We start from the raw sequence: 57,671 nt of genomic DNA, 5'->3' as shown, positions 1-57,671 counted from the left end.
CCAGTGATTCAAATATTGATTTCGTATCCGCTAATGAAAAGTAGCCACACCACCCAATTAAGTATTGATTCAATTGTTGAATTCGGTACTCCATTGGAAATGGCTTCTTTCTAGCTGTTAATTCCCGAATTTTGTTCTTCATTCGCTTTATGCTCTCTTTCGCAATTCGAACTTGTGGTTCTTTGCGGGAGGTAAAGCTAAATCCTAGGAATTTACGTTGCCAAGGACGAGCCACTGCGGATTTCTTCTCATTTATTTTCAATCGCAGCGTCTTCTCAATAAAGGTTTTGATACTTGCCATCACTCGTTCTCCTGCTCGTTTTGTTTTCACATAAATATTGCAGTCATCGGCGTAACGGACAAATTTATGACCACGTTTCTCTAATTCTTTGTCTAATTCATCCAGCACAATGTTTGAGAGAAGTGGACTCAGTGGACCCCCTTGGGGTGTTCCTTCATCTGTATCATAAACGACACCATTTATCATGACACCCGATTGCAAGTATCTACGAATCAGCTTGAGTAGAGGTTTATCAGAAATTTTCTTCGCTAATGTACTCATTAGACGGTCATGGTTTACTTTGTCGAAGAATTTCTCTAAGTCCATATCTACTACCCAGCGATATCCTTCTTTTATATAGCCTTTGGCTTCTCGGATTGCATCGTGAGCACTTCGTTTTGGTCGAAATCCGTAACTATGATTCGAGAAGTTCGGGTCGTATAGGTTGGATAGCACTTGGGCAATTGCCTGTTGAATGAGTCGGTCTGTCACGGTTGGGATTCCTAATAGTCGCACACCGCCGTCAGGTTTCGGGATTTCGATTCTGCGAACTGGTTGTGGTTGGTAGGTTCCCTCAAGAATTTGCTTCTTAATCGTTAGCCAGTTTTCGACTACATGCTGTCGTAGGAATTTTACGGGCATTTTGTCTACTCCATGACTCCCTTTGTTTCGTTCCACCCGTTTGAGTGCGAGAAGCAGATTCTCTCGTGATAAAATTTGATTCATTAACATCTCGTTCGACTCCTCCGTGAATAGCTTGTCTTCTTATAACAGTTTCTACTGCACCCGCTCAATGTCCCTCATGGGATTCACCATTACCTCCATTAAGTCGGTCCTTCTGGATTTTCTGTGTTTATCATAGAAAACTGCATGCCAAGGGCTATTCTCTCCGAATTGTTCGGTCCTTTCCATTCATTCTAGAAGTGAATGGTACTATGACCTCTGCTGACTTCTGATGGTTCAGCTACCTATCGCTAAGTAGGTTACAAAGTGTACTTTGCGTTTCCATCAGACCTCCCCGGGTAAGCGTATGCACTTTCACACCATCTATCCGCCTCATTTACTCGATATGACCTTCGACAGAAAGGACTTTGTGTTGTTGTGCACACTCATCCAATCATACCTAGCCTTATATGAGATTTGTGTTCCTCGGACCGGTGTTTTGCCTCCAGCTTCCTTCAGATTCCGCGTCGCCACGGACACCCTTGCTCTTGGCTAACCTCTACTTCTGTCTTCGAGGTTCGGGACTTGCACCCTATAGTTCATACGCATGCCGGGCGCACACAAAAAAGCTCGATGCTATTATCTCGCATCGAGCTTCCACTATTTATTTTTGATTCAATTCTTCTATTTGTCGTCGCTGCTGTTCAAGTGCCTCTTCAACCTGGCGTTTTTGCTCAGCTTCCTGCTCTTCCTTCAAACGTATTTCCTCTGATTTTAAGTATTTCTTGTACCCAATACGCGAAATCACAATGCTAATTTCATAGAGCGCAAACAATGGTACTGAAACCATTAAATGTGAAGCCAATTCAGGTGGTGCGATAATAGCGGCACACACAAATAAACCAAAGTACGAATATTTACGAATACGAATTAGTAAATCAGGATTTAATATCCCTATACGTGAAAAGAATAAAATAACAACCGGCAATTGGAAAAGGAAACCAAAAGGTATTGTAAGCTTAAATAAAAATGTAAAATACTCATGAATTCCTATTGTTTGCTGAATCTCCAACTCGACCGACAAATTCATCATGAATTTTATGACATAAGGGAATAATAAATAGAATGAAAAGGATAGCCCCGCGATAAACAATAAAAATGAATACGGTATATAGCTTAAGGTTGCTTTTCGTTCTACGTCCCTTAATCCTGGGCTAATAAACGACCACAGTTGATACATTAACACTGGTGATGAAAGGATAAATGCAATTAAAAAAACAACTTGTAAATAAATCGCAAGTGGTGTTACTACATCAAATGCATGAAGCTCTATATTATAATTCGCTCCAGTACTTTGAAGGTATTTAACAAGCGGCTTTGCCACAAAAAAGCCGCCAACCATAGCGAGAACAAAGAAAACGGCAACAATGAAAAGCCGTTTTCTTAATTCTTCTATATGCTCAATGACAGTTAGATCTTTTGGATTCATTCCTCAAACATCCTAACTTACTTATCTAGTTCTTTCTTTTTCTTGTCATCATCATCTTCATCGGCTAAACCTTTAGTAGCATTTTTGAATTCACGTAATGTTGAACCGAATGCTTTACCCAGCTCTGGTAACTTCTTAGGACCAAAAATTAGTAACGCGACAACTCCGATAATAATGAGGCTCATAGGACCAATACTACCCATTACAGCCACCTCCTCTTTATATCCATCATTTTAACGCATATTTCGTCATTTTGCTAACTAATTATATGTGAAAGTTTTTCGTCACTCTCTCATTTTATTTCATACTTACATTTGACAGAAACTGTGAACTATACTATCCGCTGGAGGCTTTGGGCCAACGTGATGTTAGTCACTCAGTCGTGTGTTGTTGCTGTTGCTGTCGCTGCGCTTTCGCACAGATAAAACCGTGTTGCTGTCGCTGCGCTTTCGCACAGATAAATTGCCACAGGACGTGGCGTTCTTAGACTGAGTTCCTCTATTTGAGCAGTTCTTTATACACCCGCTGAAAGAAGTTAAATATGTACATTTATCACTCTTCCTGATTGCGAATTAAATAAATAAGCGCTTGCAATTCTACCGATAAATCAATTGTTAAAAGCTGCATTCTATCTGGCACCGTTAACCGCTCTGGCGTAAAGTTTAAAATGCCCTTTGCATTCATTGCCGCTAATCTATCAGCCATTTTCTGTGCAGAGCGTGGTGAAACTGTTAAAATCGCAAGCTCCGCTCCATATTCTGCATACTTTTCTTCCAACAAATCCGGATGAAAAACAGGAATATTGCTGATCATCTTCCCGTCCTTTGGTGCCTTTGAATCAAAAGCCACCACAATATGAGTATTGTGATTTTTTTGGAAATTATATTTTAATAAAGCACTACCTAAATTCCCTACACCAATTAACGCTACTTTTGTCGTTTCGTGCTGATCGAGTGTTTGACTAAAAAATTTTAATAGATGCTGCACATCATAGCCGTAACCCTTTTTGCCAAGAGCACCAAAATAAGAAAAGTCACGGCGAATAGTTGCAGAATCAATTTTCATCGCTTCACTCAGTTCCTTCGACGAAATACGTTCCATGCCTTCTTGTGCAAAGTTTTGGATAAATCGATAGTAAAGAGGAAGTCTTTTTGTAGTGGCTTGTGGAATTTTTAATTCTTGTTTCAAACTTTCTCCTCCTTAAAATGTCTCAGTTTGAATGTACTTAGCTAGTAATTTTAATACATGCATCATTAACTATATATATAAATATTAATATCCACTAGAGTATTTCCCTTTAGTTAATGGCGCTTTTTACGCCACTAACTAAAGGGAAATCGTTTCAATCTTACATGACAGCTCGGAATAAGTAAAGCATCGACATTGCAAGCGAATCGCTCATCCATTACACTAAGGAAGAATTGAGGTGTCAAGAATGATTGTTTTACAGGTCAATCAACTATATAAATCCTTCCTTGCAGATGAAATTTTAAGTGGCGTAAAATTAGAGGTTCAACATCGTGACCGCGTTGCATTAGTAGGACGTAACGGTGCTGGTAAGTCCACTTTACTTAAAATTATTGCTGGTCAAATGTCATATGACTCAGGCGATATTATTATCCCTAAAGGTGTTCAGATTGGATATTTGGAGCAGCATGCTGGGTTAAACTCAACGTTATCGATTTGGGACGAAATGATGTCAATTTTTGAACCAATTATCGCACAAGAAAAAACACTTCGGTCACTCGAACAACAAATGGCCGATCCAACTGTCTATGAAAACCCTGATTTGTATGCAAAAATAATGTCCGAATACGATCAATTACAACATAATTTTAAGGATGCAGGTGGCTATCAATATGAATCTGATACTCGCTCTGTGCTTCATGGCATGCAATTCTATCCTGAACATTATGAAAAACCAATAAGCTCATTATCAGGAGGCCAACGAACTCGTTTAGCTCTAGCTAAGCTCCTCTTAAGTAAACCTGATTTATTAATACTCGATGAGCCTACTAACCATTTAGATATTGAAACCCTCTCCTGGTTGGAATCCTATTTAAAAGGCTATGAAGGGGCTATTTTAATTGTTTCCCATGACCGCTACTTCTTAGACCAGGTTGTTTCCATTGTCTACGAAGTTTCTCGTCACCGCGTCACAAAATATACAGGCAATTATAGTGCCTATTTAGACGAAAAAGCGAAAAACTATGAGCGTGATGTAAAGTTATATGAGCGTCAGCAAGATGAGAAAGCCAAGCTTGAGGATTTTATCCAAAAGAACATTGCTCGTGCTTCTACTACAAAAATGGCACAAAGTCGTCGCAAAATGCTTGAACGAACAGAATGGATGGAATCTCCTGATGGCGACGAAAAGTCCGCAAGCTTCGGTTTTACCATTGAACGTCAAAGCGGGAACGATGTATTATCTATTGATAGCTTAGCTGTTGGTTATGGTGACAAGAAAATATCAAAAGGTATCACATTACGCGCATTCCGTGAAGATCGCATTGCACTTGTTGGACCAAATGGTGTTGGTAAATCAACTTTATTAAAGACCATCGTAAAAGATTTACCTTCACTTTCTGGAGAAATTCGCTATGGTACAAATGTTCAAATTGGTTATTATGATCAAGAGCAGGCAAAACTATCGAGCAATAAAAGTGTTCTAAAAGAGCTGTGGGATGAATGGCCTTTAATGAATGAAAAAGATATTCGAACGGTGCTAGGTCGTTTTTTATTCAGTGGAGATGATGTAGATAAAATCGTATCCTCTTTATCTGGTGGCGAAAAGGCAAGAATTTCACTAGCTAAATTAATGATGCAAAAGTCAAATTTCTTAATTCTCGATGAGCCTACCAACCACTTAGACTTAGATAGTAAAGAGATACTGGAAAACGCGCTTATTGATTATCCTGGGACACTCTTATTTGTATCGCATGACCGATATTTCATCAATCGAATTGCTACTAAAGTGACTGAGTTGTCTGGCGATGGTTCCTTTGAATACTTGGGTGACTATGATTATTATCTTGAGAAAAAACAGGAGCTTTTAGAAATTGAACAAATGAAAGCTGCCGCCCAACCTCAAGCTAAAACCGAGATACTGGAGAAGTCCTCTACCTCTAAAATTGATAAAGAGGCTAAAAAACGTGAGCGCCAAATTAGACGCTCCATTGAAGAACTAGAAGGAAAAATGCAGGAAGTAACTATTGATATAGCTCGTTTAGAAGAAGCGCTTTGTGATCCAGAAATTTTCACAGACCACGAAAAAATTACTCAGCTTCAGGGAGAATTATCAACTGCCAAGGAACAGCATGAGCTATTTGAAATGGAATGGCTTGAGCTAAATGAAGAACTTGAAAATATCATTTTATAAAATGAACTTTACTCAGTGGGAGGTTAACTGCAACTTATTGCGGGACAAACCCTATAAGCCATGTGCCTTGTCGCATGGCTTTTTCCTTTACTCGCCTCGATTTTTCATATATATTGGTCAAGTGCTATTTTTCGACAAAAAATGCCCACAACTTTATACACACAATAAATATAGTAATACCAACATATCAACAGACTTTTCCACATTATCCACAATTAAAAATTATTTTACCCACATCTATTTGTGTAAAACACGCTACTATATATTGAATAATCACAAGTTATACACAAGTTATCAACATTTTGTGCATAAGTACGGATGTTCGCTGTTTTATTTTCCATCTTACCTGTGGATAATTTTCTGAAAAATTTGTCAACAGAGCTCTTTTTATTGAATTCATAATTTTCTTATCGACAATTTTTTTCACAAAAGCAAAAAGAGGTATTTTAGAATCAAATCTAAAACACCTCTTTTTCTATAATCAATTATGCCTCAGTATAATCGAAAGAAGTTAAACCCAGGATTTTAACTCCATTCCAGGGCGACCATTCATTGATAAATTACCGCGAATACCTGCTTCAAACATTGGTGTTGCTACTGCCCCTATCATAGCGGCATTATCTGTACACAGTTTTAATGGCGGCACATAAACCGGGATCCCTTCTTCCGCAAATACAGAATCAAGTGATGTACGCAAGCCCTTATTAGCCGCTACACCTCCAGCTGCAATAACCTGTTTCACTTTATATTGACGCGCTGCTCGTAATGTTTTCGCTGTTAGCACTTCAACTACACTATCTTGAAACCCTTTGGCAACGGCAGTCGGAGAAATCTCTTCTCCACGCTGATCCATATTATGTTTATAATTAATAACGGCTGATTTCAGACCGCTAAAGCTAAAATCATAAGAACCTTCCTCTAACCACACTCTTGGGAAGGTTACGGCCTCATCTCCCTCATGTGCTAGCTTGTCAATACGCGGACCACCTGGATACGGTAAGCCTAAGACACGCGCAACCTTATCATAAGCCTCACCAGCTGCATCATCTCTCGTCTCTCCGATGACTTCAAATGAGCCGTGTTCCTTCATATAAACTAGCTCTGTATGGCCACCTGATACGACAAGTGCTAATAATGGGAATTCCATTGGCTGCACGAGTGCATTAGCATATATATGTCCTGCTATATGATGCACACCGATAATCGGTAAATTGTTGGCAAATGCAAAAGCCTTCGCAGCATTAATACCAATTAACAATGCACCTACTAGACCGGGACCCTCAGTAACTGCCACCGCATCTAAATCAGTCGGCTTCATGTCTGCCTGTGCTAACGCTTCTTCTATGACCATTGTAATTTGCTCAACATGATGGCGAGACGCAATTTCAGGTACAACCCCACCAAATCGTTTATGACTTTCTATTTGAGAAGCAACCACATTTGAAACAATTTCAGAGCCATTTCGAATAATCGCTGCTGCTGTTTCATCACAGCTCGATTCTATTGCTAAAATAATTCGATTTTCCATCATAAATTCACCCACATGACAAGGGCATCCTCCCCGTTATCTGTATAATAGCCTTTACGTATGCCACCATCTTGGAAATCAAGCTTTCGATAAAGATTTTGAGCAACTGTATTCGTTACGCGCACCTCTAAACTCATGACTTCCATTTCATGCTGTCGAGCAATACGCATAGACTCTCGCATCAATTCTTCACCAATACCTCGGCCGCGAGCTGCCTCTATAACAGCTACATTCGTAATTTGCGCTGCGTCTATTACCATCCACATGCCACAAAAGCCGATAATACTACCGTCCGCATCCACCGCCAACACATAATGTGCATACTGATTTTCATGCACCTCATAGTAAAAAGAATCTAACGTCCATGGTGCAGAAAATGTTGCAAGCTCTATTTCATATACTGCTGGGACATCATCAGATACCATTTTACGATACATTACATTACTACTCATGCGCCTTCTCCTTTTGTTCCTTCAGCCAATTCGCCTCCGCCTCTGCAATACGTTTGTATTGCGGGACAAAATGATGAATTGCATCTACACTTGGTAGTTCCACTTTAGTCGCTAATCGAATAGTTTCACTTGCTCGTGGTAGGTCGTTGCTAAATGGTGTACGCAGAGCAAAGTCACCTAGTACCTCTACAATTCTATGCCAAAAAACATCTACGTCTGCTCCGACAAATAAAACCGGAGTCTCTAAAGCCTGTAAACGTTCTAACAATCCATCTATATGATCGTGATCGTCATCTATAATCACTTCAAGCTCATAGCCTTTATAAACGGCCGAATAGACATTGCCTCTTCGCGCATCAAAGATAGGGCAAATTAACCCATCATATAGTGCTGCATTTGCAGCCAATGTCTTTAAGCTTGATATTCCTACTAAAGGCTTTTTCAATGTCCACGCTAATGTTTTAGCAAGTGTCACACCTATTCGAACACCTGTATATGAACCAGGCCCTTCTGATACAGCAATCGCATCTAACTCATTTGGCTTTATGCCAGCCTTTACTAGCACTTCTTCAATGGCTGGCATCGCACCCGCCGAATGCGTTAATTTTATATTTTGTACAATTTCTGCAATCACTTTACCATCCCTTACGACAGCAATAGAAAGTGGTGCATTCGCTGTTTCAATCCCTAACCAAATCATTTCATTAGCTCCTCACATAATGCCTCATATCGCTTTCCAAGAGGTATTAATACAAACCGTCGTTGATTTTCTCCAATTCGGTAAATTTCTATTCCAAGACGCTCCTGCGGTAAGTCCTGTTCTATTAAATGAGCCCACTCGACAACTGACACCGCATCACTATAAAATAACTCGTCCCAGCCAAGATCTTCATCGCTTTCCGCTAAACGATAAACATCTAAATGATTAAATGGTACACGTCCCTCGTATTGCTTTACAATCGTAAATGTTGGACTATTGACCGTTCGCTTCACGCCAAGCCCCTTCGCTAATGCTTTCGTAAATGTCGTCTTACCAGCGCCCAAATCACCCTCTAATGTGATTGTATCCTGGGCTTCTAGTAAGTTTGCTAGCTTCAACGCAAAATGCTCAGTATCATCCAGCGAATTCATTATTTTTTCATACATCATCTCTTTTTCCTCTCCTAGCTCCATTACCTCTAGTTTACCGAAACAAGCGTAAATGTTCAAAACATCCAATGATTTAAAAAATAAAACACGTCCCCCTTTGTAGAAGACGTGCTTACTTTGTTGTTGAATAACCCTCTATATCAATAACCTCTTTATCAACCAATTTATCATCTTTAAATCGTACTATATAGGCTTTTGTCATAAGTATTTCATCATTCCAGCGGTATTGATCTTTTTTCACCATCTCTTCTGCTCCCCCTGCAATTTCCACTACTTCCATATATGACATACCTTCTTTTAATTTTTCAAATTCCGCTTCATTCATATTTGTTTGCCAGTGGTACGCATTGGACTCCTCTATTTCTAAAATAGGATCTCCACAACCTACGAGGATTACCAAAGCACCTACGAACAAACTTATATGAAGACATTTTATGTAATTATACTTTCTCATGTTAACACCTCCGAAGACAATCTCCTTCTCTTGGGAGAAATTGATAAAAAGATAGTCACCTAACTTCTATGTTTATTGTTCCACTTGTTAGATTGATTAATTTAGTGGCTCTACATCAAATGTTGGGGTGAGGCTCAATGTGTAGCTTCCGCAAACGTTCCGGCGACCGCCCCTCCAACTTTCATTGTATTTGATACTTCAACAAATATGATAAAACCAATTTTACCATACATTTTTTAGAAATTATTAATATCCACAAATTTCCTTATCTTAACAATAAAAAAGTTCTTATGATTTTAAAAGCATCATAAGAACTATATTATCAATTATAATGGCGGTCCCGACCGGGATCGAACCGGCGATCTCCTGCGTGACAGGCAGGCATGTTAACCGCTACACCACGGGACCTCTCTAAGACATCTATCAATATATCATAAGAAAATGCCCCATGCAATATTTTTTTCATTTTTTTTTACTTTTCACCAAAATATATACTTGGCATGTGTTTTAACAAAGTCATCCACCACTTTTGGGAATGAGCCAATTATTTAATCATTACCCATCTTTTGGCACTGTTTTTGCAAATAAGTTAAATAGATATTACAAACTAATTAACAAGGAGGTCGTTTCAATGATTCGGTACATCTTTACTCGAATCGGCTACATGATTATTACGTTATTTATTATCATTTTGCTTTCTTTTTTGCTTATGAAGGCACTACCCGGTTCCCCATTTAACGATGAACGCTTACCTGAAGCCCAAAAAGAACTACTTTACAAAAAATACGGTCTAGATAAACCGGTACCTATTCAATTCGGTATTTACTTAGCAAATTTTGTACAAGGGGATTTAGGTGTTTCATTTGTTTTTGATAATCGTCCAGTTACAAAAATAATTCAAGAACGTATCGGTGCCTCTGCCATTCTAGGATTTCAAGCCGTAACTATCGGTACTTTAATAGGCTTACTGCTAGGTATAATAGCGGCACTAAGGCACAACACCATTATAGATTACGGGGCTACTGTTTTAGCTGTGCTCGGTATCTCCATTCCATCCTTTGTATTTGCAGGTTTTTTACAATATTGGATTGGTGTCAAACTAGGCTGGCTACCAATCGCCTTTTGGAACGGTTTTGAATACTCAATCTTACCAACAATCGCTTTAGCGGTAGGTGTTGTTGCAACAATTGCCCGCTTTACACGGATTGAAATGTTAGAAGTACTCAATCAAGAATATATTTTAACAGCGAAATCAAAAGGACTATCGAATCCCTTTATCATTATAAAGCATGGTATTCGAAATGCACTAATCCCAATCATTACAATTATCGGACCATTAACTGTTAATACGATTACTGGCTCACTAGTTATTGAAAAAATTTTTAGTATCCCTGGCTTAGGAGAACAATTTGTTAATTCCATTATTACGAATGATTATCAACTTATTATGGGAACAACAATCTTTTATGCTGTTCTATTTGTAAGCGTTATCTTAATTATTGATATTTTATACGGATTCATTGACCCTCGAATTCGTGTCACAGGAGGCGAGTAATTGATGACAACAAAAATAACTGAGGATGCAACGCTAAAAAAATATCCCCCTGATTTATTTGAGCCCACCTCTCAACATGAATTTATCGATGATTTTACGTATCGTCCTGAACAATCATTTTGGCAAGATGCATGGCTTGGTTTACGCAAAAATAAAGCAGCCATCGTTGGTTTATGTATTATTATTCTAGTTATTTTACTAGCCATTTTCGGTCCATTTATGAATAGTCATGGCTACGATGAACAAAATATTGCGCGGACAAATTTACCACCAAAAGTCCCTGTTCTTGAGAATATTTCATTCTTAGGCTTGAACGGTGTTGATAGTCGTGGTGTTGACCAATATAAAGCTAAAGGTATAAGTGAATATTTTTGGTTTGGTACAGATGAATTAGGTAGGGATTTATGGACACGTATTTGGCAAGGCACACGTATATCTCTTTATATTGCTTTTTTAGCGGCAACAATCGATTTAATTATAGGCGTTGCTTACGGGGCTGTTTCAGCATTTTATGGTGGTCGCACTGATCATATTATGCAACGTATTATTGAAGTGTTAGTTGGTATTCCTGGGCTAATTGTTAATATTCTTCTTATTCTTATTTTAAAACCAGGAATCATTTCTATTACTATTGCGATGGTTATCGTTGGGTGGATTAGTATGGCACGTATCGTACGAGCACAAATATTAAAGCTAAAATCATATGAGTTTGTCCTTGCTTCTAGAACGCTCGGTGCTAGTAACCAACGCTTAATTTGGAAACATTTAATTCCTAATACGCTAGGTCCAATTATTGTAGCTACTACTTTTACCATTCCAGGAGCCATCTTTACTGAAGCATTACTGAGTTTTATCGGCCTAGGACTACAGCCACCAACTGCTTCCTTAGGAACGATTGTTAATGACTCTTATAAATTACTACGTATTTATCCACATGGCATGATTTTTTCATCCATTGTCATTAGTTTAATTATGATTAGCTTTAATCTACTCGGTGATGGACTGCGTGATGCATTCGATCCAAAAACACGTAAATAAGGAGGGATGCGCATTGAAAAAAATATTAGAAGTTAAAAATTTAAGTGTTTCATTTAATACGTATAATGGTGAGGTGCAGGCTGTTCGTAATGTATCCTTCGACTTATTTGAAGGTGAAACACTAGCAATCGTTGGCGAGTCAGGTTCTGGGAAGTCAGTTACATCTAAAAGCCTATTACGACTAAACCCTGTCGAAACAACAATGCTGAAACATGGTCAAATTTTATACAACGGGAAAGATATTTTAACGTGCAAAGAGCAGGAAATACGTGCAATCCGCGGAGCTGAAATCTCAATGATCTTCCAGGATCCCATGACTGCATTAAATCCCACGATGACAATCGGTAGTCAAATTGCAGAGAGCATCAAAAAACATACAGCATTACGTGGTAATCAAATAACAGAACGTGTGATTGAACTATTACAGCTTGTTGGCATTAATGAAGCGGATAAACGCTATAAACAATATCCTCACCAATTTTCTGGAGGAATGCGTCAACGTATCGTTATCGCGATGGCACTTGCTTGCGAGCCTCGTATTATTATTGCCGATGAACCTACCACAGCTCTAGACGTTTCGATTCAAGCACAAATTCTAGAATTGCTAAAAAACATTCAAAAAAAGATGAATCTTTCAATTATATTTATTACACATGATTTGGGTGTTGTAGCAAAAATGGCTGATCGTGTTGCCGTGATGTATGCCGGAAAAATTATTGAAATTGGCTTAGTCGATGAAATTTTTTACCATTGTCAGCATCCATATACACAAGGTCTACTTGCTGCAATGCCAAACCCAGATATTGAAACCGACACACTGTACGCTATTCCAGGAACACCACCAAACTTACTGCATCCGCCGAATGGTGATGCCTTCGCTTCTCGTAATAAGCAGGCACTTAAAATCGATTTTTTAGAGGAACCACCCATGTTTAAGGTCAGTGACACACACTATGCCGCAACTTGGTTATTGCATGAGCAAGCTCCTAAAATGATACCGATTCATCAACAGTTAGCACAAGCTGAATGCAAAGAAAGTGAAAAAGCTCCTGTATTTGATACAACCAACCCGTTTTTATCATTAAAAGGAGTAAAACAGCATTTTAAATTAGATAAAAACACTATCAACAAAGCTGTAGACGGCATTACTTTTGATATTTATAAAGGAGAAATCTTTGGTTTAGTTGGAGAATCTGGCTGTGGCAAGTCCACGACAGGCCGTTCGATTATTGGACTCAATTTAATAACAGCTGGCGATATTCACATCGACGGTAGGAATATTAATGAAGCAAAGACGAGGCAAGAAAAGTTAGCCTTTAATCGCAAGGTGCAAATGATTTTCCAAGACCCTTATTCTTCCTTAAATCCACGTATGAAAATTGCTGACATTATTGCGGAAGGCCTTGCTATTCATGGTGTACCAAAAAGCGAATGGAAGACAAAAATTTATGAGTTATTAAATATAGTAGGTTTAACGAAAGAATATGCTAACCGCTATCCTCATGAGCTTAGCGGCGGGCAACGTCAACGCATTGGTATCGCACGCGCCCTTGTTGTAGAGCCCGAACTAATCATTGCTGATGAACCAATTTCCGCATTAGACGTATCGATCCAAGCACAAATCGTTAATTTATTGAAAAAGCTACAAAAGGAACGTGGACTGACATATCTATTCATTGCACATGATTTATCGATGGTAAAATATATTAGTAATCGTATCGGCGTCATGCATCGCGGGAAAATTGTCGAGCTTGCAGAAAGCCAAGAGCTCTATGATCACCCTATTCACCCTTATACAAAAGCACTATTATCTGCTATACCATTGCCTGATCCAAAATTAGAACGTGAACGTATTATTTTTAATGAGGCTGAATATAACGCTACTAATAGAGAAAGTGAAAGCTTTACAGAAGTACGTCCAGGCCATTTTGTCATGCTGACAGAAGAAGAACTTACCCAATACCATCAAGCAATCAGTGAGAGCATACTGCGATGAAATTAAAAACAACTTTATTGTTTACTGGCTGCATTTTGATATGTTCCCTTCTCTATACATTGTTCTTAAAGCAATCGATGACAATGCTGACTATCATTGATCACACTTTCCTTGCTTCACTTACTTTTACAATCGTTGGAGCACTATTGTTTGTTGTGCAAGGCGGGCTTTTTAATGGGATCGCTTACAGCTTTAAACGTTTTTTTGCTCGCGTCACTAAAAACGGCACCTACGCCTATGAGTTAGATGGTGACTTGGAATTCGTACAAGCGCCATCCTATACCTTTACCTATCCACTGCTACTAGCAGGTTTGATTGGCTGTATAATGACAACTATTTTATCTGTTGTTTTCTATTTATAGGAAGCTTATTTCACCATAACGTGTGGGTGATTGGAGTGAAGACTGGGCGACTCCTTGGGGAATAGCGATAGAGGAACGAAGGCTAAAAGCATCACGTCCTGTGATAACGCCTTCGTGACCTACATCGTGTAGGCCCAAGCGGCTCATCGGACGCCCCCAGGAAGCTCTGCTCTGCGCGAAAGCGAAGCGTCAGCGGCAAATGTTTTATCTGTGCGAAAGCGAAGCGTCAGCGGCAAATGTTTTATCTGTGCGAAAGCGAAGCGTCAGCAACAAATGTTTTCTGTAGCGAAAGCAAAGCGACAGCTACAAAGCGCCCAGTCGGAACGGAAATCAACCCTCGTTTTGCCGAAGACCCCTACTATGACACCATAATTTCATTGACACAATAGTTTTTCAACAACATCAAAAGGATGCTGCCTCTCTAAGTAGGCAGCATCTTTTTTTACTTTACAATTTCAACCCATTTATAGCTAATGTCCGCTGAAAACGGATGTTCATATAAGTTTTTTACATATGGCTTCGTCAAACGACTTATACCTTTTTGGAATGTTGGTGCAAATGCAACATCATCCATCATAATCTTTTCAGCTTGTTGCATTAATTTCCAACGTTCGGAAACATCAGAAGTTGTTTTCGCTTTTTTAATTAATGCATCAACCTCTTCATTTTTATAGTGAGATTGGTTGTAGTAAGCCGTGGATTCAAATAATTCAATATATGTCATAGGATCTTGATAATCAGGGCCCCAACCACCATAGTCTAAATCATAGTCAACGGCCCCTTCTAATGCTAGCTTTTGCTTATTAGGTTGCATGTTGATTGTTAGCTCTAGGCCTTTAAGATTTGTCTCTAATTGGTTTTTAATAAATTCTGCAGCTTTTTTAGACTCTGCACGGTCGTAAGTTAAAAACTCAAGTTTTACTTGATCTACCCCAAGCTCCTTTAAACCAGTAGCCCATGCTTCCTTCGCCAATTCAACATTTGTTTTATTCATATCACCGTTCCCTTCCCTGAAATCAACACCTTTTTCATCTGTTGATAATCCAAGTGGTACTAAAAAATATGCTGGAATAGAGCCATCCTGTAAAATCACATCTGCAAAGCCTTGTTTATCCCAAGCCATATCGATCGCTTTTCGAATGTTCTTGTTTGATAGGAATTTATTTTCATGGTTCATTCGGATAAAATACGTATTCGGTTTTAAAAATGTTGAAAACTCTGGGCTATCTTTGTATTGAGCAACATACTCACTCGAAAGCTCAGCAGTGTCGATTTCTCCTGCTTCATATAGGTTGACAGCTGTTGCCGTATCTTTCACGATTTTTTGTGTGATTTTTGTAAGCTTCACACTGTCTTTATCCCAATAGTTTTCATTTTTTACGAATGTCCACCCTTGACCATGCTGCCATGATTCCATTACGAACGGACCATTATAAATCATATTTGCTGCTTCTAACGCATATTGATCGCCTTGTGCTTCTGTGAATTCTTTGTTTAATGGAAAGAACGGTGCATACGTTGTTAAGCTTAGGAAATATGGAAGTGGCGCATTTAGTTGAACTTCTAATGTGTAATCGTTTAGCGCTTTAACGCCAATTTCATCTACCTTACCATATAGAGGATCACCCTCTTTTTGAACACTCGCTGCATTTTTTATATCTAGCATTAAATAAGAATAAATTGCTTGCGTTTCAGGATTGATAGCTCTTTTCCAAGCGTATTCAAAGTCATGTGCTGTAACAGGTGTACCATTGCTCCAAACGGCATCTTGGCGTAATTTAAATGTATAAACAGTACCATCCTCTGAAGTTTCATATGACTCTGCCATCCCTGGCACTGGTGTATTTTCTGGTCCGATACGGTATAACCCCTCAAATACAGAGTTCATTGCAGTAACTGCAAGTGCATCTACACTCCCTAATGAACTCATTGTTGCTAAATCCCCTCCCGCTACTAAATGCAGTTCCTGTCCAACAGCTTCGTCGCCGTCAGTTGTAGACTCTTTGTCAATACTATTGCCACCAGTCGGGCTACCAGAAGAATTATCCTCCTTACCGTAGCAGCCAACTAGTACAACTAGCACCACCCCTAATAACACGACTAACCATTTTGTCTTTTTAGTCATTGTCATATCCCCTTTAATTTTATTGCACGATAGACACCGCACAACAAACATATATGCAATATTCATGCCTACACTATGATTACGCTAAAAATGTGGCACAAATATTGCAGTAATTCAATAAAGGGGGAAATACAACATGTCTCAACTAGAACAATTACGTACCGCATTACGAGCACAACAATCGGATGTGTTCATCATAACGAGTCATCAAAACCGTCGTTATTTAACAGGATTTACAGGCAGTGCAGGCACAGTAGTAATTACACAAACTCAAGCACTTTTACTTGTAGATTTCCGTTACACACAGCAAGCAACAAACCAAAGTAAAGAATTTGATGTTCGTGAAATCGATCGCAGCCATTTATATGAAACAATCCAAGAAATTTTGGACACAGAATCTATTCAAACGGTTGGTTTTGAGCAACAACATGTTACTTACGAGGCATATCAATTAATGTCTAGTAAATTAACAGCAACATTAAAGCCGCTATCTAATATTGTTGAAAATTTACGTATGATAAAAACAACTGAGGAAATTGAATTGATTAAGAAAGCAGCATGGGTTTCGGATGAAGCATTTAAGTATATTTTGACATTTATCAAACCAGGAGTGTCAGAAATTGATATCGCAAATGAGTTAGAGTTTCATATGCGTAAAAACGGTGCTACTGGAGCTGCATTCGATATAATTGTTGCTTCTGGTCATCGTTCAGCACTTCCTCACGGTGTTGCATCCGATAAAAAAATTGAAAAAGGCGATATGCTGACACTTGATTTTGGTGCATATTATCAAGGCTATCGTTCAGATATGACAAGAACAATTGCAGTTGGCGAACCACCTGAAAAACTAAAGGAAGTATACCAAATCGTTTATGACTCATTACAAAAAGCTTTATCTAATATGAAGGCTGGTATTACTGGAAAAGAAGCAGACAGCTATTCACGAGATTTCATTACAGCTAAAGGCTATGGAAAAAATTACGGACACGGTTCGGGGCACGGTATCGGCTTAGATATTCATGAAAATATTTTTATGTCTACAGTATGCGAAGACATTCTAGAAGAAAATATGGTGCTTACTGTTGAGCCAGGTATTTACATTCCTAAGATTGGCGGAGTGCGTATTGAAGATGATGTCATCGTTACAAAAAACGGTGTTGAAGTTATCACAAACTCACCAAAAGAGCTTATAATTTTATAAAGTAATCTTTTCATTCGATTCGGCGGAAAGCCTGTTCCCGCAGCGAAGGGCTTTCATTTTTTTACATTATTTATACACATATCATATATGATGTTCATTTTTTAGACACATTTTGAATACTCTTTACTAAAGCTCCTTTTTACTTTAGTTACTAATGTCAAAAATTTTTGTCACTACACGCAATAACATCATTTTCAATGGATTTAAGGACGCAATTATGTCGAGGCATAATTGCGTCCAGAGGCATTAACTTCTTTCAGTGGATGTTTATCCACTGAGAAATAACTTTAACCTGCATTCATCTCACTATCTATAGAGGTGGGAGACTTTTGTAGCTGACGTTTCACTTTCGCTACAAAACTATTTGCTGAAAAAAGTTAAAATAGAGAATCGAGGTTTTAATATGCATCTTTCTATTAAACAAACTCAAGATTTGAATTTAGTTATGACTGTACAACTTCGCCAAGCCATCGAGTTACTACAATATTCTACACAAGAATTAGAACAGTATATTCGTGAACAAGAGCTCGTTAATCCATTAATAGAATTAAGTGAACCTACATTTCAAGAACGTGCACATTTTTCACAAGGTGTTAGCCGTCACACAAATATCTTAGAACATGTAACTAAATATGAAAAAAATATTCGTGATGATTTATTTGAGGAAATTAAGTTAGCTTTTCATGAAGATCAAGACATTAAACTACTTAAACATATTATTTATCATTTGGATGACAACGGCTACTATGAACAACCAATTACGCCGACTTTTAAAGACGATGAAATCGAAAAGGGCATTCACTTATTACAAGCCATTGGACCACTGGGTATTGGTGCACGTAATTTGAAAGAATGCCTGCTATTACAAACAATGTATCGTGAAAGTAGCCCAGCTCATGCAGAAACAGTAATTTTCTCTTATCTTGACGAACTTGCAAATAAAGAATGGAAGAAAATCGCCAATGAGTTAAATATATCACTTTATAAATTACAAGAAATTTATCAATTCATCCAAACTTTACAGCCTAAGCTTAGCTCCTTGTTTCATCAGGAAGCTGTACATCATAATACACCGGATATTATTGTTGATTATGTTGATGGCACCATCACTTTTTCATTAAATGATTATTATTTACCAAAAATCAATATACATGCGGACTATGCACCATACATTACTGCCAATTCCTCTGAAAAGAGTTATTTTAAAAAGTATTTATCAGACTATCAATGGCTAGTTAACAGTGTTGAGCAGCGCCGAAATACAATTATCAAAATCATGAGGGCTCTTATTGAGAAGCAAAAAGCCTTTTTTCTACATGGGTTTGATGCTATAGAGCCTCTTACATTGCGTGAAATTGCTGAACAAATTGAAGTACATGAATCGACAGTTAGCCGAGTCACAACGAATAAATATGTACAAACGGCTTATGGGACATTTGAACTTCGAGATTTATTTACTTCTAAATTACAAACAACAAATGGTAACAGTGTTTCACAAGTAAAGGTAAAATCGCTTTTAGTAGACTATATCAAAACTGAAAATAAAAAGAAGCCTTTCTCAGATCAAAAAATTGCCGAGCATTTCAACACTATACTTGGTATTGAAATATCACGTCGTACAATAGCAAAATATCGTGAAGAAATGAACATTCCATCATCTACAAGACGTAAAGTGATTCAATTTTAAAAGGGGCTACTCTCAGTTAAGTAGCTCCTTTTTAAATGTATGAAGGCTCATCACCATAATGTGGGGTGATTTCCGTTCCGACTGTAGGTCTTTCCTTGGGGCGTCCGATGAGCGACTTGAGGCAAAAGAATGTTGGTCGCTGAGGCGTTATTACAGAACGTGATGCTTTTTAGTTTTTGTGCTCTACCTCTAGGGGCTCATCTGTAACGCTTATCCCTAAAGAATCGCCTGGCTTCCACTACCATTAACTGCAATACATGACATATGTTTTAACAATTATCTTCCCCACTTTTGATCATGAGCCTATATGAAAGAGATGGGCTTAGTTTTGCTTCATATTGACGAAGACACTTTTAACTTCCGTATAGTTGGACAAGCCATATTCGCCGCCCATTTCACGACCAACACCTGATTGCTTGTAACCTCCAAATGGCATCGTTTCCCATTCTAAACCAAAATCATTAATCCATACTGTTCCTGCTTGTAGCTTACTAGCCATATAATGTGCTTTTTTCACATTTTCAGTCCAAATGCTAGCCGCAAGTCCATACTTACTATCATTTGCGCGGGCAATCACTTCTTCTACTGTGTCAAATGAGAAGATGGACATAACAGGTCCGAAAATTTCTTCACGAGCAATTGTCATATCATCCTTTACATCAGCAAATACAGTTGGTTGCACGAAATAACCTTTGTTAAATTCACGTTCTCCACCTGCCACTAGACGTGCACCTTCTTCTTTTCCTTTTTCAATGAAACCAAGTACTGTATTCAGTTGTTTTTGTGAAACAAGTGGACCCATATCTGTTTCTGGATCTAGCCCGGGTCCTAACTTTAATGCCTTTGCTTTTTCTGCAAGTCGCTCAACAAACTGATCGTACAAGCTGCTATGCACAAATACCCTTGTACATGCACTACAATTTTGTCCGTGATTGTACATCGTCCCAGCGAATGTACCTTCTATTGCTTCTTCTACATCTGCATCTTGTAATACAATCGCTGGAGATTTACCACCAAGCTCCAATGTGACACTTTTCACATCATCCGCCGCTTTTTTCATAACATGAATTCCTGTTTTTGTTGATCCTGTGAATGCCACCTTGGCTACACCTTTATGTGTAACAACCGCTTCACCCGCTTCACCTGTGCCTGGTACGATGTTCACAACACCATCTGGGAAACCAGCTTGTTTCATTAATTGACCTACGTACAATAACGATAATGGCGTTTCCGCTGCCGGTTTAATAACAACCGTACAGCCTACTGCCAATGCCGACCCTAATTTCCATGCAGCCATCGCAAGCGGGAAATTCCACGGAATGATTTGCCCCACAACCCCAACTGGCTCATGGACAATGTAGTTTAAGTAATCCTTTGATACTTGCACCGTTTGTCCTGTAATTTTTGTTGCCCAGCCTGCATAGTAACGGAAATGTTGTACAGTACCGTCCACATCATCAGCTAAAGCTGTTTTGTATGGCTTACCATTATCTAATGATTCGAGCTGTGCTAGTTCTTCCCGATGCTCCTCTAGTAAATCTGCAAATTTATAAATAATACGTGAGCGTTCTGCTGCATCCATGATAGACCATTCATTATCAAATGCTTTTTGTGCAGCTTGCACGGCTATGTTGATATCTTCAGCCTGTGCCTCGCTTACTGTTGCAATGATCTCTTCATTAGCTGGATTTAGTACCTCAAATGTTTTACCTGATTGAGATTGCACATACTCACCATTAATATATAAACCAACTGTCGATTGTAAAAATTCTGTTACAATCGGTTTCAATGCTAATACTGCCTCCATATTTGACACTCCTTTTCTCATAAAATTTATTTATGTTCAGCAATCAGTACATCTAAATCAGCCATGATTGTTTTTAATTGTGTATCTTCTTCCTCTGTTAATGGGAGACGCGGCAAACGGCAAGGTCCTCCTGCCAATCCTTTTAATTCCATTGCACGTTTTGCAATTTGTACGTATTTACCTGACCCTTCTAAAAATGCGCATAATGGTAATAAACGATCGTAAATAGCCCACGCTTCATCTAGATTCCCATCTTGCACATTGTTATACAATTCCGTTACAAGTTCAGGTACGATGTTTCCTGATACTGAGATCCAACCTACAGCACCTACAAGGAATGATTCAATTGCTAAATCTTCTGAACCACAGAATACTTTAATGTCGTCTTGTCCTTGACGTACAATATCACGCGCTTTGCCGATGCTACCGCTGGACTCTTTAATATGTGTAATGTTTGGTACATCTCGGCCTACTTTTAGTATTGTTTCTATGCCAATATCCACACCAGAAGTGAATGGATTATTGTAAATCATGATTGGGAAGCTTACTGATTCTGCAACTGATTTAAAATGTAAATAGATTTCTTCATCTTTCGGATGTGCATAATAGGAGTTAATGAGCAAAGCTGCATCTGCTCCTGCTTGTTCAGCCTGTTGCGTATATTCGATTGCATCCGCTGTTGTTTCAGCAGCCGTACCAACAATTAATGTAATACGACCTTTAATTTGATCAACTGCTACTTCTACAGCTTTGATGCGCTCTTCTTTAGATAAACTTACGAATTCGCCTGTACTACCGTTAATGGCAATACCTGTTACGCCTGCTTCAATAAAACTCTCTATATTTTGACGGAAACCATCCCAATCGATGTCTGTTTGGTTCAACATAGGTGTTACTAATACTGGAAATACACCTTCTAATTTTTTCATGCTTTTTTCCTCCTTAGTAAGATAAATTATTTTTACACAATGACAAATCCTTGTTGTAGCGGATCTTCCCTGTCTACTACAAATTGATGGATTCCTGTGATATATCCTGTTAATGCAAGTTCGTAGCCAACCTCATGTTTGCCTGCTATTTCAATACAGCTGTAAAAAATACTGTTGTTTTTTCGCACAGTTCCATCGCCTAAGACTGCTATTAATGCAAGGGTACTATCTACACTTGGCGAGCGAAGAATATAGCCATCACGTTCAAATGTTACTGAACGCACTTCGCTACCTACTTTTTCATACACAATGACACCATCAGCAGCACTATATTTTGTACTCGCGTTTACTCCCCAAGTACTAATATCTGCTAGTTCATCTAGTACAAGTGCCTTTAATTGTTGGGGCTTTTCTAAAACAATATAACGTCGCTCACCATCTACCACTACGAATTCATCTTCTACAACCGCTGGCTTCACTATCATATGAACTGACAGTACTGCATCCTTTTTCTCTGAAAGTTGTACATTTACTTCATAAATACCTTTTACTGTTTCAATTGTGTAAATGTCATTCTCTGATACTTCAATTGTTCCGAGCTCTATTAATGCTGTCGTTGTTGCTACGAGCGCCTCATACTTAAAATCTGTAGAAGCAGCGTGCTGAAAAAATAATAATCGGAATGATGCAACGGCTGATGGTAAGATAATACATCCGTTCATACCGCGATGCCCACGTGGTTCATTTAATAGAATTTGTTTTGTATTTTCAAATTGTGTATTTAATGCATTGACCGCTTCCACAATATTTTCCTGAGAAATTACGATAGGCGATTGCACCACTATACGAAAGGCTTCTCCAACTACCTGTGTATCAATCGTTTGAAAAGATTTATGATAGTTCATATTAATCCTCCTTTAGTGATCCATTGGCGGAATCATCAAATAACCTTCCTTTAACGGGTCCTGCTCATTGTAAAAGAATCGATGCATACCCATTACCCATGCAGATCCTGTTACTTCTGGGATAACAGCCGTTAAATCACCAACAACTACTTCTTCTAGTACTCGTGCTTTAAACAATGTACCTACAATACTTTCGTAAACGAATGGTTCGTTCATAGCCAGCTCATTTTTCGTGTAAAGTGTCGCAACTTTAGCTGAAGTACCTGTGCCACATGGCGAACGATCAATTCCGCCTGGCGGTACAACGACTGTATTTTTTAAATCCGCTAATTCATTTACTGGATTCGTATAAAACTCGATATGAGTTAGCCCATGTATAAACGAAAACTCAGGATGTACAATCTTTTCCTTGGCATTCACAGCATTACGAAGACGAATACCTGTATTAATAATATTCGTCGCGTTTTCTACTGATAAATCTAAATCTATTTTTCTAGCATCTATAATGCCGTAAAAATTACCTCCATACGCAATTTCACATTCAACAATACCGAATTCAGGGTCTTCAATTTCAACTGTCTTTAATAGAAAAGAAGGTACGTTTTTAAACGTTACTTCCTTGGCCACGCCATCTTCTACTTTAATTTGTACAGCAATTAAACCTGCTGGAGTATCCAATTTAATATGGGTATACGGAGTTTGAATCTCAATTAAGTTCGATTCAACAAGGGCTGTACAAACGCCAATTGTGTCATGCCCACACATCGGTAGATAACCACCAGTTTCAATATAAATCACGCCTAAATCAGCTTCTGGATGACAAGGATCCGTAAGAATAACACCTGACATGACGCTATGTCCTCGAGGCTCGTTCATAAGAAACTTTCGAACCCAGTCGAAGTGCTTTTGCATATAAAGCATTTTGTCAGACATCGTTTTACCTTCAAGCTTCGGCATGCCACTAATGAGCGAACGTGTCGGATTTCCACCTGTATGGGTATCAATTGTTGTAAATAACTTTTGAAATTTCATTTGTGGAACACTCCTTTCTTAAATCTATTTATACTTACTGGCTCAGTAGGAATACATGTATCTTTGTGTTGTAGCAATTCTTGCACAAGCTTTCCTGTGACAGCTGCTAGGCTAATCCCATCTCCTTCATGACCTGCCGCTATGTAGAAGCCTGGTACCTCCTCTACTTCACAAATAATGGGTAAATGATCCTCTGTCCATGGTCTTAGCCCCGCATATGTACGGATAATCGACATATCTGCAATTTTTGGATAGAAACGCACAGCACGTCTAGCAATCATTTTCACGACATCATGATTTACTTTCGTATCAAAGCCAACAAATTGGCGACTACTTCCTATTAAAAAGTTTTGTGCTTCAGTTGGTTCAAATACTAAAGCAACTCCGTATTTTTCAATATCCGCATCCACTATACGCTCTCCGCCAAATTTAGAAATTAAATAACCGAATTCCATTACCTTTCTTAGACCTACTGGTTGCTGACGTGATGCAACAATAATATGACCTTTACGTGGTTTGATAGGTACTTCAACACCAAGCATTTGTCCAACAACCGGCGCCCAAATACCACAAGCATTAATCACTTTATTGGCTGTCATTATACTTTCATTAGTCTCGATTAAAAACGTGCCATCTGGCTGTTTCTTTATGTTTTTTACTTCAATATGTTTTCGTATTTTTGCACCCATTTTTTCTGCTGAATGGAACATAGAAAATGTCAGCATATACGGATTTACTGTTGAATCTGTTTTACACTCCAAGCCTCCATATAAATCATCTGCGAAGAACTTTGATTCATTTCGCAAGTCTGCTCTATCTAACATTTTAAAATCCAATCCTGCTTCTTGCTGACGAGTCACCCATTGTTGAGCGGCTACCATTTCTAATTCACTTTCACAAACAAGAATACTTCCAGGGTTGCGATATTCAAATTTAATTTCTAACTCTTGATCTAGCTCATGTACTAATTGTTGACTTACTAATGACATCTGGCTATCAAAGCCTGGATCCTTATCTATGGCTAAAATATTTCCATCGCAGCGAGAAGAAGTTCCACTCGCCAATTCATTTTTTTCTAGTACCGTTACTTCAAGACCAGCCTTTGCACAATAATAAGCAATTGCCCCGCCAATAATACCTCCGCCAACGATCACGATGTCATGATGAGATTTCCCCAATATTCTCCCCCCTTTTTTGCAAGTACTTAACATTTTGCAAAAAGCGTGCCAACCTCTCAATTCGAAATTTGTTTGATAAACTATTCACTATGTGTCAAAATTATTTATATTATTCAAAAAAAATTGGACAAATGAGTGATGAGGGGGAACTTATTTTGCATTCATACCATTTAATTATGAATAAAGTGTTAAAACGAAATTTCATTTTCATCCCAGTAGAGGATGTTGTAACTAAACTTAACGATGACACGACACAGTATTTTGTTATTGAAAATGAAAAGCCTTACGCAGTTAAGAGAGGCAAAAGAAAAAGTGATTTCGAATATATAGCCTGTCAAATTGTGCGCATGGATTGTCCAATCAAAACAGCTCTTGATTATTTGGAGGATTATGATTTTTTACTTATTCGTGACGAAACTAAGCAATATATAGGATATTTATCGAAAGAATCCTTGTTATACGATCTCGCTTATGAATTAGAGTGTATAAATGCTTACTTAAACACCCTTTTAGAAACGATTAATGAGTCATGTACTGTCATTGATCATCATCAAAACGTTATTTATTGGACCAAAGGAGCGGAAAGTATTTTTTCAGTATCTGGGGAAAATATTATTGGAAAGCCAATCACGGATTTCTTTAAGGAAGATCAACTTGAAATTTTACATACATTGCAGCATAGAAAATCTGTTTATCAACAACAGCATTTCCCGCGTGAAGACCTTGTTGTAATGATTAACTCCAATCCTGTTATGTTAAACGATAAAACGATAGGTGCAGTCGTAGCCGAAACAGACATTACCCATGTAAAAAAATTAAACGAAGAACTTCATATTACTTCTGAAAAATTATTGAATTTAGAGAAACAGATGAATACAAATGGCTTAGCCTACGACCCATTTACACTTATTCGTGGTAATAGCCCTACACTAAAAAAGGTGCTTGAACAAGTAAATAAGGTCGCAAAAACCGAGGCAAATATTTTAATCTATGGAGAAAGTGGCGTCGGCAAAGAGCTTTTCGCACGCGCAGTTCACGCGATTCGCGAAAAACCAGATGCACCATTTGTAGCCATCAACTGCGGAGCCATTCCTAGTGGCTTATTCGAAAGTGAGATTTTTGGTTATGAAAAAGGAGCCTTTTCCGGCGCACATCAAAAAGGAAAAAAAGGAAAAGTTGAGCTTGCACGAGGGGGCACACTATTTTTAGACGAAATTGGAGAAATGCCGTTAGATATGCAGGTAAAGATTTTACGATTGCTGCAGGAAAAAACTTTTTATGCAGTAGGCGGCACAAAAGAAATGGATGTCGATTTTAACTTAGTAGCTGCTACAAATAGGGATTTAAAGCAATTGGTAGAGGAAGGAAAATTTAGAGAAGATTTATATTACCGTTTAAATGTCGTAAATTTCACAGTACCTCCACTTCGAGAACGAGCTACTGATATTTTAGAGATTAGTAACTACTTCTTATATGAGAAATCCATCAAATACAATCGACCAATTCAAGGAATTCCGCCTGAAATCGCAAATATTCTTTTGCAATATCAATGGCCAGGAAATGTTCGTGAATTAGGTAATGTTATAGAACGCCTCGTTGTTTTTTCTGATGAAGGAGCAATTCATATAGAGGATTTACCTGCAGACATTTTAGCAGCCGTTCCAAAAAGTGAAAAACTAGACGTACGAAAGGATTTACCACAAGGGACGCAGCTAAGCGATCAACTCGAACATTATGAACGTGAAATTATTTTAGAGCAGCTTGCGTTAGTAAATGGCAATAAAAAAATCTGCGCCCAAAAATTAGGCATTACTCGGGCAACATTATACAATCGACTAAAAAAATTAAACATTGATGTCTAATTTTTTTAACTTAATGTCTATATTTTTATACACTATTCTTTCGATATACAACAAACCACGAGCAAGCCATTTATGGATGTCAAAAAACTTTCTGGCATAGTTTTTGCAGTAAATAGTATGTAAATAAAATTTTTACGTATTAGGGGGATCACTATGCAATACAAATCTATGATTGTATGTCGTTGTGAAGAAGTTAGCTATGATGAACTCATAGAAGTAGCATCCGCAAATAATTGCTCTGCTCGTGAACTTAAGCTACGAACGCGGGCAGGTATGGGCTATTGTGGTGGTCGCACTTGTCGTACAATGGTCGATCAAATCGCACATAAACATCACCCACGACCAGACTGCGAAATTTCATTAAAACATCAGGCACCAATTCGTCCTGTACGATTTGCCGACTTAGGGGAGGTTAAATAATGACTGAACGTATTATAAACCACCCTGTTTTAGGGGTACTACCTTCAATGGAAAAGGTGTCTTTCACTTTTGATGACCAAGAATATGAGGGATACAAAGGTGAATCTTTAGCAGCCGCCCTACTTGCAAATGGTATTCGCACCTTACGTGTCCATGAAGAATCAGGTCTACCACGTGGCATCTATTGTAATATTGGCCATTGCTTTGAGTGTCGCGTAAATGTCAACGGCTTAGAAGGAGAACGCGCATGTATAACACCTGTCTCTGATGGTATTGTTGTGAAAAGTGGTACGACTCTTCCTACAACAGTGCGTGACTGGAGGAAAAATAATGGAAAATAAAGTAGTCATTATCGGCGCTGGTCCTGCTGGGCTTTCTGCCGCTATTACATTAGCAGAAAAAAATATAGCCGTTCTTGTTATTGATGAATACTTATATCCAGGAGGACGCTTACTTGGACAATTATATGAAGAAAGTCCAGGGAAATGGTGGAATGGTATTGTAGAATCCAAGCGTTTATTTGAACGTGCAAAAGCCCTCAATGTCGAACTTTTACTACAAACGAGCGTTTCAGATTTAGAAAAAATTGAACAAGAGTGGATCGTCCATACAAATAAAGGTGTATTTCGTACAAGGCAGCTTCTGTTAGCTACAGGTGCCGCTGAATCTCCATTCCCAATTCCAGGGTGGACACTTCCTGGCGTAATGTCTGTAGGAGCTGCACAAGTAATGACAAATGTACATCGTGTAAAGCCTGGCAAACGTGGGGTCATTATTGGCGTTAACGTACTGTCCTCAGCCATTGCGATGGAATTACAAATCGCAGGCGTTCAAGTAGCAGCAATCACATTACCCGCTGTTAACTTATTAACAAAAGATAGCGGAAACCCTATTGAGGTTATGAATTCATTACTACATGTATCTCATATGGCCCCCTCTCCCCTTGTTAAAATCGGAAGTAAGTTTATGAAAAATGAATTTATGAAAAAATTAGGCATTACCTTCTATCCAAAAAACGGAGTGAAAATGTGGGATATTCCAATTATGTTACGAAAAGCAGTCGTTGAAATAGTTGGCAAAGATCAAGTAGAAGGTGTAGTCATTGCAACAGTAAATACTGACGGCTCCATCGTTCCTGGCAGTGAAAAACGCATCAAAGCAGATTTTGTTTGTATCGCAGGCGGATTATATCCCTTAGCAGAACTTGCTTCTTTAGCAGGTTGTCCATTCCATTATATTGAACAATTAGGTGGGTTCATCCCGTTACATAATGAGCAAATGGAAACCAACTTAGATGGGCTACATGTCGCGGGCAATATTACAGGTATTGAAGGAGCGAAAGTTGCGTTAGCTCAAGGCAAAGTTGCTGGGCTTACAATCGCCCATAAATTAGACACTGGCACTACAAAGCAAGAAATTCAATGCGCTATTGAAGATGTCGAGACAACAAGAGCGAATGCACATATTCAATTCCACCCAGAAGTTTTAGCAGGTCGCCAACAATTGAAAAAAATCTGGATAGAGTCATATCTAAATGTTACCAATTAAAACTGTCAGTATTTTAGACAAAACAAAAAAGTGTATAACATTTGAGTACTACAAACTGAAGTTAAAAATCCTTTTCTCACACTACAGAGAAAAGGATTTTTATTTTATTTATAGGGCTATTATACGCCATAGGAAAGCGCTCCCAGAGTGAAATGTTCAATCAAGTACAGATTTTGCTGAAGAGCATTTTTTATGGCACAAAAAATGCATTAAGAATGATAAGGGAGGGAAATTTTGAAGGGGGGGTATTTTCCAACTATTATCTTCAATTCATAAATTTAAGCTTGCGTAATCCCTAACGACAGCTATGTAGTAAGACGATATGTGGATTCTTCTTAGTAGGAAATGGAATCATACAATCTTGGGGAAAATGCTCAGAACGCAAGACATTTATGAAAATAAAAAAAGAATTAGTTGTTCAAGGGGGAAATGTTATGGAAGCAATCGTAAATACATTAGTCGATTACATTTGGGGAAATGCACTCGTTTATTTAGCATTAGGGGTAGGTTTGTATTTTACTGTTCTGACCAGAGCTGTACAATTCCGTTATATCCCCGAGATGCTACGATTATTGCGTGAACGAAAAGAATCTAACGAAGGGATATCATCTTTCCAAGCTTTTTGTATGGCCTTATCTGGTCGTGTTGGGGTCGGTAATATCGCAGGGGTTGCTACTGCTATTGCAGCGGGTGGACCAGGTGCCGTATTTTGGATGGGAGTTATGGCGTTTCTAGGAGGTGCAAGCGCCTTCATTGAATCTACCTTAGCCCAAGTGTATAAAGAAAAAGCAGATGATCAATACCGTGGTGGATCACCTTATTACATTGAAAAGGGTTTAAAACTTAAAGGTTTTGCTATTTTTGTAGCGTTTGTTATTTGTCTTTCATATGGCGTTCTAGTACCGGGTATTCAAGCAAATACAATTGCCACGTCATTTGATACAGCATTTAATATTCCTCCATATATAACGGGCATAATTATTGTTGTACTTTTAGGATTGATAATTTTTGGCGGTGTTAAACGTATTGCCCGTGTTGCAGATAAGGTAGTTCCTATTATGGCACTGGCCTATGTCCTTTTAACACTTATTATTTTAGGTGCTAATGCAAGTGAAATACCTAGCATGATTAAATTAATCCTTACAAGCGCCTTTGGGACAAATGCAATATTTGGAGGTATAGTGGGTACTGCTATTGCTTGGGGTGTCAGACGTTCGGTATTTTCAAATGTAGCCGGAGCTGGTGAAGCTACATTCAGTTCTGCAGCTGCTGAAGTATCCCATCCAGCTAAACAAGGGTTAGTACAAGGTTTTTCAATATACATCGATACGATTATTGTCTGTACAGCAACTGCGTTAATGATTTTAATTACAGGTATGTATAATGTCACTCCTCCTGGAGCCACAACACCTCTAGTTGAAAACATTCCAGGTGTAGTGGCAGGTACTGCTTATACACAGGCCGCTGTCTCTACTGTATTCGAAGATTTTGGAAGTGGTTTCGTGGCCATTGCCATATTCCTTTTTGCATTCACTACTTTAATGGCTTACTACTATATAGCAGAAACTACAATTGTCTATTTAGATAAAAAACTGCGTTACCCTGTATTAAAATTAGTTTTAAAATTTATCTTCTTAATTGTCGTGTATGTTGGAAGTGTTCAATCTGTTAGTCTAATGTGGGGGCTTGGAGATATTGGATTCGGTAGTATGAGTTATTTGAACTTTATTGCTATTGTCTTTTTAACTAAACCGGCTCTAAAAGTTTTGCGTGATTATGACCGTCAAAAAAAGGCAGGGCTCGATCCGATTTTTGACCCACGAGAAGTAGGTATTGAAAACGCTGAATTCTGGATAGAGTACAGCAACAAGCATAAACATACTCAATAAAAAAAATAGCAACTACAACATTTAAAAAGATTGTAGTTGCTATTTTTCATTGTTGGATGCTTTTTATCGATTACAACTTCTGATTATCCATAAAATAAAAAACAGCCAGCACACAGCTGACTGTTTCATTTGCCTAGCGATGTCCTACTCTCACAGGGGGAAGCCCCCAACTACCATCGGCGCTAAAGAGCTTAACTTCCGTGTTCGGTATGGGAACGGGTGTGACCTCTTTGCCATCATCACTAGACTATTTTCGACCTCCAATACACGGCGTATTACTGCGTCAGCTTCTCTCGCTCAATCGATCACGTACAGAGGTACGCTCCCTGATTCACTCGTTTGCTTCCTTGTACTACTTGTGTCTTGAAGCTCTCTTCGGCTTTCAATATACATCGTATCTTGAAACCCTTAGTTGAAAGAAATTATTCTTTCAAAACTGGATAAACGTGCATTGAATGTTTCAAACATTATGGTTAAGTCCTCGATCGATTAGTATTCGTCAGCTCCATGTGTCACCACACTTCCACCTCGAACCTATCTACCTCATCGTCTTTGAGGGATCTTACTTACTTGCGTAATGGGAAATCTCATCTTGAGGGGGGCTTCATGCTTAGATGCTTTCAGCACTTATCCCGTCCACACATAGCTACCCAGCGATGCCTTTGGCAAGACAACTGGTACACCAGCGGTGTGTCCATCCCGGTCCTCTCGTACTAAGGACAGCTCCTCTCAAATTTCCTACGCCCACGACGGATAGGGACCGAACTGTCTCACGACGTTCTGAACCCAGCTCGCGTACCGCTTTAATGGGCGAACAGCCCAACCCTTGGGACCGACTACAGCCCCAGGATGCGATGAGCCGACATCGAGGTGCCAAACCTCCCCGTCGATGTGGACTCTTGGGGGAGATAAGCCTGTTATCCCCGGGGTAGCTTTTATCCGTTGAGCGATGGCCCTTCCATGCGGAACCACCGGATCACTAAGCCCGTCTTTCGACCCTGCTCGACTTGTAGGTCTCGCAGTCAAGCTCCCTTGTGCCTTTACACTCTACGAATGATTTCCAACCATTCTGAGGGAACCTTTGGGCGCCTCCGTTACCTTTTAGGAGGCGACCGCCCCAGTCAAACTGTCCGCCTGACACTGTCTCCTGCCCCGCTAAGGGGCATGGGTTAGAATTTCAATACAACCAGGGTAGTATCCCACCGACGCCTCCTTCGAAGCTGGCGCTCCGAGATCTCTGGCTCCTACCTATCCTGTACAAGTTGTACCAAAATTCAATATCAGGCTACAGTAAAGCTCCACGGGGTCTTTCCGTCCTGTCGCGGGTAACCTGCATCTTCACAGGTACTATAATTTCACCGAGTCTCTCGTTGAGACAGTGCCCAGATCGTTACGCCTTTCGTGCGGGTCGGAACTTACCCGACAAGGAATTTCGCTACCTTAGGACCGTTATAGTTACGGCCGCCGTTTACTGGGGCTTCAATTCGCAGCTTCGCTTGCGCTAACCACTCCTCTTAACCTTCCAGCACCGGGCAGGCGTCAGCCCCTATACGTCACCTTACGGTTTTGCAGAGACCTGTGTTTTTGCTAAACAGTCGCCTGGGCCTATTCACTGCGGCTCTCATGCGCTTGCACGCTCAAGAGCACCCCTTCTCCCGAAGTTACGGGGTCATTTTGCCGAGTTCCTTAACGAGAGTTCTCTCGCACACCTTAGGATTCTCTCCTCGACTACCTGTGTCGGTTTGCGGTACGGGCACCTCTCACCTCGATAGAGGCTTTTCTTGGCAGTGTGAAATCAGGAACTTCGTCCATACGGACTCGCCATCACAGCTCAACGTTACAGTGTGCGGATTTGCCTACACACACGCCTTACTGCTTGGACGCGCACAACCAACGGCGCGCTTACCCTATCCTACTGCGTCCCCCCATTTCTCAAACGGTGAGGAGGTGGTACAGGAATATCAACCTGTTGTCCATCGCCTACGCCTATCGGCCTCGGCTTAGGTCCCGACTAACCCTGAGCGGACGAGCCTTCCTCAGGAAACCTTAGTCATACGGTGGACGGGATTCTCACCCGTCTTTCGCTACTCATACCGGCATTCTCACTTCTAAGCGCTCCACCAGTCCTTCCGGTCTGACTTCAACGCACTTAGAACGCTCTCCTACCACTGACATCGTAGATGTCAATCCACAGCTTCGGTGAATCGTTTAGCCCCGATACATTTTCGGCGCAGCGTCACTCGACCAGTGAGCTATTACGCACTCTTTAAATGATGGCTGCTTCTAAGCCAACATCCTGGTTGTCTGTGCAACGCCACATCCTTTTCCACTTAACGATTACTTTGGGACCTTAGCTGGTGGTCTGGGCTGTTTCCCTTTTGACTACGGATCTTATCACTCGCAGTCTGACTCCCGTGTATAAATATCTGGCATTCGGAGTTTGTCTGAATTCGGTAAACCGGGATGGCCCCCTAGTCCAAACAGTGCTCTACCTCCAGTATTCTCATCACGAGGCTAGCCCTAAAGCTATTTCGGAGAGAACCAGCTATCTCCAAGTTCGATTGGAATTTCTCCGCTACCCACACCTCATCCCCGCACTTTTCAACGTGCGTGGGTTCGGGCCTCCAGTAAGTGTTACCTCACCTTCACCCTGGACATGGGTAGATCACCTGGTTTCGGGTCTACGACCACGTACTAATTCGCCCTATTCAGACTCGCTTTCGCTGCGGCTCCGCCTTCTAAAGCTTAACCTCGCACGTAATCGTAACTCGCCGGTTCATTCTACAAAAGGCACGCTATCACCCATTAACGGGCTCTAACTACTTGTAGGCACACGGTTTCAGGATCTCTTTCACTCCCCTTCCGGGGTGCTTTTCACCTTTCCCTCACGGTACTGGTTCACTATCGGTCACTAGGTAGTATTTAGCCTTGGGAGATGGTCCTCCCGGATTCCGACGGAATTTCACGTGTTCCGCCGTACTCAGGATCCACTCAGGAGAGAACGAACTTTCGACTACAGGGCTTTTACCTGCTCTGGCGGACCTTTCCAAGTCGCTTCATCTAACTCGCTCTTTTGTAACTCCGTATAGAGTGTCCTACAACCCCAAGAGGCAAGCCTCTTGGTTTGGGCTCTTCCCGTTTCGCTCGCCGCTACTCAGGGAATCGATTTTTCTTTCTCTTCCTCCAGGTACTTAGATGTTTCAGTTCCCTGGGTCTGCCTTCAAGACGCTATGAATTCACGTCAAGATACTACGCGATTAAACGTAGTGGGTTCCCCCATTCGGAAATCTCCGGATCAAAGCTCACTTACAGCTCCCCGAAGCATATCGGTGTTAGTGCCGTCCTTCTTCGGCTCCTAGTGCCAAGGCATTCGCCGTGCGCCCTTAATAACTTAACCAAGTTATTAAGCCTATAAAAAAACTTAAAAAATAAATGTGTTTGTTACAATTTCAATGTCGTTTTATCCAGTTTTCAAAGAACAAGTTTTGAAGTGTTTCATTCATAAGAATGAACCTTCAAAACTGAACGCAAAACGTAATCTTACAAACCCTAGGTTTGTATTCCGAAAATATCCTTAGAAAGGAGGTGATCCAGCCGCACCTTCCGATACGGCTACCTTGTTACGACTTCACCCCAATCATCTATCCCACCTTCGGCGGCTGGCTCCAAAAGGTTACCCCACCGACTTCGGGTGTTACAAACTCTCGTGGTGTGACGGGCGGTGTGTACAAGGCCCGGGAACGTATTCACCGCGGCATGCTGATCCGCGATTACTAGCGATTCCGGCTTCATGTAGGCGAGTTGCAGCCTACAATCCGAACTGAGAACGACTTTATCGGATTAGCTCCCTCTCGCGAGTTGGCAACCGTTTGTATCGTCCATTGTAGCACGTGTGTAGCCCAGGTCATAAGGGGCATGATGATTTGACGTCATCCCCACCTTCCTCCGGTTTGTCACCGGCAGTCACCTTAGAGTGCCCAACTAAATGATGGCAACTAAGATCAAGGGTTGCGCTCGTTGCGGGACTTAACCCAACATCTCACGACACGAGCTGACGACAACCATGCACCACCTGTCACCGTTGTCCCCGAAGGGAAAACTATATCTCTACAGTGGTCAACGGGATGTCAAGACCTGGTAAGGTTCTTCGCGTTGCTTCGAATTAAACCACATGCTCCACCGCTTGTGCGGGCCCCCGTCAATTCCTTTGAGTTTCAGTCTTGCGACCGTACTCCCCAGGCGGAGTGCTTAATGCGTTAGCTGCAGCACTAAGGGGCGGAAACCCCCTAACACTTAGCACTCATCGTTTACGGCGTGGACTACCAGGGTATCTAATCCTGTTTGCTCCCCACGCTTTCGCGCCTCAGCGTCAGTTACAGACCAGAAAGTCGCCTTCGCCACTGGTGTTCCTCCAAATCTCTACGCATTTCACCGCTACACTTGGAATTCCACTTTCCTCTTCTGCACTCAAGTCCCCCAGTTTCCAATGACCCTCCACGGTTGAGCCGTGGGCTTTCACATCAGACTTAAAGGACCGCCTGCGCGCGCTTTACGCCCAATAATTCCGGACAACGCTTGCCACCTACGTATTACCGCGGCTGCTGGCACGTAGTTAGCCGTGGCTTTCTAATAAGGTACCGTCAAGGTACAGCCAGTTACTACTGTACTTGTTCTTCCCTTACAACAGAGTTTTACGATCCGAAAACCTTCTTCACTCACGCGGCGTTGCTCCATCAGGCTTTCGCCCATTGTGGAAGATTCCCTACTGCTGCCTCCCGTAGGAGTCTGGGCCGTGTCTCAGTCCCAGTGTGGCCGATCACCCTCTCAGGTCGGCTACGCATCGTCGCCTTGGTGAGCCGTTACCTCACCAACTAGCTAATGCGCCGCGGGCCCATCTTATAGCGACAGCCGAAACCGTCTTTCAGTATTTCACCATGAAGTAAAATAGATTATTCGGTATTAGCCCCGGTTTCCCGGAGTTATCCCAAACTATAAGGTAGGTTGCCCACGTGTTACTCACCCGTCCGCCGCTAACGTCAAAGGAGCAAGCTCCTTCTCTGTTCGCTCGACTTGCATGTATTAGGCACGCCGCCAGCGTTCGTCCTGAGCCAGGATCAAACTCTCCATAAAAAGAAATTTGATTAGCTCAAATTGTTTTGCTGGCATCATGTTTGATGTCCAAAATTTTGTTTTGTTCATTAACTCAAGGTTAACTACTAAAAACTTTATTGATTACGTTTTGCTTGTTCAGTTTTCAAGGTTCATGTTGTTATCTCGTATCGACAACTTCTTATATCTTACGACATAAAGATTTAATTGTCAACAAGTTTTTAAAAAGTTTTTTTGGAGCGGGTGATGAGAATCGAACTCACGACATCAGCTTGGAAGGCTGAGGTTTTACCATTAAACTACACCCGCAAGAAATAATATTTATTTAAATGGCGCGCCCGACAGGAGTCGAACCCATAACCTTCTGATCCGTAGTCAGACGCTCTATCCAATTGAGCTACGGGCGCATATATTAACAAATCGACTTGGTGCGGCCGAGAGGACTTGAACCTCCACGGGGTTGCCCCCACTAGGCCCTCAACCTAGCGCGTCTGCCATTCCGCCACGACCGCATTCAATTAGCGACTTTTTTCATTATATTATAATAATCGTAAAAGTCAACGTTTCTTCTTAAAGAGATGAGCCATGAAGGACTCGAACCTTCGACCCTCTGATTAAAAGTCAGATGCTCTACCAACTGAGCTAATGGCTCAAACTAAGAAATGAATGGCTGGGGTACTAGGATTCGAACCTAGGCATGACGGAATCAAAATCCGTTGCCTTACCGCTTGGCTATACCCCAATAAGTGGCGGTCCCGACCGGGATCGAACCGGCGATCTCCTGCGTGACAGGCAGGCATGTTAACCGCTACACCACGGGACCAATGTTGCTATATTTTTATAAAAAAGCTATAAAATGACCCCTACGGGATTCGAACCCGTGTTACCGCCGTGAAAGGGCGGTGTCTTAACCACTTGACCAAGGGGCCATGGCTCCGAAGGCAGGACTCGAACCTGCGACAACCTGATTAACAGTCAGGTGCTACTACCAACTGAGCTACTTCGGAATAATCCATATGTTTTGTCGTCGTTATCTTGTCGACTTTTACTATTATAGGGATATATCAAGTAAACGTCAACCCTTTTTATTAAGTTTTTTTATTCCACTAGTTTTAAGCGACCTAAACACTTACTACAGCAATATCTCTCTACATTCATTCTAATTTTTCTTACATATATTTGTTGGCATTTTACACATGTATATGTATAGAGATGACGTTGCTTTTTCCGAGAAGTTTTTGGTGTTTGCAATGCTGAGCAAAATCGAGGTGCCCCTACTTCTTTTAATAGCTCTCGAAAATCTTTGTCTCGATGCTGATATCCCTTACCTTCTAAATGTAAATGATAATGACATAATTCGTGGCGAACTATACCCTCCACTTCGTTAATACCATATAATTCATACGCTTTTGGATTAATTTCTATATTGTGTGATTGTAAAAGATAGCGTCCACCCGTTGAACGTAATCTTGGATTAAAATATGCTTGATGCATAAATGGCTTCTGGAAACTTTCTAATGATATTCTACTGATAAGACCTTGTAGTTCCTCATTGTTCATAGCTAGTTCACCTCTAACAACAAGAATACCACACTGCGTAGTATAGACAGTGTGGTATTAATTTATTACACTTCCATCGTTTGAATTTTAGGAGGAAGCATCGTTAAAGCGATACGCCCTTTATTGACATCTATTTGTTCTACCCAAACCGTTACAATATCTCCTAGTGCAACAACTTCTAATGGGTGTTTAATACGTCTTTTTTGCAATTTAGAAATATGCACAAGCCCGTCCTGCTTCACTCCAATATCTACAAATGCTCCGAAATCAACTACGTTTCTCACTGTACCTTGCAATTCCATCCCAACTTGTAAATCTTCCATTTTTAATACATCCGTTTTCAGTAGTGGTTGAGGGAACGCATCACGTGGATCGCGACTAGGTTTCATTAATGTATCTACAATATCTTGAATTGTGACTGCTCCAATACCTAAAATCTCGCTTAAATTTTGTACACCTAGGGATGCAATAGATTCCTCCGCCTTCTGCGTCCCAATCTCTTTTTTATCAATTTGCGCTACCTCTAAAATCCGCTCTGCTACACTATAGCTTTCAGGGTGAATACCCGTCGCATCGAATGCATTTTTTGCTTCTGGAACACGTAAAAAACCAATTGCTTGTTCATACGTTTTGGCACCAAGTCGTGGAATTTTCTTTAGTTGAGCACGTGTCGTAAATTGTCCATTTTCTTCTCGTACCTTCACAATATTCTCCGCAACCGTTTTCGATAATCCGGAAACGTATTGTAGTAGTGAAGCTGAAGCTGTATTAACATCAACGCCAACTTGGTTAACCGCTGTTTCTACTATAAATGTTAAGGACTCCGTCAATTTCTTTTGAGAAACATCATGTTGATACTGACCTACCCCAACTGCTTTTGGCTCAATTTTTACTAACTCTGACAACGGATCTTGCAGGCGACGTGCAATAGAAACTGCACTACGTTGTTCTACTTGTAGATCCGGAAATTCTGTACGTGCAATTTCAGAGGCTGAATAAACAGATGCTCCCGCTTCATTGACAATAACATAGGCTACATCAGTTTCAAGCTCATTCAATACATCTGCAATAAATTGTTCTGTTTCGCGTGAGGCAGTACCATTACCGATCGCAATTATAGTAATTGGATATTTTGCCAAAATTCCTTTCACAATTGCTTTTGATTTTGCTACATCCGGTTTTGGAGGATGTGGATAAACGGCTGTAACCTCTAACATTTTCCCTGTTTCATCTACAACAGCTAACTTACAGCCTGTACGGTAGGCTGGGTCAACACCCAATACATACTTCCCTTTCATCGGGGGCTGTAATAAAAGATTGCGTAAATTCTCAGAGAAAATATGGATAGCCTGCGCCTCTGCCTTCTCTGTAAGTTCATTTCGTAACTCTCTTTCAATAGAAGGCTGAATTAGACGCTTATACGAATCCTCAATTGCTAGCTTCACTTCAGCAATTGCTGGAGAGAAACCTGTAGCAGGAATCCATTCCTTCCACATAATCATCAATACTCGATCTACTGGTACATGAATTGCCACCTTTAATATTTCTTCTTTCTCACCACGATTAACAGCTAATATACGGTGTGGAACGATGCGATTTACAGGCTCTTCGTATTCGTAATACATTTCGAAAACGTTTTTTTCGTCTGCCTCTGCGTTTTTTACACTTGTTACGAGTACTCCATCTTTCCAGGAATACGAACGAATTTTTTCACGGATTGCTGCGTCATCAGCAAAACGCTCTGCTAAAATATCTCGTGCCCCAGCTAATGCATCCTCTACATTAGCAACTTTCTCTTCATCTACGAAAGCCATCGCTAATTGTTCTAATGCATCACTACGATACTCTAATAGAAGATCTGCAAGTGGTTCTAACCCTTTTTCTTTCGCTATTGTCGCCTTTGTTCGGCGTTTTTGTTTATAAGGTCTATATAAATCCTCTACACGCTGTAAAACAGTTGCTACTCGAATAGCTTGTTCTAATTCAGGAGTTAGTTTATTTTGTTCCTGGATTAATCGTATAACCTCTTCTTTACGTTGCTCAAGCTGCTGTATGTAGTGATAGCGATCCTCTACAGCTTTAATCTGTACCTCATCAAGGGACCCAGTAGCTTCTTTTCGATAACGTGCAATGAATGGCACGGTATTTCCTTCTTCTAATAACTTTATAACAGCCTCGACTTGACCTGACTTGATAGCTACATCTTTTGCAATGAGCTGTAACATTTGCTTTTGTTCCACATCATCACTACCTTTTTTATTTTCATTTTACCATTACACTTTACTAAAAACGCAAAAAAATAGTCTACTCTGAAAGTAGAGCAAACTATTTTAACAGGTGTGTTGAATAACCATCTTTATCCTCCCTAATTAATTAGAAGGCTCTGGTTTCCGCTACGGGCTACTCGCTTCCCTGCAGGAAGCTTTGCTCTGCGACGAAAGCGAAGCGACAGGAGCACTCGAGTAGCCCGTAGCTACAATCAGTTAAAAATGGAAATATATTAGCGAAATCACAACAAAAAATCCATTTATCGCTCAATAAAAAACTATTATTTCTATTCTAATTAAGTAAGAAGCGTTTATTACTTTAGAATATTTAACTTAATAGCACTCAACGCCTCATCAAAAATTTAGAGCGAAACGCCATCACTTGCTAGGATAGCCTCCTGTAATTTCTTTATTGCCTTCCTTTGTATTCTAGATACATGCATTTGAGAAATTCCTAATCGTTCTCCAACTTCTGTTTGAGTGAGTTGCTCTAAATATGTAAGCTGAATTATTTGTTTTTCTCTCTCACTTAAAACACTTATTGCATCAGAAATCACCATTCTTTTGTTAGTCATTTCATAGCCGTCATCTTCTTCACCCATAATATCAAATAACGTTACTGGGCTTCCGTCAGAATCTGATTCTATTGAATGATCCATAGAAAGAGCATGGTAACTACGGCTCATCTCCATAGCTTCTAATACTTCTTCCTCCTGCACCTCTAATTGATCCGCGATTTCCTTAATAGATGGAGAACGCTGCAACTCAATTGTCAACGTTTCCACTGTTGTTTTAATTCGCGGTCCTAACTCTTTTATCCGTCTTGGTACGTGAACATCCCATGTTTTATCGCGTAAAAAGCGCTTGATTTCTCCCACAATCGTTGGCACAGCAAATGCCTCAAAACTTCGGCCAACATTAAGGTCAAAACGTTTTATTGCACCTAGCAACCCCAGCATACCTACTTGAGCAATATCATCACTATAAAATTTACTATTCGAATATTTGCGTGCAATCGACTCAACTAAATATTGATAATGAATCACTAAATTTGTTTGCGCTTCATCATCTTCTGTTGACTGGTACAATGCAATCCATTTCAATACATCTTCCCTGGATGAAGATTTATGTAACGATTCTTTCGACATTTTTTTCCACCTGCTCTCTAGCGACATACTTTGTCATGAAAACAGTTACGCCACCATCGTTATTTATCATCACCTCATCCATCAAAGTTTCCATTAAATACAGTCCTAAACCACCTTCACGTAGTCCCGCAATACTCTCTTCAGGGTGATACGGACCAATTTTCGACTTTATCTCCTCAAAATTAAAACTATTTCCATAATCTGCAATCATCATTTCTATTTTATTTTCATACAAAGCGCAACCAATAACGATTTCGCCTTCTTCATCATCCTTATAGGCATGATGTACAACGTTCGTTACCGCTTCACTTGCTGCAATTTTTAAGTCCTCGATATCATCATAATTAAATCCAATACGACTAGCTAAACCAGAAACTGTTAATCGAATCACGCTGACAAATTGCGGTTTTGCAGGAACCCTTATCTCAATATAATCAAATTCCTTCATTTTCGTAGTTCCACCTTTTTATCAGTCTCAATATCCATTAAGTCGCTTAAACCAGTAATTTCAAATAATCTTTGTAGTCTATTCGATAAACCAACAAGTTTAACTTTACCCTTTTCACGTAATGCTCTTTTATAAAAGGCGACAAAAATCCCCAGACCTGTACTATCCATATAATTCACTTTTGATAAATTCAGCTCTATTTCTAATCCTTCCGTAATCTTCACTGCTTCTAATTCCTCTCTTAGCCTTGAAGCAGTAAAAGTATCTATTTCACCCTCAACAAATCCGTATAATTTATTATCCAGTTCTTTAAAATGTAGCGCCATATCCATTACAACACACCTCCACCATATTTGTGAGACTATTCTTCTTTTCCCTTAATTACAAAAAAATAAACTTAAACATCTAATTTTTTATAATGACTACCGTAAAATCATCTGATAGTTTAAAATCCTGTATTTTTTCAATTTGCTTATAAAGCAGATTACATAGTTGCTGCGCTGATACATGCTTATTCTCCACTATCAATGATGTAATGATCTCACGTGAATTTAAATCATCCCTCGATCTGAACTCAGTAACACCATCTGTCATCATTACTACGATGTCTTTATCTTCTAAAAAAATTTCATTATACGAATATTTTGATTCAGACAACACACCTAATAATAGCCCTTTTGCTTCCAGAGAGGAAAATTCACCCTGTTTAGCGCTATAATGCAGCGCTGGCTCATGACCTGCAGAAGCATATGAAAAAATACTGTTTTGTATATCCAAGCAACCGTAAAACATGGAGACAAACATACTGTCATCTACACCTTTTTCAATTACTCGATTGATGACTTCTAATACATACGAAGGATCTTTATAAGCGTATTCTAACGTTTCAAGACCATACTTCACCATAGACATGCACAATGCAGCTGGAACACCTTTACCAACTACGTCAGTCACAGCTACACTTAAATAATCCTCTCGATCATGCAAAAAATGCACATAGTCTCCATTCATCTTACGGAACGGAATCGATATCATTCCTATATCAATACTCGATAGTTGTGGTACGACTGTTTTAAGTAATGTTTTTTGAATGTCTGTAGCAATTTTCATTTCCATTTCATACTCTGCTTGTATTTGTAGCAGGCTTTGATGCTCTCTGTGCGCCATTCCGTAATGCACCATTACTTCGATAAGAAAATCATATGCGGGCTGATCTTCCCCCACTCTATCCGGAAAGATCTTTCCAACTGCATTTTTATGAATATTTACAACATCCTCAGGCGAAATATTCTTTTGTATTAATTGACGAGTGAAATTTTGAGCAATATACAAATTCTTTTCGGTTTGATCGGACATGTAATCCGACAAAATCTTCTCATATTGAGATTCTAATTGTTTCAATATTTTCACATCCTAACGCAACCGTTTTTCAGCCCTTATCGTCGTACCTTCTCCGACAACCGATTGTATAACCATACTGTCCATCAATCTATTAACGCCCGGTAAGCCTGCACCGAGCCCTCCTGAAGTGGAGTAGCCATCCCCCATCACTTGCCGAACATCTTTTATTCCTGGACCTTGATCAGTTGCAATAACAACTATTTTCTTCTCAACGTCCGTCTCAACTTTTTCAACTTCAATGACACCTACCCTTGCATATAAATATATATTTCGAGCTAACTCACTAATAGCTGTGGTGATTCGAGCCTGATCAACAATGCCAAATCCAAGTGCCTTTGCTTCGTCACGCCCCAGTTGTCTTGCTGCAACTATATCCCACTCAGTAATAATTTCAACCGAAGACTTAAATGTCACTGTTGCTCCCCCAATTCCTTTCGGAGTTTTACTCTTACACTTTCATTCGACCTGCTTGATTATTTTTTATTTCAGGCTCTTTACCAAAAAATGTACTTGAATAACACATTCCACTCTACGCTTTATGAGGGCGTACCTCCCTCGCTCCATGTGTTTTTATATCAGCTTACTTTTTAATCAAGAACAGATTTTAGTATTAACCCATAAAATTCTATGTATTTTCCCTTAAACCTCTCGGAAAATTTTTCAAAAATCTATTCTAGATATAAATCTTTACTTCATCTTTAATCTATTAATACCATTTTTGAAAAGTAAATTCAATTTATGGTAAAGAACTATTTAAGCAACAAAAAAAGCATCGAGATGAAAAATCATCCCGATACCTCTATACACATATGTATATCAAAATTTAACAAGTCCTAAACTTATCATCAATGCACCATCAACTTTCTCCATCACAGCATGATCAAGTTGCGTAATACGATCAGTCAATCTTGACTTATCAATCGTTCGCACTTGCTCAAGCAGAATAACCGAATCACGTTCAAAACCATACTTTTCAGCATTGATTTCAACGTGCGTCGGTAACTTTGCTTTTTGAATCTGTGCAGTAATAGCTGCGATGATGACAGTCGGACTAAATCGATTGCCAATATCATTTTGAATAATTAGCACCGGTCTAGTGCCCCCTTGCTCGGACCCAACTACCGGCGATAAATCTGCAAAAAAAACGTCACCACGTTTTACATTCAAAGTGTCATCCCCCGCTAACGAGACGCTCCACTGTATGTTGTGCTTCATATTCTGCATGCAAGCATTCACTTGCAATCTTCAGATTAATATGAGACATTTCAACATATCCTTTCATCATAGCTTCCCGTATTTGATTTGGTTGCTCCTGCATTAAAACTACGCGCGACAAAGTGCGCGACAAAGATTCACTTTCAATTACTTCCTTTGTTTGTAGAAATAGTCTGTCTTGAACAGCAATTGTAGCTTCTCTTAACCTTTTCTCGTACACAGCAAGCACCTCCAACGGAACCATCCACTTTTTCATTACTACCCATTCTACCATTGAAAGATATTGTTGAAAAGACACGAAATGACACAATATCTTACAATTTAAAGTCCAAGTTGTAATAATATGTTGGTTGTCGAAGGTATATGCCGATACATTCACCTTGCAATAGATCACCAATTGTGAATTGCTCAGCTTTTTAGTATTAACATTTTCTCCAGTAGTAGTTCATTTACCAAGTTTTTTAGATAGCATTTGTATAGTATTCATTTGTCCAAAGTAAAACGTTGACGTTACTTAAGACCACCTAACAAAATTCTTTTCCTCTACGGAGAAGAAACTTCTTCTCAGCTGAGGCTTAAGTCAAATGTATAATCTAGGAACTCTTGCTGTAATAATGCATGGTACTTCATAATTAATGGTTTCAAGCTTTCTTGCCCATTCATTCATTGAAATAACATCCTGTCCTTGACGACCAATGAGTGTTACTTTCTCACCTATAGCATATGCTTTCGGCAAGGCAACCATACATTGGTCCATACAAATTCGTCCAACAATCGGCATTCTTTGTCCATCAATTAATACTTCTTGTCCACCTAGTTTGCGAATTACTCCATCAGCATAGCCTACTGGTATTGTTCCTATCCACATATCAGAAGGGGCTACAAATGCAGCTCCGTAGCCAATTGATTCACCTGCTAGTAAATGTTTCACATGTACTAGCTCACTCTCGAGTGAAAACGCCGGCTGTAACGGAAATGGTAAAACACCTTCCACATAAGGAGATGGTGATAATCCATACATTGAAATACCATATCTAACAGCGTCAAATTGTAAATGCGCATTTTTCACTAAGGATGTAGCCGTGTTTGATGCATGGACAAGTCTAGGCTTCTCAGGCAATACAGTTACACATTTCTCAAAAAAATGTGCCTGGCTATCGAAGTATGATGTATCCTCTTCATCTGCTGTCGCAAAGTGTGTAAATATCCCATCAACTTCCGCATTCACCGTATTTTGTATTGTTCGATAAAGATCCAATAATTCATGCTCGGAACGAACGCCAATTCTACCCATTCCGCTATCTACTTTTATATGTAGTCGTAAAGGATTTTCTTCATTAGCTATGAGCGGAGCAGCTTGTTGTATCCATTCATTTGCAAATGCTGTAAGAATTATGCGCTGCTTTGCAGCATATGGTGCAAACGAAACAGGTGAGGCACCCAATATAAGTATGTCTGGTTCTTCAAAATGTGCTCGAATATGTAATGCTTCGTCAGGTGTTGCAACAGCAAGCATTGTTGCGCCGGCCTCAAGTGCCGCTTTTGCAACTGCTACATCTCCATGACCGTATGCATTTGCCTTTACTACAGCAATAATTTGAACATTAGGTTGAAGTAGCTTTTTAAAATTTTTCACGTTTTGTTGGATTGCGTGTAAGTCTACAATTGCTTTGGTTGGTCTAAAATACTGCTGTATCTTCATTAGAATACCCTCTTTATTTTTTATTAAAACATTATGTATTGCTTTAATTTCTTTTTATCTATTGTACCCAAGTTATTCTATATTAGACTTTTTTTCTACATAACCTCTATCGTATAATATATGGCTTAACACTTTCTAAACAGTTACTATTCATCAAAACTACACTATTTACTTAGTAAGCTACAGCTTTCTTCCTGCAGAAAGCTGTAGCTTGAAGCATTACTTCATACTACTTATCGTCATAGAAGCTGCAACTTCTACCATTTCTTCACGAGTCAATTTACTTGACGCTACAAAGAATGCGACGCCATCGTTTTCCCAGCTAATAGATGTATCTGTAATAGCCCCAATCGTAAAGCCTAAATCAACTGGATCGCCAGGAGTTGATACCGGTAACATAGCATTCCCTTTCATAGCTGGTTGTTGCATTACCGTGAACGCCTTTTCACCTTCGAATGTTAAGATGACACGTTCCATTCCACCATCTTGAATAACTTGCTCATCCACCATCTTCGCCCAATTCACAACAGGGTAATGTGTTTGGAACTCTTTATATTCGACTTCAGCACCTACTGCTTCTTTTCCTTCTTTTTCATCTTTGCCTTCGTTGTTGTCTGTGCTCTCTTTGTTCTCTTTGCTGTCTTTGCTATCTTTTGCTGGAGGTGCAGCTTGTTCACCTTTTGTTTCATCTTTTTCCGTAAATTGCTCAACCGCATACTCTTTAGCTGCGTGTTGGACACCTAATTTTATATTTTTAAATGTGATACGAATTTGCTCTTCTTTTACATCATTCATAATTACTACGGAAGTTGGTAGCATTGTTTTCTTATCAACTGTTATAACTTGATGAGGCATACTATTTTTATAGCTATTTCTAGTAGCCGCTTCAAATATATATGCTTTGTCTTCCTCTTTCATGACTAAATTTTTATCTTCAGCCAAATCTTCTGCTAGTGCCCCTATTAAATAAGCCTGACTATTTTTCTTTGGCCAATCACTTTGGAATTTATACATTTTGTTTAAAGTAGGTGTGACTACAAAAACTCCATCTGCGTTTCGCACAATCATTTGTGAAACATCTTTCCCACTTTCTACTACTTCTACTCGATAGAAATCAGGTTTCGTATGCCAAACTGTTACATCATATTTTCTCGGCTCCCCACCAGATTTAATCTCCATCGTAGCGTTCAACTCATAACCATTTGTCTCTGCCCATTTTCCATTTACTTTCTTCAACACTTTTTCCTGTGAGGTTGCACCACATGCCGATAAAAGTATTATCGTACAAAGTAAGACGAGCCATTTAACTATACGGTTGCCCACGCTTTCACCCTTTCTTCTTTCAAATCCACTACGACAATATATGAACCGTATTTGTCAGTTATGTCTTTTGAAGAAAAGGCAATATATTTATCAGAAATTTATTTACTTTTCAATTGCTCATCATCATAACGTGTGGTTGATTTCCGTTCAGACTGGGCGTTTTCCTGTAGGCGGACAAATGCCATCCACAACTTTTTTGGTGTTTTGGTGATGAGCCTTTTTTATGTTTTATATGGCGAAAGCTGTGTTTATCATTATTTATTGTAATAATATTACTTGTGCCGCTGCGTATTCCTTAGTATGGGTAATACTAACAAAACCATTTACTAGTTCGCCTTTAAAATATAAAACTGGGTTACCGGCTTCCCCTCTTAAAATTTCAATATCATGAAGCTTACATTCTTCACCGATACCTGTTCCTAATGCTTTTGAAAATGCTTCTTTTGCAGCAAATCGTCCAGCTAAAAATTCTATTCTACGAGTTTCTGAATGTGTATCAAACAAAACTTTTTCCTTTTCAGATAAAATGCGGTCTTTAAATTTATTTGTTCTCATCATTGCTTTAACAATACGGTCGATCTCTACAATGTCGAGACCAATTCCTTTAATCATATGAACTTCTCCTTTTCCTATTTCCCGAAAGCCATGTATAATAATTGTAAATTGAGGTGGAGCCATGTTTAGTAGAACAGAAAATTTTAAGCAATATACGAAGTATTACCCTGTTGTTTCAACATTAATAGCGATTAATTTAGTTCTTTATGTAATAACTATTTTACCTGGCATAGGAACACTCGTAATAAATTACGGAATCCAAGTGAACTTCCTTGTTGAAAACGGTGAATGGTGGCGTATTTTTTCTGCAATGTTTTTACATGCTAACTTTTCTCACGTGTTCTTTAATATGTTTTCACTGTTTTTATTTGGACCAGAGCTTGAAAAAATCGCTGGTAAGGCTCGCTTTATTACGATTTATTTATTATCTGGGATTGTAGGAAACATGGCAACCTATCTACTTCATGAAAGTAGTTATGGAAGTCTCGGCGCAAGCGGAGCTATATTTGGAATATTCGGTGCATTCGGGGCACTTGTATATTATACACGCCGCACAATGCCTATGCTTCGCAAACTTATTTTACCAATCATTATTATCAGTGTTATTATGACTTTTTTACAACCAGATGTAAATGTCTATGCTCACTTAGGTGGTTTAGTAACAGGATTCCTTCTTGGACTCATTTACTTACACCCAAAAAGAATTTTAAGCTGGCGCAAACAAAAGATGGCAGGTAAATAACAATCTTGAAGAGGAGTTTTCTTACGGTGATAAGCTATCACTGGAGAATACTCCTCTTCTGCTTTAGCTAGAGCGTCATCCTCATCTTCTTCAATTTCATATTTTCTTTCGCTTTCTTTATTATTGTTCCACTCAGCTTACGAATCACTTTGAGTCCTCTACCATGATCTACAAAGGCTAGTCATTCTCGCAATGTCTCCCTCAATCTATCTACATCACTTACATCCAGCAATTTTAAATGCGCTTTTTTGGATGAACTATATTTAAATAAAATTCCGCATATTCTGTTTATTTCACTACTCTATTATATACAGTTTTTCCCTAAATTTACAGATAAAAAAAGCTAATCCTCACTATAAATTGTAAGGGTTAGCCAGATAGTAAATTTAATGTTCATACCAAGATAATATTGATTCAGCATCTTGCTGCTCTAAGCTCGGTACATTCCCTGTCATACCAGTCATTCCTGACATTACCGTTGCTTTTATAGACATAACATTTTTTCTTCTTTGGAAATATGTTTGTGTACTTTCAATAGATTGTATACGTTTTTTCTCCATGAAAATTGTTATGCGACTGAACACACGATATTGCATAGTTAATTGCTTTCTATCGATCTTATAACCAGCCGTTTTATGTTGCCAAATACCAAGTAAAATCATTATTGGAATTAACAGCAATGAAAGCAACCCATACGGATATAAGAAATAACTACATGCTCCAATTATAGGTACGAGCCAAATAAAATCAATTCGGTAAAAAAATGAACGAGCTCGCTTTGGTGTACGAATAAACTCTGGACGCCAATTCATCTCTGGGAAGAGCTGTTCTAACGTTTGCAAACAATCCCTTTTCTGAATAAGCGGGAATAGCGTAATTTTTTTATCTTTCCCATCTTCACCGTTTCCTCCGGCACTTTCAACAACTACAGTTGCAAAGCCAAACCATTGTCGCAATGGATTCTCTACAATTCGAATGGCCTGAATTCGATTTAAAGGCAATGTAATTCGCTTTTTCTCAAGCAGCCCTTTTGTAATAATAAGCTTTTCATCTTCAATTCGGACTGTATAATCATAATAATTGATCAGCGTAATGACTACTGACACACCCCATGCCACAATGAGGATAAGCATCACTATTAGCGCAACTAAAAATACACCAATTTTCACGAAGTCAGCTAGCTCGTGAAAGACCGTTTCATATGGGATTATATCTGAAAACTGAGAGACGGCTGCTGCAAGTCCCGACAACACGACCCCAATACCCCCTGAAGTTGTTGCCAATACAAGTAAATCACGTATAGACATATGATAAATCGTTGGAATCGATACTTCCTCTTCTATTGGAAGTGATCGCTCATCAGCTGTTTGTTCAATTACTTGGTTTTTTGCACGATGCATTTCCAACTCTATGACATCTGCTGCTGCCTTACGTATTGCCGTTAACTCTACCTCAGGTTTCCCATCCTTACTTCCTGCAGTTTCAACCTGCACCTTTACTAAGCCTAATAAGCGATGTAAAATACCCTCATTGTAATTTAAACTTTGAATACGTTCAAACGGGATGTAACGTTTCTTTTTAACAAACAAGCCGTATTTTACACGTAACTCTCCATCTTCAAACCAATAAACAAATGTACGCCATTTAACAATACCACTAACAAGCGAAAGTAAAGCAGCTACTCCCCATACACCGAACAATAAAACCGTTTGAAAAAAATGTTCACTATGAAAATTAAAAGAAAAATTAAAACCATTCGTTACAATAATAATGGCAACAGGTATAATCATACTTTTTAATGCTTTCGCACTTGTAATAATAGCCGATACTGGGTGTAAACGATTTATTTCCTTAGACATCATCTTCCGCCACCCTTGCTAATTCCGAAATACGTGCCCGAAGCCCATCAGCCTCTTCCATGACAAGTGCTGGGATTGTATGTACAGTTGCCGCTGTCGATATTGAAATATTACCCAGACCATATCTTTTTAATATCGGCCCTTGTGTCGTATCAACATGTTGTACGCGCACCATCGGAATGAGTGTACGTTTAACAACAAATAGACCATGTTGCACCTCAATCTCATTTTCACGCACCTCATAGCGCCATCGTTCCCATCTGATCTTTGGAAATAGATAAGCAGATAGGACAGCACTTAGTATGACGACAGCAACTGCAATGAAATAAATAAATGATGGCCATTCAAAATAATAGGTACCGTAGCATACTAACACGGCTATGATTAATAGCAGTAACGTTTGCAATACTCCATATAAACGCCACACTGTTAACCCTTTTCGAGAAATTTTATGAATTGGTTCTGCTCTCAAAGTTGTTCCCTCTCTTTCTATAACTTTGTATACGAAATTAGTAATCGTTTTGTTTCGAAAATATGCAAAAAAATGGTTTATAGCCATAACACGTGGTTGATTTCCGTTCCAACTGGGCGCTTTCCTAGTTTTGGTGATAGGCTAAAAAAATGGTTTTACAGCACACGTTGGGATGGGGCACAATTCGTAGCATCCTCAACTGTTTTGGTGGGCTTCTCCTTTCTCTGTTTACCAAAGATCCTATCAGGTAAGAAAATCTCTCGCTTTTTATCTGTGTCGGTGTAGATTATTCCTCCACATTCCACATTTTATGTATACTACAACAACTATGATAAAAAAAACCTTACAGTCCTTCGACTGTAAGGTTTAATCATTCTAATAAAGGTCATTTTAATCTTCGTGGCGTCTTGGTGCACGTGAACGACCTTGTCCACCTTCACGGCGACCTCCGTCACGGCGTCCGCCATCACGACGATTTCCATTTCCATTTCCATTTCCACTTCCACCACGACGATCTCCGCCACGTCCGCCTTCTCGACGTCCATTAAAGCTACGGTTACCACCGCGTCCACGATCTCCTCCGCCACGGTTACCAGAACGCTCACGACGCATTGGTAATGGTCGTTCTTCAGTAATTGTTACTGGCGAGTCATCTGGCTCTTTTGTTAATGAACGAAGTGCAGCAGCTACAACATCGATTGCATCATGGTTTTCAAGTAATTCTGTCGCAAGTATACGATAATCACCTAAATCGTTGTTCGCAATAAGACCTTCTAGTGTCTCCATAGATAGGCGTTGTTGACCCACTAAAGCTTCGTCCGATGTTGGTGGTCGAAGTGGTGTCATACGTTTTTTCGTTGTTTCTTCTACAATACGTAGGTAACCCATTTCGCGTGGTGTTACAAATGTTACTGCAAGACCTGATTTACCTGCACGACCTGTACGACCAATACGGTGAACATAAGACTCAGGATCTTGAGGAATATCAAAGTTATAAACATGTGTTACACCAGAAATATCAAGACCACGAGCCGCTACATCTGTTGCCACAAGAATATCAATTTTATTTTCCTTAAATTGACGTAACACAGAAATACGTTTCGCTTGGCTTAAATCACCATGGATTCCTTCAGCAAGGTAACCACGAATTGATAACGCTTGTGCAAGCTCATCCACGCGACGTTTTGTACGTCCAAAGATGATAGCAAGTTCTGGTTGGTGGACGTTTAATAAACGAGATAAAATGTCGAATTTTTCACGCTCAGCAGACTTCACAAAATATTGATCGATGTTATCAACTGTTAATTCTTTTGCTTTAATTTTTACGATTTCTGGATCATGCATAAATGTTTCAGCAATTTTACGAATTGCTGGTGGCATTGTTGCTGAGAACAATAATGTTTGACGTTCAGAAGGCACATTTTCTAAGATTGAATTAATATCATCGATAAAGCCCATGTTTAACATTTCATCTGCTTCATCAAGCACCAATGTTTGAACATCTTCTAATTTTAACGTACGACGGTTAATATGATCGATGATACGTCCTGGAGTACCAACAATAATTTGTGGTTTATTTTTCAGTGCACGAATTTGACGGCCGATTTCTTGACCTCCGTAAACTGATAATAATTTCACACGTTTGTCATAACCAATTTTATAAAGCTCTTCTGAAACTTGAATCGCTAATTCACGAGTTGGAGCAATTACAAGTGCTTGGATATTAGGGTTTTTTGGATCGATTTTTTCAATAAGTGGAATCCCGAAAGCGGCAGTTTTACCAGTACCTGTTTGCGCTTGGCCTAATACATCGCGACCTTCAATGGCAAAACGAATAGTACCTTCTTGGATTGGTGTTGCTTCTTCAAATCCCATACGCTTTACTGAGCGTAATGTAGATTCGCTAATATTTAATTCTGAAAAATTTGTCAAACTTCTCAATCTCCTTTTTCTGCTTTTAAGTTGACAAATGGTTACATTTTCAGATGAAGTTGTCGGCAAATTCGAGCCTGTGTTGTGGAACGTTTCCGTTACTTAAAAATTTTCTCTACATGATGTCACATAGAGCTCTCTTATATGAAAAGGAAAGCCCGGTCTTTACCGAGCGGTTCGATTCTGTCGTAATTTTTCACTTTAGAATAAAACCGTTGTGTTCAAAAAAAAGTACTCTTCAACCAAAGTATGAAGAGTCTTCGCACAAAATGTATCCATTGCTTACACTAGTCTAACATGGCTTTAAACCGTATGCAACGATAACGCATGAGTCGTAATAATCTGACTACTTTGCGGAGCCCTTTAAAAACAATAAAACCTGCGGAAACCATTCAGAGCAACCTTCATCATAACATATATGATGCTTCCCTTTATCAGAAAAATACAAAGTTTTATCGTTCGAGGTTAATGTATTATATAGAAATTGAGCAGTATGATAGGGAACTATACCATCTAATTTTCCCTGTACAATATACACCGGAATTTGGATATCTTTATAATATGGCTCCACCATTCGGACAAGCCTCATGAATTCTATTGTTGACGCTAAAGGTACATTGTTAAACTTATGACGGTAGCGCAAAAACAGCTCATTATTAGACAGATTACGATTGTATGCCTCTGTAGCAAGCATTTTAAAATCCTTGACCAGTTGCTTAGGACTCACATATTTGGCAGCAGCACTTAATAACACGAGCTTTTTCACTTTATAACGCTTGGCTAAGTACAACGCTATAATGCCTCCCATTGAAAACCCAACCACTATTACTTCATCTACCTTTTTGGCAAGAGCACGAAAAGCCAACTCGGCGTCCATCAGCCAATGCTTAGCAGTGAATCCACGCATATGCAACTCTTCCCCGTGCCCTGATAAAGTAGGTTGTTCAATTAGCCAATTTGTATGCGCACGTAAATAGGTAGTAAAAGGTTCTACTTCATAAGGTCCTCCGGAAAATCCATGTATACATAACACACCTACTGACAATTGCTTTCACCTCTAAATATAAACTTAAGATAATATGAAGAAATCGGTGAGAGAGTGTCCCACCGATTTCTTATAATCAGAGAGGGTCTTCATCCCCTCTGATAAAAGTTTCATCTTATTCAGTAAATGCATGTAAAATCGTTTCTAATTTCATACCGCGAGAGCCTTTTAGTAAGATGATGGACTCCTCGTTAGCTTGCTGTATTCTTTCGATAATTGGCGTATAATCATCCTCTACATATAACAAATGATCCGCATCAAAACGTTCTTTTAATACTTCATTTAAATAAGTCATGCGTGGACCAAATAAGCATACATAAGCGATTTCTTCAGCATGGATATCCTCCGATAAGTCTTTATGGAAGCTCTTTTCGTTTGGTCCCAGTTCAAGCATGTCACCTAACACAAGCCATTTTTCTGGGCGAATCGTTGTCGACGCTATAAATTGAATAGCTGCTTTGACAGAAGTTGGAGCTGCATTGTATGCATCATTAATAAACAATGCGCCATTTGTTCCCTGTACTTGTTGCATGCGCATGTCTGTAAGGGCCACTTGTTTTAAGGATGCACGAATTTGGTCATCATTTAAACCTAGCTTTTGAGAAATTAACATAGCAACTAACGTATTTTTTACTTGATGCTTCCCGAGAACTGAAATAAAGAAATCTCCTTCAATCACACCATGTGTAGTGAAGCTACTACCATCAGCAGTAGCCTCAATATTGTCAGCATACAATAGATTACCGTGCTCTAAGCCAAATGCCATTGCATTTAACTGTTGCTCTTGCGCAACAAGCTCCTGAAGCAATGGTTCATCACCATCATAAAATAGCACTCCATCTGATTGCATCCCTTGAATGATTTCAAATTTTGCTTTAGCAATTCCCGCACGTGAGCCTAAATCTTGCATATGAGCCTCGCCAATGTTAGTAATCACTGTCATATGTGGACGAGCAAGTTTCGTTAAAAATTCAATTTCACCAAAACCACTCATACCCATTTCAAGCACGGCAACATCCGTATCTTCATCTAGCTGTAAAACCGTAATCGGCAAGCCTAATTGATTATTAAAATTCCCAATTGTCTTCTGTACTTTAAAGAATGGTGCAAGCGTTCCTGCTAAAATATCTTTCGTGGATGTCTTACCATTTGAACCAGTAATCCCAATAAATTTAGCCTTGTGCTCATTACGATAGGCACTTGCCATTTGCTGTAACGCAAGCTCTGAGTCGTCTACAAAAAGCAATGGTACACCTTGTGGTGGATTCGGTTCATCTTTCTGCCAAAGAGAAGCTCCTGCCCCTTTTTCAAAAGCTTGCAGAACAAATTTATGTCCATTGACCTTCTCCCCACGAAATGGTACGAAAAGATCCCCTTGTTGAATTGTTCGTGTATCAATAGAAATTCCTGATACAACTGTATCGCCAAAAGCTGGTACTTCATCATTTAACCATGCAGCTAACTGCTTCAATGTTTTTTTCAAAATAATCCCACTCAGTCTTTTTTATAGTGAAGCTGTTGTTTTTCTTCAAAACGCTCAATTGCTAAATTAATCAGACGATTAATAAGCTCTGGATAGCTTACATTTGTATGTTGCCAAAGAAGCGGATACATACTAACAGGTGTAAAACCTGGCATTGTATTCACTTCATTAATAAAAATGCTATTATCTGCCGTCACAAAAAAGTCCGCACGAACTAAACCGCTTCCATCAATAGCTTTAAACGCACGCTTTGCTAGTTCCTGTAAACTTGATACTCCATTCTCAGGAAGCTCTGCAGGAATAATAAGAGCTGTTGAGCCATCTTTATATTTCGAATCATAATCATAAAACTCAGTTACTGGTTTAATTTCACCGGGTACAGAAACTTCCGGGAAGTCATTCCCTAGCACAGCTAGTTCAATTTCTCGAGCTACAATACCTTGCTCAACTACAATTTTACGATCATACTGTAAGGCTATTTCGATAGCCTTCACTAATTCATCGCGATTTGTTGCCTTACTAATTCCGACACTCGATCCCAAGTTTGCAGGTTTCACAAACATCGGCCAATCCAATTTTTCTTCACAGCGAGCAATGATCGCTCCCTGTTCATTAGCCCAGTCGCTACGAATGAAGTACGTATACGGCACTTGTGGTAAACCAGCAATTTCAAATAATTGCTTCATAATTACTTTATCCATGCCAGCTGATGATGCTAACACACCATTTCCTACATACGGCAAATTTAGAACCTCTAGTAAACCTTGAACTGTTCCGTCTTCCCCATTTGTACCATGAAGTAATGGGAAAATTACATCAAATTGTATAGCTTTACCATTATTATCGATTAAAAAATCTGTTATATTATTTTCCAAAACAGTTGCATCATTACCAAATTGTAATTCTTCAATTGTACTTGCTGGTTTTGTTAGACGCTCACCACGGCGCCATTCCCCTTCAAGTGTAATGAAAATCGGATATACTTCATACTCCTCGAAATTCAAAGCTCCAGTGACTGCACGTGCCGTCGACAATGACACCTCATGCTCTGCTGACTTTCCGCCGTATAATAGACCGATTCTTTTTTTCATTTTTGTGCCCTCCACATACTTCTTGAGTACTATTAGTTTATCATGAAACGTCTTGACTAATGACATAAAAATCTCACCGTAATTTTGACGGTGAGATTTGAGTGTATATTCATTCTACGTACAAAATGAGAATGAACGAATCAATTATGCCTCGGCATAATTGCGTCCGAACTTTAACTTCTTTCAGCAGGTTTTTGGACACCTGCTGAAAGAAGTTAAATAATATAAATCAATTCATCGTGCTCATTTTTCAAAATTGTATTTAAATCATCCCATACTTCATCAGGGAAGGTATATTCTGACAGGTTACGAATTTCGATACCGTAAGCTACTTTAGGCTTTTCGATTCGATATAATGATAACAGCGCCCCATCTTTAGCAAAAGAACGATAAGCACGCAAAAATTCAGGTGAAATAGAAGGAATACTTGATTTTACTTTCCGGCGCCAAAAACCAGTGCTACGTTCCTTCTCACGAATTAAACTATTAAAAACATTGGCAACAAGTAAATCAGAATCACTTAAATGACGAAAATAAATTTTAGTCATCTTCTCTAAGTCTGAAGAATAGTAGACAAATCGATTTTGTAATTTGTTAAAAAACGGTGAAGTAATCGATTCCTTTTTATGACTTATGTAAAGCAATTCTCCTTGTTCCATCGGCGTTAGTTGGTCTAGCCTCTTCTCATCCATGAAGTCTACCCAACACAATTCTTTTGATTCAGCAGCTTTCTTTACAAACCGATGTACTTCCTCATCTGGTATATAATCAAACTGTGTATGCATATTAAAGGAACCATCTTCATAGGAATGTTTTAACAACAGTAAGTGATGCAGTGGTTCAAGCGCAGCCACAAATTGCGAGAATTTAAGCCCGCTAAAAATGACAAATTTATCGACATCATTCATATGAACATAAATATGATACATAAAATCTTCAGCTGACTTCAATTTTTTAGCCACAACCATCACCCCATTCTTCACTACATTATAAGACTAAATTTGATTTTTTTGAAACATTTTCTGCTAATTGTCGTCACAACAATATACACAGGCGTAAAAGTGTTTTTTGCGTTATAATATGAATGTTAAACATGTGAAAGCACATTTGTTGTTAACTACTCTAAATGAGCAAATTTAAAAGAATATAATTCTATTCATTTTTTACAAATATCTAAGTGAATTTCAAGAGCCCTTTGAAAGCAAGCACCGAGCTTCTCGTTGGCACGCTAACTTTGGAATTGATATTTGCCTCATATCTACGGCAGATGCCCACATATAGAGATGGGAGACTTCTGTAACTGACGTTGCACTTTCGGTACAAAATTATCTGTACCTGTCGCTACGCTTTCGGTACAAAAATTATCTGCTGAAAGAAGTTAAACTAAAAAT

Annotated in this window: 48 protein-coding genes, 9 tRNA genes and 3 rRNA genes (1 of these 60 only partly in view); 14 read left to right on the top strand and 46 right to left on the bottom strand. The window is 39.3% G+C overall.

The genetic code is table 11. The features are described 5' to 3' along the window. The 4 genes from ltrA to ACB089_RS01860 all read right to left on the bottom strand — a co-directional run. Nucleotides 1-1,012 carry the 5' portion of a group II intron reverse transcriptase/maturase gene (ltrA, locus tag ACB089_RS01875; protein WP_374963429.1) on the bottom strand. 251 nt of this gene lie to the left of the window's left edge, so the window shows 1,012 of its 1,263 coding nt (coding positions 1-1,012); the start codon lies at nt 1,010-1,012; the stop codon falls past the left edge of the window. A 595-nt stretch (nt 1,013-1,607) separates the two neighbouring features. Then, the gene (gene tatC, locus ACB089_RS01870; protein WP_068986769.1) at nt 1,608-2,432 is read right to left on the bottom strand and encodes a twin-arginine translocase subunit TatC; all 825 of its coding nucleotides are present in this window, start codon (nt 2,430-2,432) and stop codon (nt 1,608-1,610) included. Nucleotides 2,433-2,449: 17 nt separating this feature from the next. Further along, nucleotides 2,450-2,635, bottom strand: coding sequence for a twin-arginine translocase TatA/TatE family subunit (locus ACB089_RS01865; protein ID WP_374965035.1), 186 nt, complete (start codon nt 2,633-2,635; stop codon nt 2,450-2,452). A gap of 349 nt (nt 2,636-2,984) precedes the next feature. Further along, on the bottom strand, nt 2,985-3,620 hold the full coding sequence (locus tag ACB089_RS01860) for a redox-sensing transcriptional repressor Rex (RefSeq protein ID WP_068986771.1): 636 nt from the start codon (nt 3,618-3,620) through the stop codon (nt 2,985-2,987). A 247-nt stretch (nt 3,621-3,867) separates the two neighbouring features. On the opposite strand from ACB089_RS01860, the gene ACB089_RS01855 reads away from it, so the two are divergent. Then, entirely contained in the window at nt 3,868-5,811 is a 1,944-nt protein-coding gene (locus ACB089_RS01855; RefSeq protein WP_374967643.1) for an ATP-binding cassette domain-containing protein, read from the top strand. A 511-nt stretch (nt 5,812-6,322) separates the two neighbouring features. Here the strand turns inward: ACB089_RS01855 and tsaD are convergent. The 6 genes from tsaD to ACB089_RS01825 form a co-directional block, all read right to left on the bottom strand. Further along, entirely contained in the window at nt 6,323-7,339 is a 1,017-nt protein-coding gene (gene tsaD / locus ACB089_RS01850; RefSeq protein WP_374967642.1) for a tRNA (adenosine(37)-N6)-threonylcarbamoyltransferase complex transferase subunit TsaD, read from the bottom strand. Further along, nucleotides 7,339-7,791, bottom strand: coding sequence for a ribosomal protein S18-alanine N-acetyltransferase (rimI, locus tag ACB089_RS01845; RefSeq protein WP_374965033.1), 453 nt, complete (start codon nt 7,789-7,791; stop codon nt 7,339-7,341). The genes tsaD and rimI overlap by 1 nt, the downstream gene beginning before the upstream one ends. Then, nucleotides 7,784-8,491 (bottom strand): tRNA (adenosine(37)-N6)-threonylcarbamoyltransferase complex dimerization subunit type 1 TsaB, encoded by a 708-nt coding sequence (gene tsaB, locus ACB089_RS01840; RefSeq protein ID WP_374965032.1) that lies wholly within the window; start codon nt 8,489-8,491, stop codon nt 7,784-7,786. The genes rimI and tsaB overlap by 8 nt, the downstream gene beginning before the upstream one ends. Further along, complete coding sequence (gene tsaE, locus ACB089_RS01835; RefSeq protein ID WP_368638161.1) at nt 8,488-8,937, bottom strand: tRNA (adenosine(37)-N6)-threonylcarbamoyltransferase complex ATPase subunit type 1 TsaE; 450 nt, start codon at nt 8,935-8,937, stop codon at nt 8,488-8,490. The genes tsaB and tsaE overlap by 4 nt, the downstream gene beginning before the upstream one ends. Before the next feature lie 115 nt (nt 8,938-9,052). Further along, the gene (locus ACB089_RS01830; RefSeq protein ID WP_374965030.1) at nt 9,053-9,394 is read right to left on the bottom strand and encodes a hypothetical protein; all 342 of its coding nucleotides are present in this window, start codon (nt 9,392-9,394) and stop codon (nt 9,053-9,055) included. A 332-nt stretch (nt 9,395-9,726) separates the two neighbouring features. Beyond that, nucleotides 9,727-9,802: transfer RNA gene (locus ACB089_RS01825), tRNA-Asp, on the bottom strand. 223 nt (nt 9,803-10,025) lie between these two features. Between ACB089_RS01825 and opp3b the strand changes: the two genes are divergently transcribed. From opp3b to ACB089_RS01800, 5 genes are all read left to right on the top strand, one after another. Next, nucleotides 10,026-10,949 (top strand): oligopeptide ABC transporter permease, encoded by a 924-nt coding sequence (gene opp3b, locus ACB089_RS01820; protein ID WP_374965028.1) that lies wholly within the window; start codon nt 10,026-10,028, stop codon nt 10,947-10,949. 3 nt (nt 10,950-10,952) lie between these two features. Beyond that, nucleotides 10,953-11,987 (top strand): oligopeptide ABC transporter permease, encoded by a 1,035-nt coding sequence (gene opp3C / locus ACB089_RS01815; protein ID WP_374965026.1) that lies wholly within the window; start codon nt 10,953-10,955, stop codon nt 11,985-11,987. A gap of 13 nt (nt 11,988-12,000) precedes the next feature. Beyond that, nucleotides 12,001-13,983 carry an ABC transporter ATP-binding protein gene (locus ACB089_RS01810; protein WP_374965025.1) on the top strand — a complete coding sequence of 661 codons (1,983 nt, stop codon included), beginning with the start codon at nt 12,001-12,003 and terminating at the stop codon, nt 13,981-13,983. Further along, nucleotides 13,980-14,345 (top strand): DUF3899 domain-containing protein, encoded by a 366-nt coding sequence (locus ACB089_RS01805; protein ID WP_374965023.1) that lies wholly within the window; start codon nt 13,980-13,982, stop codon nt 14,343-14,345. The genes ACB089_RS01810 and ACB089_RS01805 overlap by 4 nt, the downstream gene beginning before the upstream one ends. A 210-nt stretch (nt 14,346-14,555) precedes the next feature. Further along, entirely contained in the window at nt 14,556-14,717 is a 162-nt protein-coding gene (locus ACB089_RS01800) for a hypothetical protein (protein ID WP_374965021.1), read from the top strand. 70 nt (nt 14,718-14,787) lie between these two features. Here the strand turns inward: ACB089_RS01800 and ACB089_RS01795 are convergent, their stop codons facing one another. Beyond that, nucleotides 14,788-16,470 carry a peptide ABC transporter substrate-binding protein gene (locus ACB089_RS01795; RefSeq protein WP_374965019.1) on the bottom strand — a complete coding sequence of 561 codons (1,683 nt, stop codon included), beginning with the start codon at nt 16,468-16,470 and terminating at the stop codon, nt 14,788-14,790. A 136-nt stretch (nt 16,471-16,606) separates the two neighbouring features. Between ACB089_RS01795 and ACB089_RS01790 the strand changes: the two genes are divergently transcribed. Together ACB089_RS01790 and rpoN are read left to right on the top strand one after the other, a co-directional pair. Beyond that, complete coding sequence (locus ACB089_RS01790) at nt 16,607-17,671, top strand: M24 family metallopeptidase (protein WP_374965017.1); 1,065 nt, start codon at nt 16,607-16,609, stop codon at nt 17,669-17,671. A 403-nt stretch (nt 17,672-18,074) separates the two neighbouring features. Next, the gene (rpoN, locus tag ACB089_RS01785; RefSeq protein WP_374965015.1) at nt 18,075-19,358 is read left to right on the top strand and encodes an RNA polymerase factor sigma-54; all 1,284 of its coding nucleotides are present in this window, start codon (nt 18,075-18,077) and stop codon (nt 19,356-19,358) included. A 322-nt stretch (nt 19,359-19,680) separates the two neighbouring features. Here the strand turns inward: rpoN and ACB089_RS01780 are convergent, their stop codons facing one another. The 5 genes from ACB089_RS01780 to ACB089_RS01760 are packed head-to-tail and all read right to left on the bottom strand — an operon-like array spanning nt 19,681 to nt 25,242. After that, nucleotides 19,681-21,165 (bottom strand): aldehyde dehydrogenase family protein, encoded by a 1,485-nt coding sequence (locus ACB089_RS01780; RefSeq protein ID WP_374965013.1) that lies wholly within the window; start codon nt 21,163-21,165, stop codon nt 19,681-19,683. A gap of 26 nt (nt 21,166-21,191) precedes the next feature. Then, complete coding sequence (gene dapA / locus ACB089_RS01775; protein WP_374965011.1) at nt 21,192-22,094, bottom strand: 4-hydroxy-tetrahydrodipicolinate synthase; 903 nt, start codon at nt 22,092-22,094, stop codon at nt 21,192-21,194. 32 nt (nt 22,095-22,126) lie between these two features. Next, nucleotides 22,127-22,999, bottom strand: a complete 873-nt coding sequence (locus ACB089_RS01770; protein WP_374965009.1) for a proline racemase family protein — start codon at nt 22,997-22,999, stop codon at nt 22,127-22,129. A 12-nt stretch (nt 23,000-23,011) separates the two neighbouring features. Next, nucleotides 23,012-24,031 carry a proline racemase family protein gene (locus ACB089_RS01765; RefSeq protein WP_374965007.1) on the bottom strand — a complete coding sequence of 340 codons (1,020 nt, stop codon included), beginning with the start codon at nt 24,029-24,031 and terminating at the stop codon, nt 23,012-23,014. Beyond that, nucleotides 24,028-25,242, bottom strand: coding sequence for an NAD(P)/FAD-dependent oxidoreductase (locus ACB089_RS01760; protein WP_374965006.1), 1,215 nt, complete (start codon nt 25,240-25,242; stop codon nt 24,028-24,030). Before ACB089_RS01760 ends, ACB089_RS01765 begins: the two co-directional genes overlap by 4 nt. Nucleotides 25,243-25,385: 143 nt before the next feature. Here ACB089_RS01760 and ACB089_RS01755 point away from each other — a divergent pair, with 143 nt between their 5' ends. From ACB089_RS01755 to ACB089_RS01735, 5 genes are all read left to right on the top strand, one after another. After that, nucleotides 25,386-27,071, top strand: a complete 1,686-nt coding sequence (locus ACB089_RS01755; RefSeq protein WP_374967641.1) for a sigma-54 interaction domain-containing protein — start codon at nt 25,386-25,388, stop codon at nt 27,069-27,071. Between the two features lie 153 nt (nt 27,072-27,224). Further along, nucleotides 27,225-27,491, top strand: coding sequence for a (2Fe-2S)-binding protein (locus ACB089_RS01750; RefSeq protein WP_374965004.1), 267 nt, complete (start codon nt 27,225-27,227; stop codon nt 27,489-27,491). Beyond that, a complete protein-coding gene (locus tag ACB089_RS01745) occupies nt 27,491-27,832 on the top strand; it encodes a (2Fe-2S)-binding protein (RefSeq protein WP_368638087.1) in 342 nt (113 codons plus the stop codon). The genes ACB089_RS01750 and ACB089_RS01745 overlap by 1 nt, the downstream gene beginning before the upstream one ends. Next, nucleotides 27,822-29,039 carry an NAD(P)/FAD-dependent oxidoreductase gene (locus ACB089_RS01740; RefSeq protein ID WP_374965003.1) on the top strand — a complete coding sequence of 406 codons (1,218 nt, stop codon included), beginning with the start codon at nt 27,822-27,824 and terminating at the stop codon, nt 29,037-29,039. The genes ACB089_RS01745 and ACB089_RS01740 overlap by 11 nt, the downstream gene beginning before the upstream one ends. Nucleotides 29,040-29,473: 434 nt before the next feature. Further along, on the top strand, nt 29,474-30,928 hold the full coding sequence (locus ACB089_RS01735) for an alanine/glycine:cation symporter family protein (protein ID WP_374965001.1): 1,455 nt from the start codon (nt 29,474-29,476) through the stop codon (nt 30,926-30,928). A gap of 131 nt (nt 30,929-31,059) precedes the next feature. On the opposite strand, the gene rrf is transcribed toward ACB089_RS01735, so the two are convergent. The 23 genes from rrf to acpS form a co-directional block, all read right to left on the bottom strand. After that, nucleotides 31,060-31,175 (bottom strand): 5S ribosomal RNA (gene rrf, locus ACB089_RS01730). Nucleotides 31,176-31,397: 222 nt separating this feature from the next. Then, a 23S ribosomal RNA gene (locus ACB089_RS01725) occupies nt 31,398-34,325 on the bottom strand. 181 nt (nt 34,326-34,506) lie between these two features. Beyond that, a 16S ribosomal RNA gene (locus ACB089_RS01720) occupies nt 34,507-36,058 on the bottom strand. The 16S, 23S and 5S rRNA genes sit together here with 8 tRNA genes alongside, the layout of an rRNA operon. Nucleotides 36,059-36,272: 214 nt before the next feature. After that, nucleotides 36,273-36,346 (bottom strand) — tRNA-Gly (locus ACB089_RS01715). Nucleotides 36,347-36,367: 21 nt separating this feature from the next. Further along, nucleotides 36,368-36,444: transfer RNA gene (locus tag ACB089_RS01710), tRNA-Arg, on the bottom strand. A 19-nt stretch (nt 36,445-36,463) separates the two neighbouring features. Next, nucleotides 36,464-36,549: transfer RNA gene (locus ACB089_RS01705), tRNA-Leu, on the bottom strand. 67 nt (nt 36,550-36,616) lie between these two features. Next, nucleotides 36,617-36,689 (bottom strand) — tRNA-Lys (locus ACB089_RS01700). A gap of 15 nt (nt 36,690-36,704) precedes the next feature. Beyond that, a tRNA-Gln gene (locus ACB089_RS01695) sits at nt 36,705-36,779 on the bottom strand. A 5-nt stretch (nt 36,780-36,784) separates the two neighbouring features. After that, nucleotides 36,785-36,860: transfer RNA gene (locus tag ACB089_RS01690), tRNA-Asp, on the bottom strand. Between the two features lie 34 nt (nt 36,861-36,894). Then, nucleotides 36,895-36,966 (bottom strand) — tRNA-Glu (locus ACB089_RS01685). A gap of 1 nt (nt 36,967) precedes the next feature. Beyond that, nucleotides 36,968-37,044, bottom strand: a tRNA-Asn gene (locus ACB089_RS01680). Nucleotides 37,045-37,135: 91 nt separating this feature from the next. Continuing rightward, nucleotides 37,136-37,597 carry a SprT family protein gene (locus ACB089_RS01675; RefSeq protein ID WP_374964999.1) on the bottom strand — a complete coding sequence of 154 codons (462 nt, stop codon included), beginning with the start codon at nt 37,595-37,597 and terminating at the stop codon, nt 37,136-37,138. 65 nt (nt 37,598-37,662) lie between these two features. Further along, complete coding sequence (locus tag ACB089_RS01670; protein WP_374964997.1) at nt 37,663-39,837, bottom strand: Tex family protein; 2,175 nt, start codon at nt 39,835-39,837, stop codon at nt 37,663-37,665. Nucleotides 39,838-40,226: 389 nt separating this feature from the next. Then, a complete protein-coding gene (gene sigB, locus ACB089_RS01665) occupies nt 40,227-41,012 on the bottom strand; it encodes an RNA polymerase sigma factor SigB (RefSeq protein WP_368637622.1) in 786 nt (261 codons plus the stop codon). Continuing rightward, nucleotides 40,990-41,460, bottom strand: a complete 471-nt coding sequence (rsbW, locus tag ACB089_RS01660; protein ID WP_368637621.1) for an anti-sigma B factor RsbW — start codon at nt 41,458-41,460, stop codon at nt 40,990-40,992. The genes sigB and rsbW overlap by 23 nt, the downstream gene beginning before the upstream one ends. After that, nucleotides 41,457-41,792 carry an STAS domain-containing protein gene (locus tag ACB089_RS01655; RefSeq protein ID WP_374964995.1) on the bottom strand — a complete coding sequence of 112 codons (336 nt, stop codon included), beginning with the start codon at nt 41,790-41,792 and terminating at the stop codon, nt 41,457-41,459. Before ACB089_RS01655 ends, rsbW begins: the two co-directional genes overlap by 4 nt. Before the next feature lie 73 nt (nt 41,793-41,865). Further along, nucleotides 41,866-42,861, bottom strand: coding sequence for a PP2C family protein-serine/threonine phosphatase (locus ACB089_RS01650; RefSeq protein WP_374964993.1), 996 nt, complete (start codon nt 42,859-42,861; stop codon nt 41,866-41,868). Nucleotides 42,862-42,873: 12 nt separating this feature from the next. Next, nucleotides 42,874-43,275 (bottom strand): anti-sigma regulatory factor, encoded by a 402-nt coding sequence (locus ACB089_RS01645; protein ID WP_374964992.1) that lies wholly within the window; start codon nt 43,273-43,275, stop codon nt 42,874-42,876. Nucleotides 43,276-43,677: 402 nt separating this feature from the next. Beyond that, entirely contained in the window at nt 43,678-44,028 is a 351-nt protein-coding gene (locus tag ACB089_RS01640; RefSeq protein WP_008177055.1) for a type II toxin-antitoxin system PemK/MazF family toxin, read from the bottom strand. A gap of 4 nt (nt 44,029-44,032) precedes the next feature. Further along, nucleotides 44,033-44,320 carry a hypothetical protein gene (locus ACB089_RS01635; RefSeq protein WP_374967640.1) on the bottom strand — a complete coding sequence of 96 codons (288 nt, stop codon included), beginning with the start codon at nt 44,318-44,320 and terminating at the stop codon, nt 44,033-44,035. Nucleotides 44,321-44,656: 336 nt separating this feature from the next. Next, nucleotides 44,657-45,778, bottom strand: a complete 1,122-nt coding sequence (gene alr / locus ACB089_RS01630; RefSeq protein WP_374964990.1) for an alanine racemase — start codon at nt 45,776-45,778, stop codon at nt 44,657-44,659. Between the two features lie 219 nt (nt 45,779-45,997). Then, a complete protein-coding gene (locus tag ACB089_RS01625; protein ID WP_374964988.1) occupies nt 45,998-47,101 on the bottom strand; it encodes an outer membrane lipoprotein carrier protein LolA in 1,104 nt (367 codons plus the stop codon). A gap of 258 nt (nt 47,102-47,359) precedes the next feature. Then, on the bottom strand, nt 47,360-47,713 hold the full coding sequence (acpS, locus tag ACB089_RS01620; protein WP_068986755.1) for a holo-ACP synthase: 354 nt from the start codon (nt 47,711-47,713) through the stop codon (nt 47,360-47,362). 64 nt (nt 47,714-47,777) lie between these two features. Here acpS and ACB089_RS01615 point away from each other — a divergent pair, with 64 nt between their 5' ends. Beyond that, entirely contained in the window at nt 47,778-48,398 is a 621-nt protein-coding gene (locus ACB089_RS01615) for a rhomboid family intramembrane serine protease (protein ID WP_374964986.1), read from the top strand. 386 nt (nt 48,399-48,784) lie between these two features. Here ACB089_RS01615 and ACB089_RS01610 read toward each other — a convergent pair whose 3' ends face one another. From ACB089_RS01610 to ACB089_RS01580, 7 genes are all read right to left on the bottom strand, one after another. Continuing rightward, nucleotides 48,785-50,257: a PH domain-containing protein gene (locus ACB089_RS01610; protein WP_374964985.1), complete on the bottom strand. Its 1,473-nt coding sequence runs from the start codon at nt 50,255-50,257 to the stop codon at nt 48,785-48,787. Beyond that, entirely contained in the window at nt 50,250-50,729 is a 480-nt protein-coding gene (locus ACB089_RS01605; protein WP_368637614.1) for a PH domain-containing protein, read from the bottom strand. Before ACB089_RS01605 ends, ACB089_RS01610 begins: the two co-directional genes overlap by 8 nt. A gap of 390 nt (nt 50,730-51,119) precedes the next feature. Continuing rightward, complete coding sequence (locus ACB089_RS01600; protein ID WP_374964983.1) at nt 51,120-52,661, bottom strand: DEAD/DEAH box helicase; 1,542 nt, start codon at nt 52,659-52,661, stop codon at nt 51,120-51,122. A gap of 346 nt (nt 52,662-53,007) precedes the next feature. Continuing rightward, nucleotides 53,008-53,706, bottom strand: coding sequence for an alpha/beta hydrolase (locus tag ACB089_RS01595; RefSeq protein ID WP_374964981.1), 699 nt, complete (start codon nt 53,704-53,706; stop codon nt 53,008-53,010). A 115-nt stretch (nt 53,707-53,821) separates the two neighbouring features. Next, a complete protein-coding gene (gene murF, locus ACB089_RS01590; protein WP_374964980.1) occupies nt 53,822-55,189 on the bottom strand; it encodes a UDP-N-acetylmuramoyl-tripeptide--D-alanyl-D-alanine ligase in 1,368 nt (455 codons plus the stop codon). An 11-nt stretch (nt 55,190-55,200) separates the two neighbouring features. Continuing rightward, the gene (locus ACB089_RS01585) at nt 55,201-56,280 is read right to left on the bottom strand and encodes a D-alanine--D-alanine ligase (protein ID WP_374964979.1); all 1,080 of its coding nucleotides are present in this window, start codon (nt 56,278-56,280) and stop codon (nt 55,201-55,203) included. A 215-nt stretch (nt 56,281-56,495) separates the two neighbouring features. Further along, entirely contained in the window at nt 56,496-57,248 is a 753-nt protein-coding gene (locus tag ACB089_RS01580; protein WP_068986747.1) for a hypothetical protein, read from the bottom strand. Nucleotides 57,249-57,671: the final 423 nt, after the last annotated feature.

It is taken from the genome of Lysinibacillus sp. RS10 (assembly GCF_041956855.1).
Taxonomy (GTDB): domain Bacteria; phylum Bacillota; class Bacilli; order Bacillales_A; family Planococcaceae; genus Lysinibacillus; species Lysinibacillus xylanilyticus_A.
Note: the sequence above shows the minus strand (reverse complement) of the source record. Positions and strands in the feature narration are given on the sequence as shown.

What these genes read in the sequence shown, in the direction of transcription:
- ACB089_RS01740 (WP_374965003.1), top strand. Translation starts at nt 27,822, where the DNA reads ATGGAAAATAAAGTAGTCATTATCGGCGCTGGTCCTGCTGGGCTTTCT.
- ACB089_RS01770 (WP_374965009.1), bottom strand. Translation starts at nt 22,999, where the DNA reads ATGAACTATCATAAATCTTTTCAAACGATTGATACACAGGTAGTTGGA.
- ACB089_RS01780 (WP_374965013.1), bottom strand. Translation starts at nt 21,165, where the DNA reads ATGGAGGCAGTATTAGCATTGAAACCGATTGTAACAGAATTTTTACAA.
- ACB089_RS01655 (WP_374964995.1), bottom strand. Translation starts at nt 41,792, where the DNA reads ATGGATATGGCGCTACATTTTAAAGAACTGGATAATAAATTATACGGA.
- ACB089_RS01735 (WP_374965001.1), top strand. Translation starts at nt 29,474, where the DNA reads ATGGAAGCAATCGTAAATACATTAGTCGATTACATTTGGGGAAATGCA.
- rpoN (WP_374965015.1), top strand. Translation starts at nt 18,075, where the DNA reads ATGCATCTTTCTATTAAACAAACTCAAGATTTGAATTTAGTTATGACT.
- ACB089_RS01795 (WP_374965019.1), bottom strand. Translation starts at nt 16,470, where the DNA reads ATGACTAAAAAGACAAAATGGTTAGTCGTGTTATTAGGGGTGGTGCTA.
- ACB089_RS01585 (WP_374964979.1), bottom strand. Translation starts at nt 56,280, where the DNA reads ATGAAAAAAAGAATCGGTCTATTATACGGCGGAAAGTCAGCAGAGCAT.
- ACB089_RS01790 (WP_374965017.1), top strand. Translation starts at nt 16,607, where the DNA reads ATGTCTCAACTAGAACAATTACGTACCGCATTACGAGCACAACAATCG.
- ACB089_RS01760 (WP_374965006.1), bottom strand. Translation starts at nt 25,242, where the DNA reads ATGTTAAGTACTTGCAAAAAAGGGGGGAGAATATTGGGGAAATCTCAT.
- tatC (WP_068986769.1), bottom strand. Translation starts at nt 2,432, where the DNA reads ATGAATCCAAAAGATCTAACTGTCATTGAGCATATAGAAGAATTAAGA.
- ACB089_RS01750 (WP_374965004.1), top strand. Translation starts at nt 27,225, where the DNA reads ATGCAATACAAATCTATGATTGTATGTCGTTGTGAAGAAGTTAGCTAT.
- opp3C (WP_374965026.1), top strand. Translation starts at nt 10,953, where the DNA reads ATGACAACAAAAATAACTGAGGATGCAACGCTAAAAAAATATCCCCCT.
- tsaE (WP_368638161.1), bottom strand. Translation starts at nt 8,937, where the DNA reads ATGTATGAAAAAATAATGAATTCGCTGGATGATACTGAGCATTTTGCG.
- opp3b (WP_374965028.1), top strand. Translation starts at nt 10,026, where the DNA reads ATGATTCGGTACATCTTTACTCGAATCGGCTACATGATTATTACGTTA.
- ACB089_RS01830 (WP_374965030.1), bottom strand. Translation starts at nt 9,394, where the DNA reads ATGAGAAAGTATAATTACATAAAATGTCTTCATATAAGTTTGTTCGTA.
- ACB089_RS01745 (WP_368638087.1), top strand. Translation starts at nt 27,491, where the DNA reads ATGACTGAACGTATTATAAACCACCCTGTTTTAGGGGTACTACCTTCA.
- alr (WP_374964990.1), bottom strand. Translation starts at nt 45,778, where the DNA reads ATGAAGATACAGCAGTATTTTAGACCAACCAAAGCAATTGTAGACTTA.
- ACB089_RS01610 (WP_374964985.1), bottom strand. Translation starts at nt 50,257, where the DNA reads ATGTCTAAGGAAATAAATCGTTTACACCCAGTATCGGCTATTATTACA.
- ACB089_RS01675 (WP_374964999.1), bottom strand. Translation starts at nt 37,597, where the DNA reads ATGAACAATGAGGAACTACAAGGTCTTATCAGTAGAATATCATTAGAA.
- rsbW (WP_368637621.1), bottom strand. Translation starts at nt 41,460, where the DNA reads ATGAAGGAATTTGATTATATTGAGATAAGGGTTCCTGCAAAACCGCAA.
- ACB089_RS01755 (WP_374967641.1), top strand. Translation starts at nt 25,386, where the DNA reads ATGAATAAAGTGTTAAAACGAAATTTCATTTTCATCCCAGTAGAGGAT.
- ACB089_RS01615 (WP_374964986.1), top strand. Translation starts at nt 47,778, where the DNA reads ATGTTTAGTAGAACAGAAAATTTTAAGCAATATACGAAGTATTACCCT.
- ACB089_RS01865 (WP_374965035.1), bottom strand. Translation starts at nt 2,635, where the DNA reads ATGGGTAGTATTGGTCCTATGAGCCTCATTATTATCGGAGTTGTCGCG.
- rimI (WP_374965033.1), bottom strand. Translation starts at nt 7,791, where the DNA reads ATGAGTAGTAATGTAATGTATCGTAAAATGGTATCTGATGATGTCCCA.
- acpS (WP_068986755.1), bottom strand. Translation starts at nt 47,713, where the DNA reads ATGATTAAAGGAATTGGTCTCGACATTGTAGAGATCGACCGTATTGTT.
- ACB089_RS01805 (WP_374965023.1), top strand. Translation starts at nt 13,980, where the DNA reads ATGAAATTAAAAACAACTTTATTGTTTACTGGCTGCATTTTGATATGT.
- ACB089_RS01855 (WP_374967643.1), top strand. Translation starts at nt 3,868, where the DNA reads ATGATTGTTTTACAGGTCAATCAACTATATAAATCCTTCCTTGCAGAT.
- tsaD (WP_374967642.1), bottom strand. Translation starts at nt 7,339, where the DNA reads ATGGAAAATCGAATTATTTTAGCAATAGAATCGAGCTGTGATGAAACA.
- tsaB (WP_374965032.1), bottom strand. Translation starts at nt 8,491, where the DNA reads ATGATTTGGTTAGGGATTGAAACAGCGAATGCACCACTTTCTATTGCT.
- ACB089_RS01765 (WP_374965007.1), bottom strand. Translation starts at nt 24,031, where the DNA reads ATGAAATTTCAAAAGTTATTTACAACAATTGATACCCATACAGGTGGA.
- dapA (WP_374965011.1), bottom strand. Translation starts at nt 22,094, where the DNA reads ATGAAAAAATTAGAAGGTGTATTTCCAGTATTAGTAACACCTATGTTG.
- sigB (WP_368637622.1), bottom strand. Translation starts at nt 41,012, where the DNA reads ATGTCGAAAGAATCGTTACATAAATCTTCATCCAGGGAAGATGTATTG.
- ACB089_RS01635 (WP_374967640.1), bottom strand. Translation starts at nt 44,320, where the DNA reads ATGGTTCCGTTGGAGGTGCTTGCTGTGTACGAGAAAAGGTTAAGAGAA.
- ACB089_RS01580 (WP_068986747.1), bottom strand. Translation starts at nt 57,248, where the DNA reads ATGGTTGTGGCTAAAAAATTGAAGTCAGCTGAAGATTTTATGTATCAT.